This window comes from Sulfitobacter sp., assembly GCF_041552635.1.
GTDB lineage: Bacteria > Pseudomonadota > Alphaproteobacteria > Rhodobacterales > Rhodobacteraceae > Sulfitobacter.
The window spans coordinates 1-57671 of the sequence record NZ_JBFEKM010000002.1; the positions used below are offsets into that span (position 1 = coordinate 1).

The window sequence follows — 57671 nt, forward strand, 5'->3', positions numbered from 1 at the left end:
CGTCTAAATAATTGATAGTAATATATTTTTCATGGGTCTCGATTGTATTCTCGACAGATGGGGCACCGTCAATTACCTACGAAAATCCTATTTACCGGCCGCGGCACTCTAGGCGCGCTGCAAGTATTTGACTCCTTGTCGCCTTTAAGCTGCCACATCCCTCTGGCGTTGTTTCAGGGGATGGGCCCAATCTGTTTATGGGCCTTGGTTGAGTAAAGGAAACGAGTATGCCTGCCAATGTTATCCTGCGCGTCCGGACCGGTCTTGGGCGGTTATTTCTGGCCGGTGGTCTGGGTGTTTTGATCCTGTTCGTTGCGCTTGGCGGGTGGGCTGCGACAACAAAGATCAGTGGTGCCGTTGCTGCCCAAGGCCAGATTGACGTGCGCGGGAAGCCGAAAACGGTCCAAAGTTTGGACGGCGGTATTCTTGCCCATCTTGCGGTGGCAAACGGCGATGCTGTGCAGGCGGGGCAAATTTTGGCCCGGTTGGATCCGACGCTTTTGCAGATTAACCTTGATATGGCGCGGACGCGCCTTGCGGCTGCGCTTGGCTTGCGCGCCCGTCTTGAGGCTGAAAGGGCAGGGGCCACGGCGCTGGTATTTGATTATTCAGATATATCCCCGACTGTTCGCGCATTGGAACTTGATATGACCAAGGCCGAAGCAGGGCAGCGTGCTATCTTTGCAGCCCGTGCGGAAATGCGGCTGGGGGGGCGTGCGCAGGCTGTTGGTAGTGTGGAAGACATCAAGGCGCAACAGCGTGGCGTTGCGGCTCAAATTACCGCAATAGAGCAACAATTGTCTTATCTCGCGCTTGATCTTCGAAGCCTTCAGAAGTTGGAGAACAAGGGGCTGGTCCGGAGGCAACAATTGTCCGACACGCAACGCGCCCATGCAGCGCTAAGCGGCGATCTTGCCGGGCGGCGAGCTGACTTGGCAGCACTTGCGAACCGGATCCGCGAAATCACGCGCGAAGCGCTTCAGGACGAGCGGCGTTTTCAGGAGCAAGTGGTGACCGACTTGCGCGATGTCGCAACGGAAATCGAGGAGTTGGCCCTGTCCATTGTGACGCGGCAAGCGCAGCTTGACCGTACCGATATTCGCGCGCCAGCTGACGGGGTTATCCACGAGCTGCAGGTGACGACCCTTGGCGGGGTCATTGCACCGGGCGGCACGTTGCTGAATATCGTGCCGCAAAATTCTGGCTATGAATTCGAAGTACGCGTCGCACCGCAGTCAATCGACCGGGTGCGCCAAAACCAGCGTGCGCAAGTGGTGTTCAGCGCGTTCGACCAGCAGACCACACCGCAGCTTGTCGGTCGGGTACGCGCGATTTCCCCCGAAGTGATCGAGGATATGCGGTCGGGCCAGTCATTTTACCGCGTCTCGCTTGAGCTGCCGCAAGACGAGTTGGCCCGTCTTCCTGAAACAGCGCATCTCTTGCCGGGTATGCCGCTGGAGGCTTTCCTTGAGACACGGGACCGCACGGTCCTCAGCTATCTGACCGAGCCAATTACCACGCATCTGCGTCGGGGGTTTCGTGAATAATTGCGCAGGGGCGCACATGTTGGTCCGGGTAAATTAGCGAAAAATTTACCTAATTGGCATTTTAAGGCTTTATGAACATTCAGCCCTTAGCGCCGATGCGCATTTCCGTGGTGATCCCACATCTGAACCAACCTGACCAGTTGCGGCGCTGTCTGGCGTCGCTGCGGGCCGGGCGCAGGCCCCCGGACGAGGTGATTGTCGTTGACAACGGGTCTGTCAGGCTGCCAGAAACCGTCTGCGCCGAGTTTGAGCCAGTTATTTTGTTGCACCAACCCCTTGCCGGTCCGGGTCTGGCGCGCAACCTTGGTATTGCACAGGCGCGGGGCGATGTGCTGGCGTTTATAGACGCCGATTGCATTGCCGATCCCGATTGGCTTTGGGTCGCAGAGCGGCAGATGCGGGATAAAACTGTCCAGATTATCGGCGGTAACGTCCGGATTGCATATGATGACCCAAACCGGCTGACTGCGCTTGAGGCATACGAGAGCGTTTTCGCCTACCGCATGGACCGCTACATCGCCCGTGAGGGGTTTACCGGAACCGGAAATCTGGTGATGCGCAGTTCGGTCTTTGAAAAGGTTGGCGTTTTTCGAGGGCTTGAGGTCGCCGAAGATCGCGAATGGGGCCAGCGGGCAACCGGTATGGGCTATGTTATCAGCTATGTGCCTGATTTAATTGTGTTTCACCCTGCACGAGCGTCTTTTGCAGCACTTCGGGCCAAATGGGATCGGCAATTGGCCCATGATCGGGGCCAATGCGGCGGTACATGGGGAAACCTAAAATGGGGGCTAAAGGCAGCGGCATTGATCTTGTCTCCCTTGGCCGAAGTGCCCCGGATCGCAAGTTCGGAGCGGATCAAAGGTCTGCGTAATCGCGCGCTTGCTTTTGGCGTGCTGGGCCGGATCCGGCTTTATCGGGCAATGCGGATGGCGCAGTTGCTGGCGGGGATGGACCCGGATTACCTTTTACAACGTTGGAACCTGTCGGATGCGCAATGATACCCCTGCACTGGAAATCCCTGAAACCGCGACCCAACCGGTGCGCGAGGACTATCACGCGCTGATCCGCAAAGAGGTGCTGAAACTTGTGCCCGAGGGGCAAAATAACGTTCTCGATGTCGGTGGTGGTATCGGGGCAAGCGCGGCCTATCTGAAAAGCACTGGCAAAGCGGCGCAGGCAACGGTTGTGGATTTGGTTGGTACCGCATGCCTGCCCCAGATCGACCACGCCTTTGGCGGCGATCTGGAGGACCCTGCGCTGCTGGAACAGGTCGCGCATGATTGCGGACCCTTTGATGTCATCTTGTGCCTTGATGTGCTTGAGCACCTAAGCGATCCGTGGACTGTGGTGGACCGACTGTCAGATATGTTAGTGCCCGGTGGCGTGATCGTCGCCAGCATCCCCAATGTGCGCAATTACCGTCTGCTGGGGCCGCTGTTGTTTCAGGGGCGTTTTGATCTGGTGGAGCGGGGCATTCTTGACCGGACCCATTTGCGCTGGTTCGTGGGGGATACAGCCAAGGCATTGATGTCTCGCAGAAAGTTAAGGGTAAATGCGTTCCATAACTTCTTTGAAGGGCCCAAGAAAACGCTTTTCAACAGGCTGACTTTGGGTCTGTTTCGCGACTTCCTGACAATCCAGTTCTACATCCGCTCGGTCAAGCAGGGGTAGGGTGGTGCGATGATCCGATCTATCGGATTGATCCTGTCGGGCAATCTGGCAAGTGCTGCGCTGATGATGCTGCGCACTTTACTGGTATCGCGGCTGATCAGTCTTGAGGATTTCGGCATTGCCTCGACGTTTTTGCTGGCCTTGGCGATGATTGAAATGATGTCAGCGCTCGGCTTTCAACAGCAGATGATGCAGGCCAAAGACGGCAATGAACCGACTTTTCAGGGCGCGCTTCAGGGGTTTTCGGTGGTGCGCGGTGCGATTAATGCGCTGCTGTTGTTTGCGCTGGCGGGGCCGATGGCGTGGTTTTTTGATATTCCCCAAGCGCTGTGGGCATTCCAGCTGATCGCACTGGTGCCATTTGTGTCCGGTTTCGTGCATTTCGACCTGCACCGCCTCAGCCGCCGGATGCATTATCTGCCCAGCGTCATGGTCGCACTGCTGCCGCCTGTCGGGTCGTTGATATCGGTGGTGCCGCTGTACCATCTGTTCGGCGACTATCGGGTTTTACTGTTTTCTATTCTGGTACAGATGGGGCTGGGCGTTCTGGTTTCGCATCTGTTTGCACAGCGGCGGTATCTGCTGCGCTTTGACGGGCCGTTGATCTTGCGCAGCCTGCAGTTTGGCTGGCCGATCATGATCAGTGGCGCGCTGATGTTTCTGGTGTTCAACGGTGAACGTGCCATCATCGGGCGGGCTTTGGGCCTTGAGGTGTTGGCGCTGTTTTCCATGGCGCTGTCACTGACCCTGACGCCCGCTTTGGTGATTTCGCGCACCACGATGAGCTTTTTTCTCCCCCAACTTTCTGCCGCAAGGGGCAGGGCAGGCTATGCGCCGCTCGCCATGGCGACCTTGCAAGTCCATATTTTATTGGGCTGTGTGATGGTTGTCGGCGTGGCGCTGATGGGCGGACCGTTCTTGCAATCGGTGTTGGGCGATAAATATGCCGCTGCGATCCCCTTGCTGACATGGCTTGCCGTGCTTCAGGCGTTTCGGGTGTTTGAAGGGGGGTGCGCCGTCGTCGCCCTTGCTGCGGCACAGACCAAGAACGAGATGCTGGCAAATATCGTGCGGGTGTCCTTGCTGCCGGTTGCATGGCTGGTGGTCGCGCGCGGCGGTGATGTGATGACGGTGATCTGGATCGGGATGCTGGGCGAAGCGGCGGGGTTTGCCACCGGGTTAATGCTTACGCTGACCCGTCAAGGTCTGGCGCTGCGCCCCTTGCTGGCACCGTTTTGCGCGGCGGGGGTTCTGATGGCGGTCGCCTGTTGGATGGCAGGGCAGGGGGTGGACTGGCAAGTCGGCCTTGGGTTGCTCGCACTGTTGGTTGCGGTGGGTTTTGCGATGCCGGATTTGCAAATCTATCTGCGCAAAAGGACTGCCGTAGGGCATCTGGAGGAAGGATGAGCATACCTAAAATGCTAAAGACACATATCCGTCTGGGTGATGTCGCACAGGGTCAGGATAATAATTTCAACCTTATCCGGTTTTTGGCGGCCGTTGCGGTGTTGGTGTCGCATGCCTGGCCAATTACGGGGGGGCCCGGGACCACCGAGCCTTTCCACGATGCCATCGGTCATTCCTTGGGCAGTCTTGCCGTCTATGTGTTTTTCACCTTGTCAGGTTTTTTTATCGCGGGCAGTTTTCAGCGGTCAAAATCCGGCACCCGATTCATTGTGGCGCGCGCAGCAAGGCTGTTTCCGGGCCTCGCGGTTTCGCTGGTTTTCGTCGCATTCGTGATGGGGCCGGTCGTGAGCGATCTAAGCCTTGGGGCCTATTTGCGTCATCCGGATACGGCGATGTTCACGTTGCGCAATCTTAGCTTGATCAACTTGCAATACAGTCTGCCCGGTGTGTTCGGCGCATTGCCCTATCCAAGGGTCGAAGGCTCCATTTGGACGTTGATCTACGAAGTTCTTTGCTACGGCATGGTCTTTGCCTTTGGCGTCACGGGCCTTTTGGCACGTCGCCGTGCGATGCTGGGTGCCCTTGTGATTTATGCGCTGGTCTGGTCTGCGCCGTCGCTGGCAGGATTCGATCTGCACCCGAGTGTCGCCCATCTGCGCAAACTATCGCTTCCGTTTGTGATAGGCGTTGCCTTTTGGATATGGCGTGACAGGGTTGTCTTGTCTGGGCCGATCTGCGCTGGCCTGATTGTCGGGGCAATCGTGGCGCATGAGACAGCGCTTGCCTATCCAATGCTGGTCTTGGCGCTTAGCTATGGCGCATTCTGGCTGGGGCATGCCCCGCGCGGCGCGGTGCGGCGTTTCAATCGGCTTGGGGATTATTCTTACGGCATCTACATTTACGCTTTCCCGCTTCAGGGTCTGGCGATTTGGCTGTGGGGGCCGATGGGGCCTGCGCTCAATATTGCGTTGGCCCTGCCGATGACGCTGATCTGCGCTGTTGCGTCTTGGCACTGGATCGAACGGCCCGCGCTTGATCTGGCGCGGGCGGGGTGGGGAAGGCGGCACCGGATCAGCCGACAGTGGTGACCGCCCCGATAAAGGATTGGCCCGCGATAATCGGGTTGCCCAACAGGTCTGTTGCATAGGCGGCTTGGCCCAAAGGGACCTTGGGCAAGGGCGACCCCGGCATCGGGGTGTAACTACCGCCGCCAGTATCAGTGCCACTGTGGGACCGATCATCTTGCCAAAGTGGATCAAAGCCGGTGATTTCCCCGTCTGCGGGGATTTCCCCCAGCCAAGACAGTGCATTAAAATCACTGCTGTTATTCGCCCCTGCCAAAGTGGCGTTGTGTGACCACCCCACTTTGAAACGGATAGGCCAGTTGCCGGAATTCGCGGGCTGGCTGGCAAAGACATCGCTTTTGACATTGAAGCGGTGAAAAAGGTTAAAGCGCGCGTGCGCGGTTTTGGTGACATTCAACATGCCATCCAGATACAGCATGTTCGCGCGCTCTCCGGTGACTGTATTGTGTTGCACCACGACATTCTGCGCGGGGTTGGTATCGCTGTCCGCATTCAGCCTGATTGCGGCGTTCGTTGTGTTGCCCCAGCTTTCGATGATATTGCCGACAAAGGCGATGCCGCGCGGGCCAATCGGCGCGCTGACGCTGACGATCGGGTTCGTGGTGGCCCCGTTTGAAAAGACGTTCCACCCCAGAAAAACCCCCTCCATCGCGGGGCGACTGCCCAAAGGATCACGCAGGTTGAATTCTGGCAGGTCCGAACAGCCCGCCGCTTGATAGGTGATTGTTCCTGCGCAGCGTTCGCAGCCGATGGCGGTAACCATGATGGCTTCGGTCGAAAAAAAGTTGCCCTGTCGTGGATCGCCCCCAGCCCCTATCCCGCAGTCGATCTGGACCATCCGGCCCACGCGGTACACCCAAGCGCCATAGTAATTCGTGGCATTTGCGTCCCAAACGCAGCCTTTAGTGACCAATAGGCCGTCCGCCGAATTGGCCCCGTTGTCCAAAAAAACAACGCTGGAACCGGTTTTGCGCAGGGTGATGTTGCGCAGTTCAAGCCATGGCGGAATGCCGTTGAACTTGCTGCTGCCGGCATCGGTCAGCACGGTTGTGGACCGTTGCAACGGGTCTGCGGCTTCGATTACCAAGGGGATATCGACGGCGCTGCCTTGTGTCTTAAACGCACTGTGGCCATACACCCCTTCGGCCAGCCGGACGATGCCGCCACCTGCGTCATTGCCGCGGCCAAAGGTGGCGGCATTGAATGCTCTGATCGCGGTGACGGCGGATGCGATTGTCGCAAAAGGCGTCGCCGCAGCGGTTGGCGCATCAGCTGAAACTGCGCCAGTCGCATCAACGCCTGTTGTGCCATCGACATAGGCATAGCCCGTGCCGTAGTCGCCGGTGCGGTCATTCAGCAGACGCAGCGTCGTCAGGTTGGGCGACGGATAACTGTCCGCATCGACCGAGATGGTAAAGGCTTCGCCAACCCAAGGATAGATCACAGCGTCAACTGTCAGCAGCGACCCCTGTTGCAGCGTCGAAAGGTCCATATCGGCGGAGAAATGCGGTACCGTCAGACCAGAGGCTGCATAGCTGATGCTGCTCATGGCTGACACGGTCTGGGTCACCTCTGTGGTGCCATCGCTCAGGATAAATTTGACCGCAGCAACAGGCCGACCACTGCGCGCATGGGCATGGGCAACCGCCAGACGCAGGGTGTGGGTGGCGGTTGTTGCGCGTTCGCGGTCATGGTTCAGCCACATGGCGATGGGCTTGGGGTACGGCACCGTGCTGGCGTTCGTCGTCGCCTCGATCGTGTCGCCCGTATAGACAAAGTCTGACAATGCGATCTGATTGGCGGTCAGGGTCTCCTGGTCAGGGTAGGGCAGGCGGATGCGCGTCGTCAGCGCCAGCGTGTCCGTCACGAGGGTAGGGGTGCCGTTTGCGTCAAAGCCTTGGCGGTTGACGATAACCGGGTCGGAAGTCGTGGGATCAAACGCGCTTGGGTCTGGGTGAGTTGCCTGCCAGCCGTCACTTGCAACATATGAAACCGGCGACGTGGGCACGACAGGTGGCGTATTTTGCACTCCTTTCGCAATCTGCCCCAGTTCAATCCCTACACCGATCATCATTTGCATGGCCCAACCCTTTTCGTTCCAAATCTCTTGAGGGTCAGCGTATAGCACCGGCCTGCGCACGTTGCGTTCAGGGCTGTTTCACCGTGAGCATGGTTAATTTTCACGAAATATTAAGGCTGTGGCCGTCAAGTGAAGCGGCAATAGTAACCTGCGAAACCTGAGCTGTTTCGATACTCCAAGGGCCGGATATCTTGAGCCTTGCCGAACCAAACGTATTTACCACGATAAGCAGGCAGGGGCAGTTGCCGGCCAAGCCAACGTTCCTATTGCCATGGCCTGTGCTGATTTATCTTGCGGCCGTCATTTTGCCGGTAGGGTTCCACCTTGGACCGCTTTATCTGACAGCAACGCGCCTGTTGCTGATCGCAATGATCGTGCCGCTTGGCGTTAACCTGATCCGTGGAAAATATGGCAGGCTGCTGGCGACAGATGTTTTCTTTCTACTGCATTTTTGCTGGATTGTCGTTGCTCTGGCCGTCAATAATCCGGCGCAGGTGGTCCAGAATGCAGGCTCCACCGGGGTGGAATTTCTTGGTGGCTATATTCTGGGCCGTGCCTATATCCGCGACAAGGTCAGTTTTGTCGCCTTGATCCAGTCGCTTACCGCCATCGTGATCATATGTTTCCCCCTCGCCGTGGTTGAGGCATGGACAGGCAAGTCAGTGCTCCTTGGGTTGTTTGATCGGTTGCCCGGAATCTCTACGCCGGTTGATCTGGCGATTGAACGGCGACTGGGGCTGGAGCGCGTGCAGATGTCATTTGAACACCCGATACATTGGGGCCTTTTTTGTTCGCTGGCCACCGCCCTTTGCTTTGTCGGGCTAAAAGACAATTACGGTCTGCGCCCGAGAATTATCATCACCGCGTTGATCTGCCTCAGCGGGTTACTGGCCCTATCGAGCGGCGCAATTCTGGCGATCGCACTGCAACTGGGTATGATCAGCTGGGCGGCGCTCTTTCGGGCAAACTCAAATCGGTGGTTGATCCTTTTGGGGCTGTTTGCTGTCAGCTACGGCATCGTCGATCTGATCTCGAACCGTGCGCCGCTGCAAGTGTTCATGAGCTATGCGACGTTTTCCGCGCATAGTGCCTATTGGCGGTCGACGATTTTTGAATGGGGTATGGTGAATGTCTGGGCCAACCCGATCTTCGGGCTTGGGCTTCGCGATTGGGTGCGCCCGGTCTGGATGCATACGCCAAGCGTAGATAATTTCTGGCTGCTGATCACCATGCGCTATGGCATTGCAGGGTTTGCATTCTTGGCTGCTGGCTATGTACTGGCGCTTTGGCGGATCGGGCGGCGGTCGTTTGATGGGGATGCAGGTTTGTGGCACCTGCGCCGGGCGTGGATGTTCTGCTTTTTGGGGCTGACTTTTACGCTGACGACGGTGCATATCTGGGGTGCCGTTTATGCTTTGGTCTTTTTCTTTTTCGGTGCTGGCATGTGGTTTGTCACCGTAGATGCCGATCAAGAGGCTGAAGCCCAACGCACTGCGAATCCATGGGAACGCGTCAAACCGCGCCCCCTCGTGTTTTCACGCTTTAGCGGTGATGATCCGACCGTCATAATCCAAGGGCATCAGCGTTCAATGCAATCGCGTCAGCATCGGAAAGTTGATCCGAAACGCCATCATCCCCATAGCTGAACGCAATGTCTTTGCCCCAGTCAAGCGTGTCGATCGTTGCGAATGCAGCATCCAAATCGCCTGTCTGAACCGAAAGAAGATCAACCTCAAGCAGGTCAAGCGGCGGCAATTCCGGCCCGGCGGCCATGTCAAACGCCAAGATTGTGCCGTCAAAATTGTCCTTCTGCCCCCATGGATTGCCAAAGGTCATATCCCACCCTTCGGACACAGGCAATGTGCCCGGAAATCTTGAAATCGCAGTCTGAACACCGTCGATATTCAGGTCCAGCATGCCGTCAGAAAGCCGAATTGATACGTCGTGGGGCAGGCCGTCATTGACCCATACCCCACGCGAGGTGACAGTCGCGCTATTCCCCGCCTGATCATAAAGCTGAAACCGTATGGCCCCGCCAATGGTCACGTCGGCCTGAAACGCCATATGCGCGCGAAACAGATCGCCCGCGCCTGTGCCTTGGACGCTGAAATTCAACGCCATCGCATCACTGCCGCGTAACCCCTCTAGTGCTGCGCGGTCAACGGTCGCGACCGGGTTTTGCCCTGTCAGTATCAAGCCGTCATCCTGACGAGAATCCATCAAATTCAAACGGTGGGACTGCCCGAAACCATGCGCAAAAAACTCGGCGTCATGGTCGTTGTCAAACGACAGCAGCATGCCCCCGCGTATATCAACTGTGCTTTGCGCAACATAGGTCAGACCATTGGGAAGCGTGACGCCTAAGGTGACATCATGCAGTCCAGCATGGGAAAAAGCGTGGTCGACCCTCAGACCTTGTGCCGTCGTGCCATCGGAAAACTGCCATGTGTAAATCGCATCATCGGCCCCCGCGCTGCGCTGTAACTGTGCGGTCAGGGTCGCATCGAAGCTGCGTATATTTGTGTTCCCTTCCTGCTCCATTTGAAAGAGCGGACCGGTCTTTTCCAGGGATAATTCCCGATGCATCTTTGTCGTGCCCGCATTCATCAGTTGACCGGTAAGGGCCGTAAACTGATGCCCATCCGGGCCGTTGTTCATGGATGAACTGACAAACACGTCCTGATAAAATCCATCCAACGACGGGTCCGTATTCTGTATCAGTGCGTTATCTTGCAATTGCCAACTTGCCTGTCCTTCATACCCGTTGATCTGGTTTGTTACATTGCCGTCAATCACAACGTTTTCCGAAGCGGACGCGACAGCGATCGCGGGCACCCACAGTGCGGTTTTATCCTGCCCCTCGTTATATGGGTCTGTGACTGCGATCAAACTGTTATGCTTGATGGCCAGACCATCTGTTTCCCCAACAGTGATGCCATGCAAGTGCCCATTATAAATGCTGTTTTCTTCTATGGTAACATTTAGGTAGTACATTTCACGAGTTGCACCTTGGGAATCCACAGCCTCGTTGCGCATAAAGATTGACTGGGTAAAAGATCCCTCGCCCATATCCAGCCGATTGTGTCGGATCGTAATTTCAGCACTGGGACTGTTAGTACCGCTGGTCCAGAACTGGATCATGTCCCGGTGGTCCTGCGATCCGTACGCGGCCTTGAAATCATGCAAATGATTTTCTTCGATCAAAACATCGGTCACTTCGGCAAAATTCAGCCCGTCACTGCGGACATGGTAGATGTCATTGGCACGAACAGTGACCCCCTGTGACTGGCTAAAAATCGCGCCGCGCCCCCAATGATGGAAATCATTCGCTTCAATGGTAATTTGCTGGCTGTCACGCACCGAAAGACCGTAACCGTGGCCAAAGCCATCATCTGATGCGATGCCTTCCAGCACGTGATCGCCCGAAAAAATAGAGTTTGTGATTTGGATGTTGCGGCTGTCATTGATTTCAAACGGGCGAATATGATCCGGTTGACCGGCCTCAAATTTATAGTCGAATGTTACCCTGTCCACCATAATATTTTGCCCGCCATGGATATCCATCCAGTCAAAGATTGCGGGGTCTTCAGGGGCGGCAGAGGTGATGGTCAAAGGCGGTTCGAAGTGGTTTGGAAACCCGGTCTTTCCGTTCAGCGTCAACGCGCCATACTTCCCGGGGGCAAGTAGTAGCGTCTCGCCGCCGCGGGCTTGGGACAGGGCCGCATAAAGGTCGTCGCGGTTTGTCACTGATATGGTCGGACCCATCGGTTTCCCCTTTCACAGCGGCGGTGCATTTCGCTGGGGTCGTTTGACCTGTGCGTGCCAGTCTTACAGTGGCAAAAACGGGGCAGGGGTATGTTTTTTAAATCGAAATTGAATGTTCGCGGGTTTTTAATTGCGGTTCATAGGTGACGACCCAGCAAAGTGCAGACAGGATATGCAAAAATTTAGGCACAAAGCCCAAGATTGTACCAAGAGAAGTTAAGGTTAGAAAGAATTCGGCGGTACCATGATGGCGATTCAGTACGACCGTTCGTACTGGTTGTGCCCTTGAGCGGAGCTGCATCAGCATGGCCGACCCTTATTCGTTGAATACATATCTTGTCGCGTTGAAAAATCAGCGGGCCGGTTTTGCCATGGTTTTTGTCCTGAGCGGGGTGGTCAATGTCCTTATGCTGACGGGCTCGATCTACATGCTTCAGGTCTATGATCGGGTTCTTTCCAGTGGCTCGATGGTCACTTTGGCGGGCTTGTTTACCATCGTCGTTATTCTTTACCTTTTCTTGGGCCTGTTCGATTTTCTGCGCCAAAGACTGTTGTCGCGCATTGCGATCCGCCTTGACCTGTCCCTTGGCAAGCCAAGTTTCAGATCGTGGGTCCAGTCGGGTCTGACCCCGCAGTCAGCTGGACCTGAGCCGCTTCGCCAACTTAGCACTTTGCGCCAGTTTCTGTCTGGCCCCACGGCCGTCAGTCTGTTCGATTTGCCCTTTGTTCCGATATTTCTAGGCGCACTGTTCTTGGTGCATGCCTGGCTTGGGATGATGGTTTTAGCCGGCGCTTGTGTGGCGGGGATCGCCGCGATTTTGGGGCGTGTTTTGGCGCGAAAATGGCAAGAACAGGCTGCCATTCAAAACAATGAGCTACAAGAGCTTTCCCAGCAAAGCCGTCAAAGTGCCGAAGTGCTGACTGCGATGCGCATGCAAAATGACCTCGGTGACCATTGGCAAAAATTGCAGGAAACCGGATTGGCATTGCACCAAAACGCCAGCAACCCTTCGGAGGTGATCTCTTCTTTCAGCAAGACGTTCCGGCTGTTGCTTCAGTCGGCGATTTTGACGCTTGGCGCGGTACTGGTTATTCAAAACCAGATTTCAGCGGGCATGATTATCGCGTCTTCCGTGCTGTCCAGTCGTGCCCTTGCGCCAATCGATCAGGTGATCGGTCAGTGGCGTGCCATCGGCGCGGCGGTGGCGGCCAATAGAATATTGCGTGATTTTTTCGCTCAAAACGCTGAAGCACCTCAGTTGGTAACGCTTCCCGCACCAACGGGTCGCGTCACGGTTAAATCCTTGTCCAAATTTTCACCGCAACTGGGTACAGAAATGCGTAAACCCCTGTTGCAATCCATCACTTTCGAACTTGAACCGGGTGATGGATTGGGCGTCATCGGCAAATCTGCCGCCGGAAAATCGATGTTGGCGCGGCTCTTGGTCGGGGCATGGCAACCCGATCAAGGCGAGGTTCAGTTCGACGGGGCATCTTTGGACAAGTGGCAAGAGGAGGTTTTGGGTCGCACGATAGGGTATCTGCCCCAAAGAATAGATCTTTTGCCGGGATCCATTAGTCAGAATATTGCTCGGTTCAACCCTGCTGCGTCGGACGCGGATGTAATATCTGCCGCCCAACTTGCGGGTGTTCATGATCTCATTACTGCATTGCCGAACGGATACTCCAGTCAAGTAGGTGGCGTGTCGGGCACAGCTTTGTCGGGGGGGCAGGTGCAGCGCATTGGTCTGGCGCGTGCCGTCTTGTTCGGCCCGAAACTGCTTGTTCTTGATGAACCCAATGCCCATCTCGATGGTGATGGAGACGACGCGCTTGATGCCGCAATTTTGAAACTTCGCGCGGCGGGCTCAACTGTTATCGTTATGGCGCATCGCCCGAGTGCTATTTCGGCCATGAATAAAATCATGATCCTCGAAAATGGCCGCATGATCCGCTTTGATACAAAAGAAGCGGTGTTGGGCGGGTCGAATGTGGCCTCGATGGTCAGGACTGCTGGTCCGACGCCGATCAAGCCAAGCAGTGCCCATCCCCCGCAAGCGAGGGGCAGCCCTGCCCGTCTGTGAAGCCGTTGCCCCAAGGCCGGATGACGCGCATGGCGTAGGGCATGACCCGCAGAAGGAATGTCATACGTTGCCAAGCTGCCCATCCGGTGCGACTGTCCGCCTTCGAAATATGGAGACCGGAACATGGAGGAAGTGATGACGCGCAGGATGGAGCACACGCAAATTGCTATTCTTGGCGCTGGCCTGATTGGGGCATGTTGGGCTGCGCTCTTCGTACATCACGGCGCTGTTGTCCGCGTTTGGGATCCTAGCCCGGAGGCCCTGGTTAAACTGCCAGATCGCATGGCGGGGCCTTTGGCGCAGCTGCTTGATATTGCGCCCGATGCTGGTCCTTTGGGTAGCGTAACAATCTCGAATAATCTGGAAACTGTCGTCGCGGGGGCCGATCTGGTGCAGGAAAACGCACCGGAGAATCTAACCCTCAAGCATGATCTTTACCGTCAGGTCGAACCGCTGATGGGGGCCGATGCCATCCTTGCCTCTTCGACGTCTGCCCTCAGCTGGTCTGAATTGGCCCCTGGATTGGCGAACCCTGCCTGCATGATCACGGCGCATCCGTTTAATCCACCGCACCTCGTACCGTTGGTTGAAACCTACGGTCAGGACACCGATCGGCTTGACCGGGCAGAGGCGATTTACCGCGCTGCGGGCCGTGTGCCAGTTCGGATGAACAAGGACGCGACTGGCCATATTGCCAATCGTTTATCCTCGGCCCTATGGCGCGAGGCGGTGCATATGGTCGCCGAGGGCATTGCCGATGTGGCCGCAATTGACGCAGCCCTCGTGAATGGCCCTGGCCTGCGCTGGTCAGCGATTGGTGCACATATGGCCTATCATCTGGGCGGCGGCGAAGGCGGCATGGCGGGTTATCTTGCGCATCTTGGCCCAAGTCAGGAACGCAGATGGGCTTCACTGGGGTCACCCAGCTTGACCGCTGAAGTGCGCGCGGCCCTCGTGGATGGGGTCGCGGCAGAGGCTGCTGGTCGGGATATCAAAACCCTCGAACAGGAACGCGATGCTGCGTTGATCGCCATGCTCAAGGCCCGCAGATGACGCCGCGCTGAACGGAACTTTATCTGCGAACGAGTGTGCAAACATGTCGCTGATCAAACTTAACGAGCGACATGTCGGTGTCAAAAATAATCGCAGTATATCTGGCAAAAACGATATCGCCGTCAGGTGACCTCGTGCTCTCCAACGGTCTCTGCGAATTTCTTGAAGAATTTCGCTGCCAGTTTTTTAGCTGTGCTTTGGATCAGTCTGCTGCCCAACTGGGCAAGCTTTCCACCAATCTCGGCTGTTGCATTATAGCGCAGCAAGGTGCCTTCAGGGTGTTGCTCAAGTTCCACTTCGGCCCCGCCTTTGGCAAAGCCCGCAGCACCTCCGTTGCCCGTACCTGACAAGGAAAACCGCTCTGGCGGGGCGTCTGGACTTAACGTGACGTTTCCGCTGAACTTTGCTTTGACCGGCCCAATCTTAAGCACAACTATGGCTTCCAATTCCGTATCGGAATGTTTGATCAACTCTTCGCAGCCGGGGATACATTCTTTGAGTATCTCTGGGTCATTCAACGCAGCATAGACGACGGCTTGCGGTGCATTGATGATGATTTCGTCTTTAAGTTCCATTGGTTATCCTATTCTCAACAACAAGGGTATTTGATTGTGGCCAAAAGCTCGGCTTGGGCTTTGGTCATTGGGGGGAAGAAGCGGTTGCGAAGTCTGGACGCTATTGCCTTGATGTGGGTCATTGGCCTTACTCCTGTGCCGCGGGTGTTCAGGTTGCGCCATCGCGAGTGCACAATTGTCGTTGCGTCAGACATTTTGCGTGTCCTTGGCCGTCAGGTTCGCGCGCCGAAGCTGGGTGATTTCGGCGAGAATAGACATGGCGATTTCATCCGGTGTAATCGCGTTGATATCCAACCCAGCGGGGGCCTTTACCTGTGCGAGGCTCCGTTCAATGTCCGGGTTTTCCGCAACCAGTTTGGCGGCGAGCGTGTCAAATTTTTTGCTGCTCCCGACAAAGCTCACATAGCGGCGATCTTTGCTGACGGCTGCGCGCAAGGCATCTTTGTCCCCTTGCCCTTGGGTTGCGACGACGACGAAATCGTGGGTTTCGAAATCAAACCCCTGTGTAACGTCCGCATCGCTTTCCACAGCTTCGGCGGCATGAACCATGACCTTGAAATCGAAACGCGCACCCAAATCGGCAAGGGCCAATGCGACCAAACCGGTGCCGCATATCACCAGTTCAGGAAGGGGCAAAACGGGTTCGACGAACACATCCATTGTCCCTTTTGACGGGCAGCCATTGCGCGAAAAACGGACACCGTCGCGGATTTCTCCGGCAACCAGACCTTCGGTTTCCAGCAACTCTTGGGGCCGCAGTGAAATGAACTGTGGTTCACCGGTTTTGATCGCCTCGCGCGCGGCCTTGCCAACTGCACCGCGGGCACAGCCGCCACCGATCCAGCCCATCAGAATTTTGCCGTCCAGATCCAACAGCGCCTTGCCCCCGGGTTTGGCAGAGGTCGCATTTACGGTGCGCACCACAGTGGCCATGGCAAAGGGCACCCCCTTGGCTTTCAGCGCCTGCATTTCTGCCTCAAGCCGGGAATGTTCGGATTGCGAGAGAGTCATAGCCGCGCCAACATGTGTTCGAGATTTGCCAAATCGGTTAGCGTTGTCGCGGCGGCAAAGGCATCAAGATGCGGCAAGGCCGCGGCCATACCTTGGGCAACCGGTTCATAGCCCTTCCACCCCTTAAGCGGGTTGAGCCAAATGACCTTGCAGCCACGCCGCTTTAGCTTGGCCAAGGCGGTTCCCAGAACCTCGGGGTTTTCGCTATCGTAGCCATCGGAAAGGATAATGACGACGCTACGCCCATCGACAAAGTTACGCGCATAGCTGTCAGAAAATTGGCGCAGGTTCGCCCCGATTTTGGAGCCGCCACCAAAGCCATCAGCCAACAGCGTAATCCGGTTCAAGGCCCGAAACGGATCATCGTCGCGCAGCGCATTTGTGATGCGCACCAACCGGGTGTGGAACAAATAGGCGTCACTGGCGCTATCCGCGCGCATCAGTCCCGCAAGGAATGCCAGAAACGGGCGCGCATAATCCATCATTGAGCCGGACACGTCGCACAAGGCGACAATTTTCACAGGCCGGTCGGGGCGCGTTCTTTTGGCAAGGCGCAGCGGTTCGCCCCCCGACGCGAGGCTTTGGCGCATGGTCCGGCGCAGGTCGATCGACGCGCCCCTTTTTGCAGCCTTGCGCCTGCGCGATCTGCGGTCTTTCAGCGCCTTTCCCAATCGTATCGCGACCAGTTCTGCTGCGCGGATATCTTCTGCTGACACCAGTTCGCGCAGGTCTTTCTTCATCAGATTGGTGGCTTTAGAGGCGACAAGCTTGCCTGTCCCCTCTGCATAGCTTTCGCTGCCATCCTCCCCGTCTTCCGGCGCATGAAGCGATCCTTTGTCTTGGGTGGCTTGCGTGTCATCCGCGCGCGAGTTTTTGGTGTTTTCAATCGGCTTGGCGTTGTTTATGGGCATGACCTTTTGGCGCACGCGCCCTTCGGCCATCCAGAAGGCATCAAACAGCAGATCAAACTGCGCAATGTCTTCAACGGACCCCGCGCAAACGGATTTTAGCGCCAGACGGGCGTCGGATGGCACAATGGGATTGACGCAAGCCAGTGCCCGCAATGCAGTTTTGGTTTCGGCCACACCAAGGCGGAAACCATGATCGCGCAGATGCGCCATGAAACCCGAAACCCGCGCTGCGGGACCGGGGTCTGCTGCCGAAAAACGGGTTACCTTGCTCATGCTGCTTTCCCGGCGATGCGCGCTGCAACTTCTATGGGAACGGCGGCACGGTCGGTTTGCGTTTTCAACAACGTCGCGAGACATGCCAAAAGGACAGTCGGATCTGCGGTCAGATCCTTGATTCCCAACCCGGCGAGGGCAGCTGCAAAATCAAGCATCTCGGCGATGCCCGGCACTTTTTCCAATTCTTCCTCGCGTAGCTTTTGGACAAATCCGACAATTTGCCGGGCAAGATGCGCTTCTGTGGTTGGACAACGGGACGCAAGAATTGCCAGTTCTGTCTGGCGGTCTGGATAATCGACATGGGCATAAATACACCGCCTGCGCAGCGCATCCGACAGGTCACGCGTGCCGTTGGCCGTCAGGATCACCAAGGGGCGTGTCGTCGCACTGATTGTGCCCAACTCAGGGATTGTGATCTGAAACTCTGAAAGCACCTCAAGCAGATAGGCTTCGAATTCTTCGTCTGCGCGGTCGATTTCGTCGATCAGCAGAACGGGCGGGGTATCTTGGCGGATGGCCTTTAACAACGGCCGTTCAAGCAGGTAGTCTTGGGAAAATATTCGCGCTTCTACGGCTGCCCCGGTTTCGCCTGCCTCAGAGGCGGCGCGGATCGACAGCAGTTGCCGTTGATAATTCCATTCATAAATGGCCTGCGATGCGTCCAAACCTTCATAGCATTGCAGCCGGATCAACTGCGTGTCTTTCACGGTCGCCAATGCGCGCGCAATTTCGGTTTTCCCCACACCCGCAGCGCCTTCCAACAGAAGGGGGCGCCCAAGCGTGATCGCAATGTGCAACGCCGTCGCCAGATCATCGGAAGCGATGTATCCGGTGTCGGCCAGCGCGGTCTGAAGGTTTGTCCATGATGTCATAGGGGTATGCGGGGCAGGCAATGCTGCCCCGCCCTTTCTTTAATCGTGCATGCCAAGATCGTTGGCTGTCTTCCAGATGCGCCAGTGATCGTGGGGCATATTGGTGTGACGGTTGCCAAACGGACGGAACGCATCCTGCACCGCGTTCGAGAAACACGGCACGCCGCCGACATGGGGGCTTTCGCCGACTCCCTTTGCACCGATCGGATGATGCGGGGACGGGGTGACGGTAAAGTCGGTTTCGTAGTTCGGCACTTCCCATGCAGTCGGTAGGAAGAAGTCCATCAACGTGGCCGTCTTGCAATTGCCCATGTCGTCGTACGCGATTTCCTGCCCCAATGCGACGGCAAGCGCTTCGGTCAGTCCACCATGGATCTGGCCTTCGATCACCATCGGGTTGATCCGTGTGCCGCAGTCATCCAGCGCATAAAAGCGGTTGATGGTCGGTACGCCGGTGTCGACGTCAATGTCCATCACGCAGACATAGGCCCCAAAGGGATAGGTCATGTTGGGCGGATCGTAATAGCTAACCGCCTCAAGCCCGGGTTCAAGTCCGGGAATGGCCTGATTATAGGCCGCATAGGCGATGTCTTTCATGGTCTTGAAACGCTCGGGCGCGCCTTTGACCACAAAACGGTCCACGTCGAATTCGACGTCATCATCGTGGACCTCAAGCAGATAGGCAGCGATCATCTGCGCCTTGGCACGGATCTTGCGCCCGACCATTGCCGCAGCAGCACCAGCAACTGGGGTAGACCGCGATCCGTAGGTGCCAAGCCCGTAAGGCGCAGTATCTGTATCGCCTTCCTCGATGGTGATGCTGTCGGCAGAGATGCCGATTTCAGAGGCGAGGATTTGCGCGAAGGTCGTCGCGTGGCCTTGGCCTTGGCTGATCGTGCCCAGGCGTGCCACCGCAGACCCCGTTGGGTGGATGCGGATTTCGCAGCTGTCGAACATGCCCATCCCAAGGATGTCACAGTTCTTGACTGGTCCAGCACCGACGATTTCGGTGAAAAAGCTTAGGCCGATTCCCATGATGCTGCGGGTTTCTCCCGCCTTGAACGCTTCGACGCGTTCGGCTTGTTCCTTGCGCAGTCCTTCGTAATCAACGGCCTTCAGCGCTTTGTCCCACGCGGTGTGATAATCGCCGCTGTCATATTCCCAGCCAAGGGCCGAATTATAGGGAAACTGCTCTTTCTTGATAAAGTTGATCCGGCGCAGTTCTGCTGCATCCATGTTCATTTCAATCGCCAGCACTTCGATCATGCGTTCGATAAAGTACACAGCTTCGGTCACGCGGAAGGAACAGCGGTAGGACACGCCGCCCGGTGCCTTGTTGGTATAGACACCGTCGACGCCCAGATAGGCGATTGGAATGTCATAGGACCCTGTGCAGATGTTCATGAAACCCGCGGGGAATTTCGTCGGGTCGGCGCAGGCATCAAAGGCACCGTGATCGGCGGTCACATGGCAATGCAGTCCGGTGATCTTGCCTTCTTTGGTGGCTGAAATTTTACCCTTCATCCAGTAGTCGCGCGCAAAGGCAGTGGACATCAGGTTTTCCATCCGGTCCTCGACCCATTTCACAGGGACGCCGGTGACGATCGACGCGACGATCGAACAGACATAACCGGGATAAACGCCGACCTTGTTGCCGAAGCCGCCACCGATGTCAGGGGACACCACGCGGATGTTATGTTCTTCGATACCCGACAACAGGGACGCAACGGTGCGCACGACATGCGGCGCTTGGAATGTGCCCCAAAGTGTGAGCTTGCCGTTGACCTTGTCCATGCTTGCCACGGAACCACAGGGCTCAAGCGGGCAGGGGTGGGTGCGATGATAATACATGGATTCTTCGGCCACGATATCGGCGTCGTCAATCACAGCGTTGGTGCCGTCTTCGTCGCCAACTTCCCATGTAAAGATGTGGTTGTGATGTTTGCGCGGGCCATGCGCGCCGGGTGCCTTGGGGTCCAGATCTTCGCGCAACACAACATCTGACTGCATCGATTTGAACGGATCAACGATGACTGGCAGCTCTTCGTAATCAACTTCGACCAATTCAACCGCGTCTGACGCGATATAGCGATTCTTGGCGACGACAAAGGCGACCTCTTGGCCTTGAAAAAGCACTTTGCCGTCGGCCAGCACCATCTGTTTATCGCCCGCCAGCGTCGGCATCCAATGCAGGCCAAGCGGTTCAAGATCTTTGGCGGTCAGAACAGCAATAACGCCGTCCAGCGCCATCGCGGCGTCCGTATTGATCGACTTGATCCGCGCATGGGCATAGGGCGAGCGGACGAAATCGCCGGTCAGCATGCCGGGCAAATTGATGTCGTCGACGTAGTTACCTTTGCCTTGCGTGAACCGTGCGTCTTCGACGCGTTTACGTGAACATCCCAGCCCCTTGAGGTTGGAAACCCGTTCCTCGCGTGTGACTTCGTCCTTCATTGCGCCGCCTCCTTGGCTGCATTCAGTTCAGCAGCAGCCGACAAAATGGATTTCACGATATTCTGGTAGCCGGTGCAGCGGCAGATGTTGCCTGCAATGCCAAAACGGACTTCCTCTTCGGTGGGGTTTGGGTTTTCCTGCAGTAGCCGGTGCGCACGGGTGATCATGCCGGGTGTGCAATAGCCGCATTGCAGCCCGTGATGTTCTTTGAAATTTTCCTGCAAAACATGAAGATTATCGGGGCTGCCAAGCCCTTCGATTGTTGTGATCTCGGCACCTTGGGCTTGCGCCGCGAACATCGTGCAGGATTTCACGGACTTTCCGTCAATCTCGACGGTGCAGGCACCGCAATGGGACGTTTCGCAGCCGACATGCGGGCCAGTCATCCCCATCTTTTCGCGCAGGACATAGATCAGCAGCTCGCGAGGTTCGGCAAGGACTTCTTTCTTCTCGCCGTTTACCGTCATTGTTAGGATTTGTTTTGTCATGATTTTGTTCCTTATGCCCGTGACCAAGCGCGCGTGATGGCGCGTGAAATGATGATCCCGGCGACATGCATCTTGAATGCCACGGGGCCACGATTGTCTTCGGTCGGGTCAATATCTTCGAGAGCTGCGGCAACAGCGGCCTTTACGGCGGCGGCGTCGCAAGACGTGCCAACCAATGCGGTGGCAGCGGCTTCGGATAGGACGGGCACATCGCTTAGGTTGGTCATCGCGATCGCAGCAGACGTAACCTTGTCACCGTCTTTGGTGATCAGCGCAGCACAGGCGGCGGTGGCATAATCCCCGATCTTGCGCTTTTGCTTTTCATAGGCATAGCCCGCGCCGGTGGCGGAAAACGTGATCTGGGTCAGAATTTCTTCGTCGTCACGTTCTGTCATGTAGGCGGATTCGTAAAAATCGCGCGCAGGCACAGATCGCGTCCCATCTGCGCCGACCAAGGTAAAGCTTGCATCAAGGCATTGCATCAAGCCGGGCATGTCATTGCCGGGGTCGCCGTTTGCGACGTTGCCGCCGATAGTCCCCATGTAACGCACCTGCGGGTCCGCGATCTGAAGTGCTGCTTCGCGGATGATCGGGCAGGCAGCAAATAGCGCGTCATCGGTAATCAATTCGTGCTGTGTGGTCATTGCCCCAAGGGTGATTGTGTCGCCTTCGATTGTGATCCCTTTGAGATCGGCAATATCCTGCAAGTCGATCAGATGCGGGACATCTGCCATGCGCAACTTCATCATGGGGATCAGGCTGTGCCCCCCTGCAAGGACGCGCGCCTCATCGCCATGCTCCGCCAACACAGATAACGCGCCTGCGATATCCGAGGGTCGGTGGTATTCAAATGCTGCTGGTATCATACGTTGTCCTCCCTGACGCCGGTACTTGCCAGCATTGAAAAGGACAGCGCACAAAAGGCGCTATGGCGAAGGTTTCAGGCGCGATGCCGCGTGCACGAAATGCGAATTATGCGCACGAAGTGCGTATGCACCCGCAGCAACCTGCCTGTTCCGTCTCACGTCTTCGTTAGACGCCAAGGCTTTCGCGGACCTGTTTCAGGTAGGACCTGCTGACGGTGACATGATCAAGATGTGCCATAGACTCAAAGAAGCACACCCCGTTGTCTTTCTTGCGCTCAAAGCTGGTGACGTGGTGGGTGTTAACCAAATAGCTGCGGTGAACTTTTACAAATTGCGTGTTGGCAAGTTTGGTTTCCATGGCGGAAATCGACCAAGGACAAAACAACCGACCTGATGGATGATAAAGGTAGGTATAGCGCCCTTCGGCCTGAACTGCGGCAACATCGTCGCTTTGGACAAAATGGGTCTGACCATCGCTTTCATACGGGATTCTGATGACCGCTGACTGGCGGGCTACAGGGGCATCTGCCGGGGTCTTTTCTGCGACAGGTTGGTGCGACTGGACGTTATTTTGCGACTTTCGCATCCCTTCGGCGAAGGTCACGCCAACGAGCAAAAAGGCACCCGAGATGACGAACGAAGACAGCGTGACGCCAAACGCCAGCACTTCGTTGCTCATCCACAGGCCGGTTGATAGGGCACCGTCGATCTTGACGAAATGCGTTCCGGCCATCGCAATAAAATGAACGGCCACGATGCTGATACCAAATACCAAAGTGCCTGACAGGATGTTGCGGCTTTCGCGGTGGCCATAGCTGATCCAAAAAGACACCACGCACAGCACGATAGACGCGACAATTGCCACACCAATACCGAAAGCCGAATAGACAGGTTTCACATCCTGAATGCCCGACATGCCGATATAGTGCATCGCCAGAATGCCAACACCCACGCACATCCCGGCCAGCGTGATCCGCAGCCCGGTCCGTTTGCCGAAATGCACCAGAAGCAGTGCAATGCCGGTAAGCAGTATGGCCACCAATGCCGACATCATCGTGACCAAGGCATCATAGTGAAAGGAGACTGGCAACGTCATTCCAAGCATGGCCACGAAATGCATCGACCAGATGCCGCTTCCCAAGGCAACGGCAGACATTGAGACGACCAGTTTCCGCTGTGCCACCCCCATCGCCGATGCGCCTTGCGTCAAAGACAGACCCGTAAACGCTGACATTATTGCAACCGCAAGCGATGCCAGAATGAGATAGTGATTGTGACCGTGCTCCAACATGAATCCCTTTTAGCGTTGCGGCAGGCGTTTGCAATTATATCGTGTGCTGGTTGACCGAACCTGTGCTTCCTGACCAGATTTATTCTGGGACAGGTATTGGCAGGCGGCGGGCGGCTTCGGCGGTTTTATCCTGCCGCCACATCCGGCGCGGCAAGATTGGGCAAATTTGCCGTTACCCGTTTTGATGCATCTCAATTCGGCGGGCACCATAAAACGCATAGTCAAGCGCAACAAACCCTGTTGCGCATGGCATGGAGACCGGAATGGCCGAGCTTGAGACCGAAACGAATAAAAGTAAAACCACATATATCAACATTCCCGAGGCTGTCGGGGTGTTTGACACGTTCGAAGCCCAGCAGGCCGCCTTCTATGATTTGCGCTCCGTAGGATTTCACCATTCGGATATCAGCCTTTTGGGAGGCGAGGATGCCTTGAGAGAAAAGCTCGGAACTGCCTATTGGCGCGCGTCCGAACTTGAGGATGATCCACGTGCCCCCCGGGCAAATTTCGTGTCCGAAGAGGCCATCGGAGAGCTTGAAGGTGCCATCGCAGGCGGGTTCTTTTTTGTTGGGTCGGCCATTGCCATGACAGCATTGTTGACACCCGCAAGCACCTTGGCCGCGTCGATTGCCGCCATCGCCATCGGCGGAAGCCCTGCTGCTGTTATCGGGACGCTGCTGGCCAGACGGGCCGGACGGCACCACAAGGACTACTATGATAACCAGATCCGGCGGGGCGGCATTCTGATGTGGGTCCGTACACGTGACAAGGAACACGAAGATCTTGCGGTAAAGATCATGAAAGCGCACTCGGGACATGATGTGCATGTCCACGCCTGGAGCGAATGACCTCACCGGGTTTCGTGATCGGGAGGCCAATGATGAGGTCCGGCCAGAAAACGACCGATCACAGCTTACTTAAAGAGCAAGGGTATACGATATGGACCGCCAATATTCCGGCCAACCGCCAAGCCCCGTTGCGCGGGCGATCCAGCACTGGAGACGATGGCTGTCCGTGACCGGTATCGTGATGATCGTGCTCGGCATTCTGGCGATCATCATGCCGGTTGTCAGCTCTTACGCGGTGGGCTTTTTGATTGGGTCCGTCTTGACCCTCGGGGGGATACTTGCCGTGATGTTGGCGGTGTCGTTTCAGGGAACACGCGTGTTTGTCTGGATGCTGGTGGCCGGGATTTTCCCCCTTTGCGCGGGGCTTTATCTTTTATTCTTTCCGGCCTCGGGTCTGGTGACGCTCACCTTCTTGATCGCCGCAATCCTGCTGCTCAGGGGGCTTGCCCAAAGCGCATTCGCATTCGACATGGGCGGGATCAAAGGGTCAGGGTGGGTCTTGGTTTCAGGCCTGGTAAGTGTCGGGCTGGCGGCTTTTATATTTGCGGCCCTGCCCGAATCGTCAACTGTTTTGCTGGGCATTCTGTTGGGGCTTGATCTGATCGCTTCAGGGGTATCTTTGGTGGTCCTTGCCGCCGCGATGCCGCGCGTGTCAGATCCTGTGTGACGCGCGAGAACGGTCCCTTTTGAAGTGATACCGGTCAATCGCCATCCTCTGGTTCTTCTTTACTTTTTTGTATTGAAGCGTTCTTCTTTGAGGTGAAGATGTGCCGATCACGTGGACGTCTTACATGAGAACTGTAATACGAGCCTTTTTGGTAGGAAACTGAAACGACATGGCGCGCAAAGCAACAAAATTACCTACAACGCGCAAAACCACGACGGTTATTTCAAAGGTTGCCGATGGCAAAGGACCTGAGCGGGGTATTGTCCCTGTTGTGGGTGTCGGGGCCTCCGCGGGCGGTCTTCAGGCCTACAGCGCATTTCTGGATGCTACGGCTTCCGATACGGGGGCAGCCTTTGTTCTGGTGCATCACGTGGACCCGGAACACAAAAGCCTTATGGCCGATATTCTGTCCAATCACACGGATATGCCTGTGGTACTGGCCGAGGATGACAGCAAAGTTCAAGCGAACCATGTGTATGTTATCCCTCCGAACTTTTTCCTGCAAATCAAGGATGGTGTATTGCACCTGACCAAGCCGACAGACCGCCGCGGGGCGCGCTTGCCGATTGATCTGTTCTTGCGGTCATTGGCAAAAGATCTGGATCAAAACGCCATCGCAGTCATCCTGTCGGGAACCGGCAGCGATGGATCGGCGGCGATCAGCGATATCAAAGAACACAACGGCATTGTCCTGATTCAAGACCCCACGGAAGCAACACACGACGGCATGCCGCGCAGTGCGATTGCGACCGGAGTGGCCGATCATGTCATAGCCGTGGCCAAGATGCCCGCCATCATTGCGGATTACATCCGGCACCCGTTCATAAAGAACCCCAAGGCGAAAAAGGTGATAGGCGATAATGCCAAGGATTCGCTGGAACAGATCATAACTGTTTTGAAGGCCTATTCCCCAATCGATTACAACTTGTACAAAGACGGCACGTTGCTGCGCAGGATTGAACGGCGGATGGCGCTGCGGCACATGGAAAACTCGGGTGACTACCTCGCGCTGTTAAAGGACTCGGCCGAGGAGGCACAAAACCTCTGTACTGATCTTTTGATCAGCGTCACCTCGTTCTTCCGCGATCCGGACGCCTTTGAATATCTTGAAAAGAACGTGGTGGACGGGCTGGTGAAAACCCATGACGCAGGGCACCCCGTGCGGATATGGGTGCCAGGATGCGCCACCGGCGAAGAAGCCTATTCGCTGGCGATGCTTGTCATTGAAAAGATATCGGCCGTGCGCAAGAATGTGAAGCTGCAGGTCTTTGCCTCGGACGTGGATGAACGTGCGCTGACGATCGCGCGAAATGGCGTTTATCCGGATTCGATCGCCGAAGATGTCTCGGCACGCCGGCTGAAGCGGTTCTTTACCAAGGAAGACCACAGCTACCGCGTTAAACCTGAACTGCGCGATGCGGTTGTGTTTGCCAGCCAAAATATCCTGTCGGATGCGCCTTTCTCGAAAATAGACCTGATTTCTTGCCGTAACCTGATGATCTACCTGACGCCCGATGCGCAGGAACGTGTCATTCAGTTGTTTCACTTTGCGCTCAATGAGGGGGGGGTTCTGTTTCTGGGCATGTCCGAGACGACGGGAACTTACGACGGGTTTTTTGAACCGTTGTCAAAAAAATACCGCCTCTACAAACGCGTGGCACACGCGCGCGGCCGCACATTTGATTTCCCGATCGCACAACGCCCATTTGCAAATACAGCGGCCGCCCAAAAGCGTGGCCAGTTCCAGGCGGTTTCCAATAAACTGGCCGAGCTAAGTCAAAGCCTTCTTATCGAACGTTATGCCCCTGCTGCTGTTCTTATCAACGCCCAGTCAGAGGCGCTTTATCTTGAGGGGCCTACGGATAATTATCTCAAGGTGCCTTCGGGCGAAACAAGCCGTGACCTTTTGGCGATGGCGCGGCAGGGACTGCGCGCACGCCTAAGCAGCGCAATTCGGACGGCACGGACGGACGATACTGAAACCCTTGAAAGGGCCACGATCACGCGGGGCGGCGAAAAGGTCGGGGTAACGATCCAAGTGCACCCGGTGACGCAGGATGAAGCCAAGTTGTATCTGGTAACCTTCGCTGACCAACCCGTTAAAGAAGGTCTTCCAGCTGCGGAAGACCTGAACGGAGAGGTGAACCGCCAGCTTGAACAAGAGCTTGAAACCACGCGCGCTGATCTGCGCATGACAATTCGTGACTATGAACGCTCAACCGAAGAGCTGAAGGCCGTTAACGAAGAAGCCATGTCGATGAACGAGGAGTTTCAATCGACAAACGAAGAGCTTGAGACCTCCAAAGAAGAACTGCAGTCGCTGAACGAAGAGCTGACGACCCTCAACACCCAGCTTCAGCAGAAGATCGATGATGAACGCCGCATGTCCGATGATCTGAACAACCTGCTGTCAAGTTCGGGCATTGCGACGCTGTTTCTGGACACAGATTTCAAGATCATGCGGTTCACGCCAGCGGTCCGCGAACTGTTCAACCTGATCAGCAAGGATATCGGGCGCCCCTTCAGCGACATCACCAGCAAGGTCAACGATTCTGAACTTCTCAATGATGCCGAAAAGGTTCTTCAGACGCTGGTTTCATCGGAATGCGAAGTCGAAAGCAACGACGGTCGCTGGTTCGTCCGTCGTATCCTTCCTTACCGCACGCAAAGTGGCAAGATTGACGGGGTTGCAGTGACATTCTCCGAAGTGTCCGACCTGAAGGCGTTGCAGCGTGAAACCACGACCGCCCGGGAATTTGCCGAAAGCATTATCAGCACAGTCCGCGAGCCGATGCTTGTTCTTGACGGCAATTTCAAAATCCTTTCGGCGAGCCTGTCATTCAATCGCATGTTTGAAACGGACGGGACCGATGTTATCGGACAAGATCTGTTTTCAATCCAGAACGGGCAATGGTCCGTCCCGCGGCTTCGCGAGTTGTTGGAAACCGTGCTGCCCGAGAAGAGGACAGTTGAGGCATTTAATGTCACTCTGGATGCCGGGGATCTGGGGCAGCGTGAAATGATTTTGAACGCCCGCAAGATCGAAGGGCGGCCAAAAGACCAAGAATGTATCTTGCTGGCGGCCGAAGATGTAACGGATCAGAACAAGGCGCAGCGCGCCATTCTGGACCGGGAGGCACGGCTTAGGGCCATTCTCGAGGCGGCTCCCGAAGCGATCGTGACGATTGATGAAAAAGGCAAGATCGGAAGCTTCAGCTTGGGTGCCGAAACCATATTTGGGTTCAGCGCCGATGAGGTGATCGGCAAGAATGTGAAGATCCTGATGCCTGAACCCGACCGCAGCAAGCACAAGGGCTATCTTGAACGCTATCTTAAGACCGGAGAGAAAAGGATCATTGGCAATGGTCGCGAGATGGAGGGCTGCCGCAAGGACGGTTCTCGGGTTCCGATCCGGTTGGCGGTATCCGAGGTGATGGTAAACGGCGTGCGCCATTTTCTGGGTATTATGCACGACCTGACAACAGAGAAAAAACAGCAAGCTGAACTGCACCGCGCGCAAAAGATGGAAGCCGTCGGTCAGTTGACGGGCGGTTTGGCGCATGACTTCAACAATCTTCTGACGGTCGTTATCGGGAATCTTGAACTTATTGAAATGCGCACCGATGACGCCAAGGTGCATGACCTTATCAAAGAGGCTCTCGAGGCGTCCAATCTGGGCGCGGCCCTGACCAACCAGTTGCTGTCCTTTGCAAAGAAACAATCCCTTGCGCCCGAAATCGTTGCCTTGAACGAGTTGGTTGATACGATGGTGCCAATCCTCAAGCGTACGCTGAATGAACAAATCCGCATTGAAACCCATCTTGCCAAGGATCTGGCGACGACGGTGGCAGATCCGGGGCAGATCGAAAGCGCCATCCTGAACCTTGCGATCAATGCCCGCGATGCGATGAAGGATGGTGGAACGCTGACCATCGAAACCAGCAACGTCACACTGGATGCCGACTATGCCGCAACGCAGGTTGATGTGGTACCCGGTGACTATGTTTGCCTGTCCGTGACCGACACCGGTGTCGGCATGACGCCGGACACGCAATCACGGGTTTTTGAGCCGTTTTTCACGACAAAGGGCCCCGGAGAGGGGTCAGGTCTGGGGCTTAGCATGGTGTATGGTTTTGCCAAACAATCAGGCGGGCACGTCACGCTTCACAGCAAGATCGGAAAAGGCGCGACCATCAAACTTTTCCTGCCTTTCGCAGTGGCGGGTGCGACCGCTACTGATACTTCCGCATCCGAAGAAGGCTCTGAAAAAGGGACTGAAACGATCCTGGTGGTGGAAGATGATCCAAAGGTTCGACGCTTGACGATGGCCCGTCTTGAGGAATTGGGCTACAAAGTTATTGCGGCTTCGGACGGTTCAAAGGCCATCGAAATACTGAAGCAGGATAAGGATATTGATCTGGTGATGTCCGATGTCTTGATGCCCGGTGGGATGACAGGTTTCGACGTTGCCAAGAATGCCGTGGCTTTGAGGCCGGAGATCAAGATATTGTTGGCGACGGGCTATGCCAAAGGGGCCGAGCCAAAAAGCGGAACCACTGAAGCGGGATACCGGGTTCTACGCAAGCCGTACGGGTTGCGAGAGTTGGCGGTTAAATTACGCGAGGTCTTGGACTGAGAAACCTCTGCGGGCTGTTTTTGTGGGCTGAAGACGCGATGGCGGTCTGACCGTCGCCAAAGGGGCTGTGCATATCATCAACCGATAAAGATCGGCCCAACAAGCATTGCCACGCAAGTGACCAAGCCGATAACGGGGATAATCGCCGGTACAATGAGTATCCCGTCGGGTGCCGGATCGCCGCGCCATTTGATCCGCAATAGCGCTAGGTTGATCAGAATAAACACCACAAGGACAACTTGGGATGTGCGTTCTGCTAGGATGTTGATCGGGAACAATAAGGCAAATGCCAGAGTGCCTACGGTCACCAGACCTGTGGCAAGCAATGGTGTTCGTGTGCGGGCATCCAGCTGCGCCAATCCCTTGGGCAGACGGCCCACGTTGGCCATGCCATATATAATGCGCGCGGAAAGAATGGCCTGAATGACGACCCCGTTCAAGGTGGCGGCAATCGCGATAAGGGTGATTGCAGTCGGTGACATCCCTGTAAGGCTTTTGTACAGTAGGCTGATCGGTGCTGCCGATTGGCCCAGGTCGTCGAGGGGCAGGAGTAACACGGCAACCGCCGCCACCGAAAAGTAAAGCAGCGTCGTAATCACCAGTGTGATGAAGATGCCCATCGGCATATTGCGGGCGGGGTTTTCGGTTTCTTCGACAACATTGACCATACCGTCAAAGCCGATAAAGGCAAAGAAGGCGAGCAGGCTGGCCACGCCGATTGACGTCAGCGCAGGCGTGTCTGACGGCTGGGGGAAAACAGTAGGCAGCGCAATAATGATGTCAGGTTGGTACCATATGCCCGCGATCACCACGACGACCAGCCCCAGAACTTCGATGACGGTCAAGACTGCGGAAAACCGGACTGATTCAACGATGCCCCATGCAGCGATAAACCCTGAAAAAAGCACAGTCAGCGCGATGATCATCCAAAGGGGCAGGGGCACCAGCAAAGCGACGTATCCCGCGCACCCTACTGCAATCGCTGCCGCCGAAATCGTTCCGGCAGCAAGCAACAAGGCCCCTGTCAGAACCGTCAGGGATGGTATCCTGAAAGCGGCTTCGACATAGGCGGCTTCGCCAGCGCTTTGGGGGAAACGGCCAGACAGTTCGCCAAAGCTGCTGGCACTGAACAGCATTACGAACGCCGCCACCAAAAAGGACACCGGCGCATATACTCCGGCCTGTGCAACGGTCGCGCCGACAAGGACATAGATGCCCGCGCCGATGGTGACGCCCAAGCCGTAAAACACCAAAAGCGGCAGCGAAATAGCCCGTCGCAGTGTCGGTGGCGGCATTCCTTGGGTGTTAGACATCAGTGTCGTTATCTGTCTTGTTGGCGACCGGCGGAAAATGCGTGTTATGTTCAAGCAATGAACCGGTGTCTGACGCGCCAAACACGACCACGGGGCATCGGGCCGCTTCAAGAAGCCGCAACAGATCAGTCTGGCTGTGAAGGGGACCACCTTGGAATTCCGCCAAAACGACCTGCGCATTCTGACGGGTCAGTGCGCGTAGCGCGTCATCAAGAGTGTCAAATTGAAGGTTTTTAGAAGCGCGCGCGCCGATGGCCTTTTCACCATTTTGCCTGACTGAAAATACAATACGCTCTGCAGACAGCTGTTTTGACAGGCGGCTGGACGCTTCTTCCATTTCGACGCTGGGATTTCGCGAGGTTTGCAAAATGATAATTTTCCCCGGTATCCTGTGGAGATGACGATATCCCAAAACAAGAACATCCCACCCCGCTGCGGCGCGGAGTGCTGTCTGAACAAGTTCACCCTTATCCTGCATAAACGTCCACTGGGTACCGTGTGGCGTGGCAACACGCGCCAGAACTCGCCGAAAGGCCCGTGCGTCCGCCCTCAAGTGGCTGCGAAGCTGCGCATGACTTGGGGCCAGTGCTGTCTTGCCACTGAGTAGAACAATGCGTTGGTTGGGGATCTGAGATGTTGCAATCATGTCCACCTCTTCGACCAGAATGCCGCCAAGACCCGCGAGAAAAATGCGTGGGAACTGTTCAACGATGCGCAACCCTGCTGCCGCATCTGCAAAGGATCCGGCACCGACAAGAATGCGCAGCCCTGCGCGGTGCGCCGTCTTCATTGGTCTGTGCCATTGCCGGGGCCAATATCTAACCCGTCGTTGTTATGGTCTGCGAACTTGCGGCGGGTTTCAGCAAAGGCATGCAGTTGGGCTTCGACTTTGCCATTGATGCTGCTTTTCGGGAACTGCCCGTTCCGGCCGCGTCGTCCAGCTGTCACTCCTGTCAGCGCTTCGATCCCCTGATCAATAGTCTTGACCGGTATGACGTTAAAATCCCCGTTCTTGGCGGCCTCTACCACGTCAGAGCGCAGCATGAGGTGGTCAATATTTGACGCAGGAATAAGGACGCCTTGCTCTCCGGTGAGGCCTTGGGCCATGCAGATGTCAAAGAATCCCTCGATCTTTTCATTCACCCCTCCGATGGCTTGCACGTCGCCGTTCTGGTTCACAGATCCGGTTACGGCAACGCCCTGACGAATGGGTACACCGGACAATGCTGACAGCAGGGCATAAAGCTCGGCCGATGATGCGCTATCGCCATCTATGCCACCATAGCTTTGTTCGAAGACCAGACTTGCGTGCAAGGAGATCGGGACATCCAGCGCGTAATGCGACGCAAGATAACTGCCCAGAATAAGCACACCTTTTGAATGGAGCGGTCCACCCAATTCGACCTCGCGTTCGATATCGACCAGCTTGCCGGTGCCCATGCGCACGCGCGCCGTGATGCGCGAAGGGCGGCCAAAGTGGTTTCTGCCGATCGCGAAAACAGAAAGACCGTTTATCTGACCGACCGACTGGCCTTTGACATCAATCAGAATGGTCTTCCGCGTCACGGCTTCTTGCATCCGTTCCTTGATGCGCGAGCCTCTTAGCACGGATTGCCGTATCGCGTGGTCAATGTCGTCAGCGGAAATCAGATCTTGTTTTTGCCCCGTTGCGTAAAAATCAGCCTCCCGCATAACGTCCGTCAGCTTGGAAAGCTCAAGAGTGAGTTTTGTGCTATCATCTGCAAGCCGCACAGCGTGGTCCAATAATGCAGCGACGGCGGCGGCTGTCAGTGGCTTCAGATTTTCTTTGGCGGCATATCCGGCAACGAGCCGCGCCATTGCGCGGGTATTCTTGGCAGTGCGGGGCAGATCATCTTCGAAATCTGCCTCGAGCTTGAATAATTTGCCGAACTCCGGATCAAGGTGCAGCAGCAACATATGCAGCCGCCTGCCACCGACCAGAATAATACGGATATCGAGCGGAATAGGGTCGGGTTCCAGCGTCACGGTCGACGACAAGCTTAGGCGTTCCGCCAGCGAGGTTATTGATATTGATTGGCTTTGCAGGCAGCGCTTTAGCGTGTCCCAAGCATAAGGTTCAACAAGAATCCGATTGGCATCAATCACCAGGTACCCACCATTCGCACGGTGAAGAGCGCCTGGTTTGATCAACGTGAAATTCGTCGAAAGGGTGCCCATTTCTGAAATATGTTCGATCCGCCCTGTCAGATGGCTGACTGATGGCAAATCCTCGGTGACGACCGGCGCTGCGGGGGGGCCTGCCTCGTGCGAGACCATGATATTGACAGCGTATCTGTCAAAACGCGGGTCTTGATGGTGTTTATGGATCACCTCGGGAAACGGACCGCCGTTGGGTTTGGTCGCGGACATCAAAAACAGTTCAGCGTTTGAAACCATGTCCAAGCGGGTTTTTTCCAGATAGGCCAAGATGTTTTCGGCGTTTTTGAACTGGGTCTGGACTTCTTTTATCCTGATCGAAACGATCTGTTCGGCCAATGCCGCGTGCAGTTCCTCGATCCTTTGGCGGTGCTCTTTTTCCAGTTGCGGACCATGCTTGAGGATATCTGCCAGTTGCTCTTGCAACTTTTCGATTTTCTCGTCGATCTCATTGCGTTGTTCCGGTGGCAGTGCCTCGTAGACTTCTGGTTTAATGGGTTTTCCATCTACGACCGCCGACAGCATAAACCCCATCGGCGTCCTTAACAGGGCAACGTTTTGCGCATGCGCCTGTTCAGAAAATTCTGCGATAGGTTCCTCGTGCTTTTGGCCAAACTCATCTTCAATGGCACGGCGTTGCGTTTGATAATCTTCTGATTCAAACAAAGCAGGGATGTCGTTTGCCAGATCGTCGACCAAATGCTGCATCGCCAGCTTTAGGGCCGCTGCAGTTCCGGGGGCCAGTTGCATCGCATGCGGTTTATGTGGTGCATCAAAGTTGTTCACATAGACCCAGTCGGAGGGAAGCGGGCGCGTGGCTGCTGCTTCGGTCAGCAGTCGGGCAACAGCGGTATGTCGCCCTGTGCCCTCGCGGCCCAAAACGTATAAATTGAAATCTTTGTGGTCGATGTTGGCAGATAACTTGATTGCGTCAATCGCTCGGTCTTGTCCGGCTAACCCGCGCGCCGGTTTCAGCGACGCGGTGGTGTCGAACCCAAGCGTTTCGGGGTCACATTCCGCGCGTAAGCGCTTGAACGATAGACCTGCGGGAAGCGCTGATTTTTTGCGTGTTTTGCCAGCCACTTCAAAACCCCTTCAAGGCGGTCAATGGGCCAGGCGATCAGACTGCGTAAACACACGGATCGGCGATCTGGCATTTTCAATCCTGCAAGACAAACCATATGCGAGCACCGTCCAGACCATCGCAAAGCAAGTCACCATTGGCGGGATCATAAATTGAATTTGGTGCATGTGACAGTTCCTGTGGTTTATTCAATGTATGGTATCTATTTATGGGTTTTAGGTCGCAGTTGATTGACACGTATCAATTTGCGTTCGCCCTTGGTTTGGTTCGGACGGGGGGAAAATGCCGCACAGGTGGATTGATCATCGTCAAGCAGGCAGGGTGAGCGTGCACTAAGAACCACAGCATGCACGATCCGCCCATGGCTGGTATAATCGGGCAGACCTTTGGTCTAAATCCATTGCCGAAAGGAAACGCTAAGATGAAAGAGTCCCTAACACTAAGCTGTCTGTCATGCGGGCAAGTGAACCGCTTTCCTGCGGCCAAGCTTGAGGCCAGTCCAAAATGTGCAAAATGCGGTGCCTTGTTGGCCAGCGGCGATGTTGCCGCGATCGGGGAACGGCAACATGACAAGGCAACGCAGACAGACGATCTGCCGTTGCTTGTTGATTATTGGGCCCCTTGGTGCGGGCCGTGCCGGACAATGGCCCCTGAATTTGCGACGGCAGCCAAAGCGTTGCGATTCAAGGCACGTTTTGCCAAAATCGATACAGAACAGTTTCAGGCAGTTTCCCAACGCTTGCAGATCAGGGGCATTCCGCTTTTGATCCTATATGCAGGGGGCAAAGAAATCGCGCGGCTGTCCGGTGCCCGGCCAGCGGCAGAGATAGAGAAACTTGTACGCCAACATCTTTGAATAGTTGTCGACACCAGCACCGGGTCGCGCGCAGGAACGGGACTGCGATTGATGCCGGTCAATTGGGCGGCCTGCGCAATGGGGTAATCAAACGTGACCCCATCGAAAGGCCGGAAGATGACAGATAAGAACCAAGACCCACCTGCGGAGGAACCCCCCAAGGAAGTTCCCAAAGAAGCGCCGATGCCAGTAGACCCGGAACAGAAACCCATCTCTCCTGAAGACCCGCAGCCCAAAGATCCGCAGGCTGATCCTATTGAGCCTGAAGTTCCCGAGCCGTCCAGCGATCCGGAAGATCCAATGTATGACCCTTTTGAAAACGGTAATTTCCCGGTCTAGACAGTGGATTGGGACCAGCCGATTAAGTTCAATGCTGCTTTGGGCATCACCCTAAGTGCTGCATCCTTGGCGCTTGGTTCTATCGTTCTGGCTGTCGTGATCTCTTGCTGCGCCATTGATAAATCTCAACCCTTAGCGGGCAATTCCACCCCAGTGTGATTTGATCACAGAAGCCCGCCTTTGGCGGCTCTAGCTTTCGAGCAAAGCTCAGAATGGAGAAAACGATGTCAGAGTTTCCGACAAACATGAATGTCCACCCAAAGGTTGAATCCTTTTTTGATCCCCAGACCTATACGATCAGCCATATCGTGATGGACCCCGGATCGACGTCTTGTGCCGTGATCGATTCCGTTATGGACATCAATTATGCGGCTGGCCGCATTTCCTATGAGCACGCTGATGAAATCATCGCCTATATCCAGAAACACAATCTCAAGCTTGATTGGTTGATTGAAACGCATGTGCATGCGGACCATCTTTCAGCGGCCCCCTATATCCAGTCCAAACTAGGTGGAAAAATCGGGATCGGGGATCAGATCACCGTTGTGCAAGAAACCTTTGGCAAGGTGTTCAATGAAGGCACCGAATTCCAGCGCGACGGATCGCAATTTGATGCGTTGTTCAAGGACGGCGATACCTACGAGATCGGGGGGCTGCCCGCGTTTGCGATCCATACTCCGGGGCATACGCCGGCGTGCATGGTGCATGTGATTGGCGATGCCGCCTTTGTGGGCGATACACTATTTATGCCCGATGGCGGGTCGGCGCGCGCAGATTTCCCCGGTGGGGACGCAGGGCAATTGTACGATTCCATCCAAAAAGTGTTGGCCTTGCCAGACGATATGCGCTTGTTCATGTGCCATGATTACGCCCCCGAAGGGCGCGAATTCATGTGGGAAACCACAGTCGCCGAAGAAAAGAAGAACAACATCCACGTCGGCCAGGGCAAGACCCGCGAGGAGTTCATAAAATTCCGCGAGGCGCGCGATGCGACGCTTGACGTTCCACGGCTGATCTTGCCATCGCTTCAGGTGAACATGCGCGCAGGCGACCTGCCCAAGACAAAAGACGGCAAGCCCATGCTCAAGGTGCCGATCAACGCCATCTGACCGGTGGTCTTTGTCGCATCTTGTAGGAGAGTGTATTATGGACATGCGAAAAATATCCGACCAGTTCTTTGTCGTGCCGCAAATCACGCAAACCGACTTTGCGATGCTGCGGGACAAAGGCATTCGATCCATCATCTGCAATCGCCCGGATGGCGAAGATGCAGGTCAGCCCAGATTTGAAGACCTGTCAAAGACGGCGCAAGAACAGGGTATCGAGATGCGCTTTGTTCCTGTGTCAGGGGGCATCTATGACGAGGAAGCTGTGGCCGATTTCACTGAGGCGCTGAACATTCTGCCAAAGCCCGTTCTGGCCTATTGCCGGACGGGAACCCGCTCGGCCACGCTGTGGGCTTTGGCCAAAGCGCCCGATATGTCTGTGGCGGAAATTCTGAGCGCGACCAAGAACGCAGGCTATGATCTGAAGGATATTGTGCCGCGGCTTTCAAAAGGCGGGAAGCCCGCCGACTGAGCAAGCGGACACAATCAACGACTTTTGGGTTTTGCGACAAGCGCGCCGGGGCATCGATATATGACCCGGCGCGCCAGCCATTGTTAATGCGCTAAAAATACAGGGAGTTCTTTTTGTTCGATCATTGTCCGGGTTGTGCCGCCCAAGACAGTCTGGATCATCCGCGCATGGCCATAAGCCCCCATGACCACAAGATCGGCACCGACTTCCTTGGCGCGGTCCTGAATGCATTGTCCCACATCCAATCCGCCGCTTGGGAATTGTGAAACGGTAACTTTGCATCCGTGATGGCTCAGCCATGCGGCGACATCTGTTCCGGGGTCCTGGCCATCCCGCTCTGCGGTCATAACCGGATCAATGCAGCCAATTACGATCTCTTCGGCAGCCTTCAACACGGGCAGGGCTGCATGAACGGCGGCAGCGGACGCATTGCTGCTGTCCCACGCGACAAAGACCCGTTTGGGTCTATGTGAGGGTGACCCGTTAAGCCGGAATCCGATGGGGGAATGGAACAGGATACCAGCGGCTGCCTCGCGTAGGATTTCGGGGGTGTCTGCAAGATTTGCGGCAAAATATGCTTCGTCGGATACGCGCGCCACCTGCGCGACATGATGTTTGAAATCAACGCTGACGCACAAGGCAGACTGGACAGCGCCAGAGGTATTGCTTTTGGCCAGCAAGGCTTCGACCTCTTGAACCCGGTCTTTTTGGATCTGCTTCGCTTCGGTGACCATTTCGGGCCAATTGTCGGGAATGTTCATGCCGCCATAAGGGGCCACGCCGTAGGCATATACCGGCAAGACAGGTGCCGCAGCCAATATCAGGCAAAGCAGACGGTTATCATCCACTGCGGCTGCCTCGGCAGCATCGCTGATCTGGCTGTCCGGGGTGTCGGCTGTCATCACATAAAGTATCGTCCGGCGTTTCATATAGTTCTCCATTCCTAAGATGCGCCGACCAATCAGCGCAGGCAGTATGTTCGAAACTATCACGGCCTTCGGAAATCTAACTGACACAGATCAAATAGAGACACGAATTTCGTGACATGCTTGGACGAAACTGGATGATCAGATGGTTGGCAGACGGGACCGAGAGACGACAGTAATCCGCGTGGCATTCGCCGCGCCGCGCAGGATTGCCACGCGGGACAAGAACACCCGCAACAGGGCACGTCACCCTGCGATTTCTTTGACCCAAGCGCCTATTTTGGAGGATATGAGAAATGAAGAAAACCACATTGAAAAGCGATATCGTTGACGCGTTGTCGTTGCAGGATTTGTGTCGGTTTTGTCACGCGGACGAAACTTGGGTCGTCGATCTGGTCGAGCATGGCGTGCTGGAGCCGATGGGCAGTACAAGTGGAAATTGGCGCTTTGTCGGCACCAGCATTGCGCGCGCCAAAAAAGCGCGACGGTTGAATCGTGATCTGGGCATCAATACGGCAGGCGTCGCCCTTGTGCTGGACCTTCTTGAGGAACGCGACACCATCCTGCGCCGTCTTGCGCAACACGAACCGGTATGACAGGCACGGGAAACAACGGGGCTACACCGCCGGATCGCGTGAAATGGGGCAGGTCATGCAGTGACTGCCACCGCGCCCACGGCCCAATTCGGCACCCCGTATGGTGATGACTTCGATGCCCGCCTTACGCAGCTGCGTGTTGGTATGGACGTTTCGGTCATAGGCCAGCACCACGCCCGGCTCCAACGCGAGGACATTATTGCCGTTGTCCCATTGTTCGCGTTCTTGTTCAAAGTGATCGCCACCGGTGGCGATGACGCGCAAGGCCGGAATAGAGAGAGCTTGCTGTACCACGTCAAAGACATGACCGGGGTCTTGGACCACACGCAGCCCGTGTTTTTCATCGGGGAAAAGCGAATAACACCTGATCTTGTCCGCAACTTGGGTAAAGCTGGTCACGACGTCGCGGTCGCAAAACGAAAACACGCTATCAAGGTGCATCGCTGCGCGAGACCTCGGCATCTGGCATGCAATCACACGTTCGGCGGCACCTTGATCAAAAAGGGATACCGCCAATTGGCCGACCGCTTGCGCAGATGTGCGTTCGCCCATCCCAATCAGCACGCAGCCTTCTCCGATGGGCATCACGTCACCGCCCTCAAGCGTGGCGGGGCCGAAATCAAGGTCGGGATCGCCCCACCAGACCTTTGTCTTGCCTGCAAAGCGCGGGTGAAACCGATAGATCGCGGTTGCGATCAGCGTCTCTTGTTGGCGCGCAGGCCAGTGCATCGGGTTCAGCGTGACTCCCCCGTAGATCCAGCTGCTGGTGTCGCGGGTGAAAATCAGATTGGGCAGGGGCGGCAGGACAAAGCCATCGGTGCCAAGAAACCTGCCGAACATGCCGTGCGGCTTGAAGGGAAGATCGCTGACCGTGATTCCGCCCGTCAGAAATCGCGTCAGCGCAGCGGCTGGCATTTCATTCAGCCAGCTGCGCAGCTCTTCCATCATACCGACGCCGATGTGATCTTCGGTGATCTTACGGTCCAACAGCCATTGTCGGGCCGCAGGTTGGCCCAGAATGTCAGTCAGAAGGTCATGCTGTTCCAGCACTTCGGCGCCCCGATGCCGCATCAATTCGCAAAAGCCATAGTGATCCTTGCGGGCCTCCTCCACCCAGAAAACATCGTCGAAAAGCAGCGCATCGCAATTGCCGGGTGTCAGGCGTTCATGTGCCAGTCCGGGGCGTGACGTCATGACCGTCCGCAGTTTGCCAACCTCGGAATATACACCAAGCGTGGCGGTCATGACGACGTGCCGTTTTGCGATGCCAAGATCATCAACCGTTCCTTCCAGTGATGGGGACCCTTGGGTCAGGATGATAGGGCATCGCAGGCTGCCTAGATTGAGATCGGTCAATGACGCCATGTAATAAAACGCGTCGTGCTTGCAGCTATTTACTGAACAGGATTGGCACCTTGTGGTCCCTCAGAAGCGCATGGGTGGTTGCACCGATCACAAAGTCATAGGTTCGCGAATGGCCAAAGGCACCGGTTGCAATAAGGTCCGCGCCTATTTCAAAAGCGGCCTTGTTCAGCACATCGGCGATGCTGTTTCCCATGGGTTCGCGGTGCGCCAATGTCGGTTTCAGGCCGTGGCGCGCGAACATCTCGACCATGTCAATCGCGTCTCCGTCCTGCAGGGCGTCTTGCTGGGCTTTGACGACACGTAACACTGTCAGGGTCGCACCGGCATCCGCAATCCACAGCAAATCATGGGCTGCGCGTGCCGCTTCTCTGGTGTCGCTCCAGCCCAAGAGCAGGTTCGCCCCGATCTCGGGGCCGTCATAGTCCAGCGGGACCACGATGACGGGGCGGCCGCTTTCGCGGATCACTTGGGTCTGGGCATTTCGCTGGTCGTAGCGGTCATGTTCCTTGTCTTCATGCGACATGATCACAAGGTCAGCCGCACGGGCACATTCCACCATTCTGTCGACAGCAGACACCGCTTCGGCACGGATCAACCGGAACTCGCTCACGAAGTCTTCGTTCTTCGTATGCTTCTCAAAAACCGCTTTAATCGCCTCGGATTCCATTTTTTGGCTGGCGTTGAATGTAGCAAAGGCCGGTTCAGGGATGTGCATGGCAATGCCCGGATAGACCAACAACGCTTCGACCGTATGTAAACCTATCAAATGTGCACCGTGTTTGCGCGCTAGGGGCACTGCGGCTTTCATCAGGGTTTCGGTATTTTCCGGTGTGGTCAGACAGACAAGTATCGTCTTCGGTCCCATGCGCTCATTCCTTTTTATCCGACAGCTTTGGCCTCGGGTAACGTCTAGCAAATCTATGCAAAGCTCCGATTGATCCCAGTCAATCGGAGCTTTGCGTTTTCAGGTACTTAAAAAGAGCACCGCAATTCTGTCGAGGAACTTTTCATGGGCACTTTTATTAACGGATTGGCCGTCATTGCAGCACTTGGCTTTTCCACGGCGTCTTGGGCTGAAACGGTTTCTGCCCGAAACGGTGACGATACATTCTTTGCCGGTTCGCAGCTTAGTCAGGCGGTAGATACAGTCGGCGACACGTTTATGGCGGCCCGTTCGGTCAACATAAATGGTGCCACGCAAGGCGATCTGCATGTCGCCGGATTTGACGTGTCCGTGAACACGGACGTGGTCGAAGACCTTTATGCGGCGGGGGGTACGCTGGTAATTCGGGGTGCCATCGCCAAGGATCTGACAGGTGCTGCGTTTTCTCTGCGCACCGAAAGAAGTTCTTTGACCCAAGGCAACGCGCGCCTGATGGGCAATACCGTCACGATCGAGGGGCCGGTTCAGGGTGCGCTGTCCGTGATGGGACGTGATGTGATCCTGAATGCTGCGATTACAGGCGATGCCCGAATTCTGGCGCAAACGCTATCGTTTGGCCCTGATGCCGTCGTCAGCGGGACGTTTACCTATAGCACCGAAGAAAAGATGCAAATTCCCGACACCGTCGCCGCTGCCGAAAGGGTCGTCTTTGAACGGATTTCAGGCGGGCGCGTCTGGGAGGAATGGCAAGACATGGGCAAGGACATGCCCGCTTTCCCTACCTTTATGTCCCTGTTGTTTGGCTTTGCGATCTCGCTTTTGTTCTTTCTGGTGCTGGGGGCCTTTATGTTGGGTTTCATGCCCAAACGTCTGGCGAAAATGCGCCGCAGCATAGCAGACGCACCGGGCCAAATCCTTCTGCTGGGTGTGATTGGTCTGTCGATGCTATTCGGGATGGTCCCGATCACGGCCATGACAATCGTCGGTATTCCCTTTGTGCCGGTGGTGGTGTTGGCCATCGTGGTGGCGTGGACGCTGGGCTATGCTTTGGGGGCATATAGTGTCGCGATGCGCATTTGGGCGGCCTTGGGCGGTTCGGAAGCGCCAAGCAACATAGCCCGCTTGCTGGTTTTAGCGGGGGCCATCATTTTTGTCGCGCTGCTGAATTTCATTCCGTTCGTCGGCTGGGTTGCCAATTTCACGCTGGTCCTGCTGGGCATCGGCGCAATGACGCGGGCAATCTTTCAATCGATGCTTGGTAATCCAGACGTTGCGTTGGACGTTGACCTTAAACCCCTAGAAGACTGACCCTACACAGGAGAAAACCCATGACAGCCCAAGGCTTGGAAGTAATCGACAACAGCGTTCATCTGACCCACGAATGGATCAACGAACTGGCAGAGCGCCTTGACTGGTCGTCAAAACGAAGCGCATTGCGCCTTTTGCGGATTACCCTGCGCCATTTACGGGATCATCTGGTGGTGAACGAAGTGGCGCAGATGTCCGCGCAATTACCCCTGCTGATCCGAGGGTTCTTTTTTGAAGGCTGGATGCCCAAACATACGCCGATCAAAGAACGCCACGTTAGCGATTTCAGTGCATTCATCACAACCCAGATGGGCGAGGCGGAAGAATACCGGGGGCGCGAAGATATCAAATGCGTGTTTGACCTGTTGAACAACCGCCTGAGCAGGGGAGAAGTCGAAGATCTTCGCGCCACTTTGTCCGAAGAAATCCGTAGTCTTTGGCCAGCCCCTTAGTCCCAACATAAACGCCACGGAAAAGACTGTTCCGTGGCGCTTGTTTCCCCGTGTCTTTGGGGTCAGTCGCAATCGCCCAGTGACAATCCAAGCAGGTCATCGGGCCGCTGAATGACAACCGTGTATATATTGTCGATGGCGATGATCTTGCTTTTGCGCATCTGGGTAAAAGTCCTGCTAACAGTTTCGGTTGTCAGTCCCAGGAAATCCGCAATGTCAGAGCGGCTCATCGGGAGCGTGACACTGACATATGCCCCCAATTTGGTCCCGACCCGTTCGGCTAGTACACATAGAAAGGAGGCCAGCTTTTCGCTCGCTGATTTTCGGCCAAGCATCATGAAGTGATCCTGCATTCCGCTGATTTCACGCAATGCCGCCTGCAACAGGGCGGTGTGCAATTGCGGGTCGCCCTCACCGCTCTCAAGGGCGGACCGACGGAAGGGTTGCAGGCGGACTTCGGTCAGTGCCTCGCAATCGGTGTGGTGTATGTTTGCCGAAGGAAACCCAACAATATCGCCCGGATAGCCAAAAGCGATAACCTGACGGCGCCCATCAGACAGCAAGCGCGTAAGCCGCAGAACACCGCTGGTCACTTGATAAAGCCATTCGACCTCGTCGCCCTCATAATACAGGTAAGACCCTGCTTTCAAACGAGTTTCGGCGGATTGGGGGAGTGAGCTTACAAGCGGCGTAAATGCGAAAAGGGTACTATTTTCGTTCGGGATTGTGACATACATTATTGTGAGCCTCCTATTTGATTGAGGTCAACTTGCTTAGCCAATGTATTCCGGCTTGGTCCCGTAGCCCGGATTTTTGTATCAATTTGTATCAAGGGGTCTCGATTATTAAGTCACATATTGTATAATTCATATACTTGATTGGCGCCCTAGAAGCGCATGGAGGCCTTATGACTGACCAGATAATTTTAGTGGTCGATGACGATTCCAAAATTAGAAGCCTGTTGCGAAATGTCCTTGAAAATGACGGTTTCGGTGTGGTTGAGGCGGAAAATTCAACGGACGTTATGGCGGCGATCGCGGCCTCGGACATTAGCCTGATCACATTGGACCTTAATTTGGGGGCCGAAAGCGGTATCGATCTGGCCCGACAAATCAGGCGCGCTTCGCATGTTCCCATTATCATGGTGACAGGCAAGGAGGACGTCATTGACCGCGTGGTCGGGCTTGAGGTCGGTGCGGATGACTATATCACCAAACCCTTTCATGTCCGCGAAGTGCTTGCGCGGGTCCGCAGTGTCCTGCGACGGACCGCGACACAGTCGGAGGTGTCAAAAGAGACCGCCGACACTGTGGCCCGCAGCGAGACGGATTCAGCCGACAGTGTCTATTTCTCCTTTGACGACATGACTGCAATCCCCGACCAGATGAAACTGATAGACCGCAGTGGTGCCGAGTGCGGGTTGACCAGTGGTGATTTCAGGTTGCTTAATGTATTTTTGAACAGACCAAAGCGTGTTTTGTCCCGTGACCAGTTGATGGACCTTACCGGAGGGATAGAATGGAATCCGACGGACCGTACGATAGACAACCAGATCGCACGCCTGCGCAAAAAAATAGAGCGTGATCCCTCGGAACCGAAGTTGATAAAAACGGTGCGCGGGGTCGGCTATTCATTTGCTTGCGAGGTCAAAGTTACTCAGTCGGCAGATCTAGCGGCAAAAAGTGCCTGAAGCCTTTCGGCAAGTTCCGACTGACGGTAGGGCTTGTGCAAGACTTTATGTCTCTTTTCATGTGCTAGACCAGTTTTGATGACATCGCTGGCATAGCCCGAGGTTAAAAGCACCTTGAGCTTTGGAAACTCCAGTGCGATTTTGGCCGCAAGATCATAGCCATTCAAGGTGCCCGGCATCACCACATCAGAGAACACTAGATCGACCTTCGCGCCGTCTTTCAATATTTGATAGGCTTGATCGCCGCTGTTTGCCGCGATGATCGAATACCCAAGGTCGCGGATGCGTTCAATCGACAGCTTGCGCACTTTGGGATTATCCTCGACGATCAGAATGGACTGCCTGTTTCCGCGTGGTAGCGTTGACGGGATTTCAGCCGCGCCATGGCCGGCCTCACGGGCTAATGCCGGAAAATACAGCCCGAAGCTGGTCCCAAGGCCCAGTTCGCTGTATAGCGTGACGTGCCCACCCGATTGCCGGACAAAGCCATAAACCATCGCCAGTCCGAGCCCCGCGCCATCACTTTTCGGCTTTGTCGTAAAGAACGGTTCGAATGCGCGGCGCTGCGCCTCCGGGCTCATGCCGCCACCGTTGTCGCTGACAGACAGACGCACGTAGTCCCCAGCCTCAATATCGGTTTCCTGCGCCATATAGGTGTCGTCGATGGTCACATTCTGCAGGGACAGCAGCAATTTGCCACCTTCGGCCATTGCATCGCGGGCATTCAGCACGAGGTTCATCAGCGCTGATTTCAGGTGCACGAGGTCCACCATCACTGAGTCCAGATTATCGGGAAAATCCGTTTTGATATCAAAGGTCGGACCCATTGTCCGCCTGACTAGGGCAAGCGCCTCAAGACAGACCTGTCGCAAATCGGTTTTTTCGGGTTTGAGATGGCTTTTGCTGGCAAAGATCATCAACCTGGATGTCAAATCCGACCCGAGTTCAGCGGATTCAAGCGCGTCTTTAATCAACGGCAGTTGCCGCGCATCTGCGCCACGCATTTCGAGCAATTCCAGATTACCTACGATCACTGTCAGCTGGTTGTTAAAATCATGTGCAATACCGCCAGTCATCTGGCCGATCGCATCCAGTCGTTGTGAACGGGCAAGGGCATCCTCTGTGGCTTTGCGCAGGGTAAGGTCATGCAAGATTGCGATGAATATGGGCTGCCCGCCAACTTCTGAGTGACCTACCGAAAGATGCAATGGAAACACGGAACGGTCTTTGCGCTGGCCCTCGACCTCGCGGCCAATCCCTATGATGTGCTTTTCACCGGTCTCGATATGATGGGACATAAAGCGGTCGTGCATGTCGGCCATCGCCCGAGGCATCAGCATGTTCACGCTTTGCCCGATCATTTCGGCAAGATCATACTGGAACAACTCAGCCGCTGCCGGATTGGCTCGCAGGATCTTTCCTAATTGATCCGAAACAACGATGGCATCTACTGCGGCCTCAAGTATCGCGTGTAACACTGCGCTATCTTCTTTGCCGTTGTTCATGCGCGATATTCCTTTTCACCACTCTGCCAAGTGATTGGTCACATGGCCCAGCCTGAATGGGTGTTTTGGCAAAGGGGCGCAATATCGATGATACACTAACAAACAAGCTATGTGTAAGTATGAAGGCGTGAGGCACGCCAAAACAAGGGTTATTTTTGCCAGAAACCGTATGCGGATCACGCGCGTTTTCCGCGCGATAGGTGGCGTTTGGCATAGCGTTGTGGGCGGGCTTTTGAATAGGCGGCATATCAACCACCAGATAAAATATGTTTGCTTTCATCGGATAATCGCTTTTCGGTAAACTTAAACATGTTTTTGCTGAGGTTCGGTAAGATCGCTATAGTTCAGAAACCGTGTCAGATCCGCCAATGTGATCACGCCAAGAAGATGATGGTCCAGAACCACCAGAAATTTCCTGCGGCCTGTGTCCGCGATAATCCTCAAAAGATCGGGAACCGGAAGTTCAGGCGGAATCATCACGCTGTCATCCAGCCCGAAAAAGACATCGCCGACCCGCGTATTACCCCAGTTCTGTCGCTCGATACCTTCTAAAACGGATTGATCTATGTGCCCAAGAAGCACGTTGCCTTCGACCACGGGCACGAAACTGACACGGTGACGCAGCACGATTTGATTGGCGAAATCCGTCAGCGTCATTTCGGGCCCCACCGTGATTGGATCACGCGACATCAGGGCGCTCACGGGTTTGTCTTCGAACACCTTGCGGACCAATTGCGAGACATAGCTGGCCCGCGCGGCCATCAGGACAAAGCCGCCGATCATCAGCTGCCACAGCCCTGCAACAAACGCCCCCTGAAACAGCGCCAGCACCCCTAGCGCCATTAGAAGATACCCGAAAAACGTACCCGACCGTGCCGCTGTCTGCGTTGCAGCAAGGACATCACCGCTTTTGTGCCACAGATATGCGCGCAGCACCCGCCCGCCATCCAGCGGAAATGCAGGCACCAAATTAAAGAGCGCTAGCACCAGATTGATCAGCGCCAGATAAAGCAGCACCTCGACGAGGGCGAAAGGACCGGAGGCAAGCCAGACTGTTTGCGCGAACGCCCAAAAACCTGATGCCAGACAGAACGACATGGCGGGGCCTGCTACCGCAATCCAGAATTCATCGCGTGCCGATGTCGGCTCTGTCCCGAGTTCGGCCATGCCGCCAAAGATGAACAATGTGATGCTTTTGATCGGGATGCCCCGACGTATTGCGACGACAGAATGCGACAGTTCATGCAGCAGCAAGGACGAGAACAACCCCAACATCCCGACCAGCCCCATCGCCAGATATGTTGTGCTTGACGCATCAGGCAAAACTTGTGGGAAATACTGCCGCGACAGGCTCCATGTTACCAAAGATGCAATGATCAGCCAACTGGCGTCGATCTTGATTTCGATTCCACCAACAGAAAATATTTTTATGGCATTTGAGAACATAAGGGGCTCCGGTTTTTGTCGTGAGCCTAATGTGATTGGCACGCTTCTGATTGATATCGCTCAAAGCAGCCCATCAAGAATGCAAATCAGCAGCGGTGCTAAAGGCCAGCCATTGGCACGGGGTTGACGGCATTTCGCAGTGCCATGCCGAACAAGTTCCGCACCGCCGGAATTGAGCCATGTCAAGAACGGCCCGCGCCTGTTTGTTAAAGCGCAGCGATGCATATCCCCGCCACATCGCTTTTCCAAAGCCTGGCTCTTTTCATGCTATGCGCTGCGTGCGTCTGGATTGCAGGGTCGCGGCTTGCGTATCTAGCTGATGCCTTGGCAGACCGGTTCAAGCTGGGTAAATCACTTGTGGGTCTGTTGCTTTTGTCGCTGGCGACCTCGCTGCCAGAGGTCGCGACAACCCTCACTGCGGCTGTTCAACAATCGCGAAATCTGGTGTTGAACAACCTCTTTGGCGGCATCGCGTTACAGACGGCCATTCTGGCCATGGCCGATTTCTGGGCGCGTGGGCCCATTACCAACTATCCTCGCAAGGCGAACCACGCGCTTGAGGCGACATTGCTGGTGTTGCTGTTGTCCGTGACATTGGTTGTGACCAATCTTGGTGAGACATTTGTATTTGCAGGCGTGGGCCTTGGCAGCTTTTGCATCGCGGTGATCTATTGTGGCGCGATCTGGTTGCTACGCCTTTACGATGACAGCAGTGATTGGGTCCCTGTTGATCTTCCGGACCCTGATCCGCTGGTTTTTCCAGCACCCACTGGTCTGGGGCAGGCGTCAAATACCAATCTGATCTGGCAAGCAGGTTTCGCCTGCATTGCCATTTTGATCTTTGGTCTGCTGCTGGTGGTGTTTGCCGACCGTATTGCGACCCAATCGGGTCTTGGCACCGGGTTTATCGGCGTGACATTGCTGGCGGCTGCCACGTCATTGCCGGAACTTAGCACCAGCATCGCGGCTGTGCGCATCGGGGCCTATACCATGGCGATATCGAATATCTTTGGCAGTAACCTGATCATGCTGGTGCTGGTTTTTCCTGCGGATATCTTGTTCCGCTCGGGGCCGATCTTGCAACACACGTCGCCGATTGTCAGCCTGTCACTGGCGTTCGGGTTGACTGTGACGTCGATCTATCTGGTCGGGTTGATTGTACGGCGCAAGCCCCGGATCGGGATGATCGGGCTTGATTCAATCCTTGTGCTGCTGACCTTTCTGGCCAGCCTTGCCGCCTATTATTATGTGCGATGAATGCCCGCCTTTGGTGACGCACCTCGTTCTTGAGGTCGTGACCCAGTCGCTGCCGCAAGGGCCTGTTCGTCGATTGAGCAATATCAAACCCGCCAAGACATTCCGGCTTAGGTTGCCCCCCGTAACTGCATCAACCGGAGGACCCGAGATGGCCGACAAACCGCAGACCCACACCCCCAAGACGTCTTCTTCAGCAGATCCATTCAGCGCAATGACGCAGCTTCAGAAAGCCGGCTTTGGCAACATGATGGGCATGGGCACCGCATGGGTGGAAGCCGTCAGCGATATGAGCGCGGAAGTGGCTGATTTCATGGCGGAACGCCTTAAGGAAGACGTCAAGGTCCAGCACGAGATCCTGCATTGCAAGAACGTGGCCAATCTGCAGCATATCCGCGCCCAGTTTGTGCAAAAAGCGATCGACCAATATCAGGCCGAAACCAGCAAGCTGGTCGAGATGGGCACCAATGCCTTCAAGTTGCCGGACGGCCCTGACCGGACCTGATCGTTTAAGCGCCTGACACGGGGGGCTGCATCCAGCGGGTACCCCTTAGTGTCAGTCCAGTGCTGTCGCGATGATCGCTTGGGGCTTGGGTCCTGTGCGGCCGCAACTATCACACTGGCCTTTGCATCCCTGATCCGCACCTACAGTTGCGATCTTTCCACCAGCGCGACACCGGCGGTGATCGCGTCGCTGGGATGGGTCACGACCTGTTCTGCCTGCTCCAGCCCCGCAATCACCTCGACCATCCGGTCATTGCGGCGGCCCAGCGTCACGGGTCGTTTTTCCGCAACCCCATCCAACGCGACAAAGACGGCCCAGCCTGTGTCGTCCCTAAAGGCAGCACTTAGCGGAATTTGCAAAGCATCATCCGCACGCCACTCCACAATCCGCAGAAAAACCGCGAACCCGTCCCCAAGGTTGGGGCGCGTGCCGGACGGGCTGACCAGATTGAAATAAGCGTCGACGCGTTGCTCTTCGATCCCGAGCGCCGAAATTTTCGTCCGGGCTTTGGGATCGATCCGGTCCAGCTTGGCTTGTAATACCTCGTTGCCGCCCCAACGTTCGACATAGGCAAGCGCACCGGGTTTCAGACGCACCGCATCGGTCGACAATATGTCTGCAACCAGTTCAAGTCGGGTAGGATCGCCGATGCCAACCAACGGGGTCCCGATTGAAACCGGTCGTTCACTGATCGCGGCAACCGACAGGACAACCCCGTCCGTTGGCGCGGTCAACATGACACAGCAACTATCGGGGGGCGTGTCTTGCGGATCGGGGGGCAGCAGGTTTGCCTGCGCGCGCTCAATCGCGCCGTCCGCCATATCAATCCGCGCTTGAGCGGCCTCTACTGTGGCGTTCGCAACCGCCAATGTCTGGGTGTCGTTCTCGAGCCGTGTCATGGATGCAAACCCGCTTTTGACCAGTGACTGTGTTCTGTCAAACTGCGCTTGCGCAAAGCGTTGAGTCTCTTGGGCCTGCTTAAGATCGGCCTGCGCCACATGGCGGGCGGCCATTGCCTCTTGCAGGGCGGCCTCGGCCTGAAGCTGCGCCCGCGCGTCCAGCAAGACTGCCGAAGACGGGCGCACAATAGCGACAACTGTCTCGCCTTTACGCACAACATCCCCCTCGGCGACGGGCGAACGCAAGGCTGTTCCTGCGATCGGCGATGCGACCTCGAATAAATCACGGACCTGCGTTTGGCCATCTGCGTTTATGGTGACTTCCAGCGGGCCGCGGCTGACGGCGGCCAGATCGACGGCAACCGGGTCGGTGCGAAAGCTGACATAGGACAACCCCGCCACGAGTGCCGCACCAATGCCGATCAGTACAATCGTGCGTGTTGCATAGGGCATTTTCCTACTCCCTTGTTTTCATGACAGAAACCAGATCAAGACGGTCCAATCGACGGCGCACGATCATCACGGACGCAAGCGCGGCACCCAGCACGACAAGACTGGCGAATGTAAATCTGGCAGGTTCCAGAACCAGCGGGATCGAATACAGATCGCTGGTGAAGGCGTTCGTCATCAAACGTGCGATCCCCGCACCGAACAGCCAGCCGAAAGGCTGCGCAATAAGCGCGATCAGCATCATTTCACCCACCAGAATATAGGATATTTCGCCCCGTCCAAAGCCAAGGATACGCAAGCTGGCCAATTCGCGTGCGCGTTCGGACAGTTGGATGCGCGCGGCGTTGTAGGTGACACCGATGGTAATCAGGACCGCCACGACGATGTAAATCGTGTTCATGACAACGATGTTTTGTTCAATCGTATCCTGAAACGAACGCCGGTTTTCGTTCATTTCTATGATGCCGGTGATGTGTGGTGTATCTTTTATGGCAGCATGAAGCGCCTCTGTCTGTTGCGTGTCGAGCGTGATGTTCACGGTTGAAACACGCGGTGCCTGACGAAAAAGCGCGTTCATATATTCGAAATCTATATAAGCCCCCAATCCGAAATGCAGTTCTACCAGTGCTGTGACGGTGACGCTGAATGTCTCGCGCCGCCCGCTTAGGAATTCGACATCGATGCTCTGGCCGCTTTGCACCCCAAGGTGCTGTGCAAGCCGCTGAGACAACACGATGCCGCCGGGGGGGACATCAAGCGGTTTGCCCTGCGCATCCAGAACACGGCTTAGGTCATTGCCGGGGCGATGCGCTTCAACCGCGACGCGTTTGGTCAGATGACCGTGGTGCAGAATGGCCGCATGAAACTGCTGGCTTTCTGCCTGCAACACGCCCGGAAGATGGCGCACGTCTTCCAATGCGGCTTCGGGTATTTCATCCGCAAACAGCAACATCGCGTCTTGGCGGTTGGTCTGGTAAAATGCCAGATCAACAATCACATCAAGTGCATCGTTGATAAAGGTCGACGCAATCACGGACGCAACCGCCAGCGACAGGCCCAACGAGGTAAGAAAACTGCGCAAAGGCCAGCGTAAAAGCGATCGTAGGATCATGACGGTTGATTGTGACAGGCGCAGGTGCGTCAGGGCATCATCAACGAAAGACCGCTTGAACCTGGGCGGGGCAGGGGGTTGCATCGCAATCGCCGGGGCCAGCTTTGCCGCCTTGAGCGCGGCTTGCATGGCCCCAAGGCTGGTGGTCAGCAAGGCCGCCAGCCCCGATGCGGCATAGACCCAATACGACACCCGAAAAATCACAAAGGGAAAGTCGAAGAACTGTGCATATTGCCACGCAGTTGTCCGCGCCAGCGCCGTACCGGCGGCCCACCCAACAAGAACGCCAACGACAGCGATGAGCGCGGCCAACATCAGATAATGCAGGCAAATTTCGGTGTTTGAATAGCCGATCGCCTTAAGCAGACCGATCTCGCTGCGTTCCAGCGTGATGATCCGGCTCATCACCATGCTGACCAGAAAGCCCGAAATCGCGAAAAAGATCGGGGGCAGTATCGCGGCCATCCCTTTCAACTGTTTGATCTCTGCATCCAGAAACGCATCGGATTGTTGCGACGCGCGATCATAGGCCCCTAATCCGCCGAAGGGCTCAAGCAGCGTATCGATACCGTCAATCACAGGCGCTGTCGGCACCCCGGACGCTACCGCAATCGACACATCGTTAAACGCGCCCGTCATGTCGAACGCCGCCGCCGCGGCGCGTTCAGGCATCCAGATGATGCCAAATGCGGCGTTATCGGGCATCAGCGCGCCGGGTCCGATCGTGTAAACGAACTCGGGCGAAAGTGCAGTCCCGACAATGGTTAGAACGCGCTTTTGCCCGCGCAGGTTGGCGCTGAAACTGTCGCCCAGCTTGAAGCCGTTCGCGATTGCAAAGGGGGCGTTCACGGTCACTTCTTGTGATGCAAGCGGGTCGGGGAAACGCCCCGTCACCAGAAAGGGAACATTCAACACAGGATCAGAATCTTCTGGGTAGGATAGAATTTTCCCGACAGCCGTCCTTGTGCGCCCCGGAATGTCCAAGGTTGCGGCACCTGTGATCCGTGCCTCAACATTCATCACCCCGTCGATGCGCGCAATTTCATCAAGAAGGGAAACAGGCGCGCGGGCGGCATGGGCAAAAACATCGGCAAAGCGGTTGCGTTCGTAATAAGCGGTGCGCGTTTCAGACAAGGCCTTGTACATGCCGACAGACGTCAAAAGGATCGCCACGCCGCACCCCAGCACCAATGCAATCGCAACGGCCTGAACCCAAAGCCGTTTAAAGTCGCGCAGCAGTTTGATGTCTAATGCATGCATGGGACCTACCAGACGATCTCGGACGGGGCGACCCGCGTTTCGTTGACCCGCGTTTCGCTGATTTTGCCATCCTGGAAAAAGATCACCCGATGGGCCATGCGTTGAATTTCGGCGTTGTGGGTGATGACGACAGTCGTGGTGCCAAAGCGGTCGTTGATGTCGCGCAGAACCTCAAGAACCTGCACGCCCGTCGTGCTGTCCAACGCCCCAGTGGGTTCATCGCACAGCAGGATCTGCGGACGTTTTGCGATGGCCCGTGCAATGGCAACCCGCTGCTGTTCGCCCCCCGACATTTCCGACGGGAAATGGTCCATCCGTTTGCCCAGCCCGACCAGCCCAAGCGCTTCGTCTGCGGGCATCGGATCAGGGGCCACGTCAGTCACCAGTTGTACGTTTTCGCGCGCGGTCAGGCTGGGTACAAGATTGTAGAATTGGAACACGAACCCCACGTGATCACGCCGGTATTTGGTCAGTTCGCGATCAGACATATTCGTCAGTTCGGTATTGTCGAACCAGACGCGCCCGCCCGTGGCATGATCCAGCCCGCCAAGGATGTTCAACAGCGTTGATTTACCGCTGCCCGACGGGCCAAGCAGCACGGTCAATTCGCTTTTGTAAAGTTCAAGATCGACACCGTCCAAGGCAAACACCTTCACGTCGCCCGTGTTGTAAACCTTGGTCACGCCCTGCGTCCTAAAGATGATTTCTGCCACCGCTCTCTCCTGCTCCGCTTATTCTAGGGGGTCGCTGGGGCACCTGAATTGAGCAATCTCAATTCGAACGCCCCCTTCGGAGCACAGGTTTTCGGGTTTTGACAAATGTCAAAGGATGCGTGCCGTTCTGGGATTAACCTGAATAAAAACAGGACAGGAAACATGCTTGATAAACCAATGTGGCGCGACCAGTTTGCAGGCCTTGCAGGTCTGCCCGAAAAGGCCGCTGCGATGCTTGATCGGCACGCGCGATTTGTGGCCCTGAAACAGGGAACATTAATTTTTGGAGCCAGCGGTCCGCCAGAAAGTCTTTTTTTGCTCTTGTCGGGTACCGTGCGCGTAAAGCTTCGGGGCGAAGACGGGCGCGAGATGGCGATGTACCGTGTGCACGCTGGCGAAAACTGCGCTTTGACAACGGCCTGCCTGCTGGCGTTCGAAGATTATTCCGCCGAGGCTATTTCAGAAACTGATGTTGATGCGGTGATGGTGCCGCGCGAGGTTTTTGAAGAACTGATGTCTGTCTCAAGTGACTTTCGCGCCATCGTATTCGAGGCCTATTCAAAGCGCGTCACCGACTTGTTTTTGGCGCTCGAAGATATTGCGTTTAAGGGGATGGATATTCGTGTCGCTCAAAAACTGCTCGAGCTTCTGGATGGCAAATCCGTTCTGCACCTTACACTTCAACAGCTTGCCGTCGAACTGAGCACAGCCCGTGACCTGGTATCACGGCAGCTTAGTGAATTTGAGCGGCGGGGATGGGTACATATTAGCGAAGGCGAGATCGGATTACGCAACGCAGGGGCGATCCGCAGGCTCGCTCAATCGCCCTAAGGGCTGACCGTGGGGGCACGACCCCCCTGAAAAACCTGCGTAGATTCTGCGTAAGAACCGAAACCGTTCTCAAAAAAAGGAGACGACCATGACTGCTAATCTTGGAAATGCAGACCGCGTAATACGGGCCATCTTGGGCATCGTCCTTATCATCGCGCCACTTTTGAATATGCCGGAAATCTGGGCCAATGCCTATCTTGCCTATGGCAGCATGGCAGTGGGGGTGATCCTGCTCGCGACTGCGCTGGTCCGGTTTTGTCCGCTGTACCGTCTGTTTGGTCTCTCAACCTGCAAGATCACCTGATGGAGACCGTCTTCACCCCGGTTCAATCCCTGTCAGGAGGGGCACTGATTGGCCTTGCAGCGGTTGCATTGATGCTGTTGCGGGGGCGAATTTTGGGGGCAACCGGCATCTTGGCTGGCGTGCTTTTGCCAGCCAGCCGATATGACTGGACGTGGCGGGTGATGATGCTGGTCGGCATGTTTGCCGGGCCTTGGGTCTATTTTTCGATCGCCGGGCAGTTGCCCAAAATCAGCGTCCCCGCGTCAACGCTGCTGTTGCTGCTGGGCGGGTTCCTTGTTGGGATTGGCGTGACGTTGGGCAGTGGGTGCACTTCAGGGCACGGGGTTTGCGGTCTTGCGCGTCTATCGCCCAGATCGTTTGCCGCGACGGGTACGTTCATGCTGACCACTGGCCTGACCGTTTACGTCATGCGTCATATCTTGGGAGCATAAACCATGCGAAGCCTTTTGACTTTTCTCGTTGGTATCCTGTTTGGCACAGGTATTTCCCTATCCGGGATGGCCAACCCAGCAAAGGTTATCAACTTTTTTGATGTCACGGGAACGTGGGACCCAAGCTTGGCCTTTGTGATGGGCGGGGCGGTAATTGTCGCTTTCATCGGCTACCGGGTGGTCCTGCGCCGAACTGCACCCGTGTTCGAGCCGACCTTTGATATTCCCAAGAACCGCAGGATTGATGCCAAGTTGCTTTTCGGGGCCGCGATATTTGGCGTGGGCTGGGGTGTTGCAGGGTTCTGTCCCGGTGGAGCCTTGCCCGCATTGGGAACCATGAATTCGGACGTCATTGTCTTTGTCGCGGCTCTCATTGTGGGCATGATGGTGACACGGGTCTTGTCTGACCGGCTCGCGGCGCGATCTGATAAAATGCGGGCGGCCAAACCGAGGGCAGCTGAATAGCCCGACGGCCAACGTGCAAAATGGCGGTCTTGATCTTGATCAGTTGGCGGGCCGCTGCCGCCGTTACCAATGACCAGACAAACTGATAGAGGAAAAAATATGAATGATCCGAAACATTTCGCAGATTTGATCACCGCCCGTCTGCGAGAACTTGATTCCCGAATGCACGAGCTTGACCATGAACTTGGCACGCCGATTCCCGCAGATCTGGATGATCAATCTATCGACCTCGAGGATGACGAAGTTTTGGAGGGTCTCGGGCTCGCCGCGCAAAAGGAAACAGCACTGCTGAACCGTGCGATGGCAAGGATCAAGAGCGGCACCTACGGCATCTGCAAAAAATGCGATGCACCAATTTCAAAGGAACGGCTTGAGGCGGTCCTTTATACACAATTGTGCAAAAGCTGCGCGGCAGGCAATTAGGCGCGGCATCTCCGTTCTTATTCAACTTCAAAAACACGGCAGAACTCCCTTGCCCTTGAATTTCTTCGGTCTTGGAGCGTGCTCTACGGGCATGCTGCAAGCATTTTAGGCGTCAGTCTCGAACGGTACTGATGCCAAAGAGGTCCGCAGGTGCGGGGAATGCACGCAGTTTCTTAATCTCTGCTTTGCGTTCTCCTCCCGCGAAAATGATCCTGTTTCTGCCTCAGCCTTCACCACGCGACGTTGCATGGCGATTGCTTTAGCTTGGTTAGTGACCAAGTCGTCGAGGATCCAATCCACACGTGGTGCAGTACCCAATACAAAGATTATGGTTAAATCCTCAGTCTCACAGATCAGCCTCATAAAGATGTGATCTCTGTGGGCGTTAATTCTTGGTGCGATAGGATTGACTTTCGCGTCGCAGAAAATATGTACCGAGCTTAGTAAGTTTAACTTAGTATATTGCGTTGCAACAAAAAATTTCGAAACCGACTTTGCCAGCCTTGGCTGTTTGAACTGATTTTTGGCGTTGCAAGCGTGCCAGAACCAACCGGAGCCGGTAACAGTCCATCAATGATATTTTGCCGCGATGCCGCGACGCGCTAGAATTAATACCAGTTTGTCACTCATAACGCCTGACGGGACCACCAAACAATGCATTCGATCAACCCCATCCGGCGCTTGCCGCTGCTTTGCTTCACGCTTGCCTGCCTTGCCTTTCCAGCGGCAGCACAACAGCAAGGTCGTCCACCGCCAGCCGTTACTGTGGCGACGGTGCAGCCGCAGGATGTGACCCTCACGACAACCTTGCCCGGCCGCGTTGTGGCATCTGCGATGGCCGAAGTACGACCGCAGGTGGCAGGTATCGTCACCGAACGTCTGTTCCAAGAAGGCGGGTCGGTTGCGGCTGGGGATGTGCTTTATAAGATTGACCCAGCAAGTTACGAGGCCGCCGTGGCGCTGGCGGATGCATCTGTGGCGCAAGCACAGGCGCAATTGAACGCTGCCCAGAAAGAAGAAGCACGACAGCAGGAGCTTGCCTCAAGGAATGTTGCCAGCACGGCGTCCCTTGATACCGCCATCGCGGCGCGCGAAATTGCGCGGGCCGGTCTTCAGGCCGCGCAGGCACAGCGGAACGCGGCACAAATCGAACTGGACCGGACCGAAATTACAGCCCGCCTTTCGGGTGAAATCGGGCGTTCACTGGCCAGCCAAGGTGCGTTGGTAACGGCAAGTCAGGCCAGTCCTATGGCGGTGATCCGCAACATCGACACCGTTTACGTGGACGTGACCCAATCCGCCGCCGAGATCATCGAATGGCGGCGCGGCAATCTGGGCGAGCGAATGGGCGACAGCATGCAGCGGGTTAGTTTGACCCTCGCTGATGGCAGCCTGTACGATCAGACGGGCACGCTTACTGCCGCAGAACCTGACGTGAATGAACAGACTGGCGTCGTGGTGCTGCGGATGTCGTTCGACAATCCCGGCAAGTTGCTGCTGCCGGGCATGTATGTGCAGGTCAAGATGCCGACGCGTACGGCAAAAGGTGTGTTTGTCATTCCCCAAGAAGCCGTCAGCCGCAACAGGCGCGGACAGCCTGTTGCGATGGTGGTGGGCCCCGAGAATGTGGTCGAGGCGCGCCAGTTAACCGTTCTGCAGGATATGGGCAGCGACTGGGTGGTCAGTGAAGGGCTAAACCCTGGTGATCGGATCGTTACCGTGGGTCTGCAAAAGGCCAGCCCCGGCGCGACAGTCACGCCCGAGGAACAGGCCGTTGACGAAGCATCGGCAGACCCAGCGGCGGCAGAGCCGTCCGAACCAAAAACCGAATAATTCAGTACCGGAATTCCCATGGCCCGCTTTTTCATCGACCGCCCGATCTTTGCTTGGGTCATCGCGATCTTCATAATGGGCGTTGG

At 55.8% G+C, this 57671-nt stretch carries 50 protein-coding genes (1 of these 50 running past the window's edge); 28 read left to right on the top strand and 22 right to left on the bottom strand.

What is annotated here, in order from left to right; translation table 11 throughout:
- Positions 1 to 227: 227 nt before the first annotated feature.
- From ABYT07_RS00330 to ABYT07_RS00350, 5 genes are all read left to right on the top strand, one after another.
- Positions 228 to 1547: an HlyD family type I secretion periplasmic adaptor subunit gene (locus ABYT07_RS00330; RefSeq protein WP_372988590.1), complete on the top strand. Its 1320-nt coding sequence runs from the start codon at positions 228 to 230 to the stop codon at positions 1545 to 1547.
- Between the two features lie 71 nt (positions 1548 to 1618).
- Complete coding sequence (locus ABYT07_RS00335) at positions 1619 to 2545, top strand: glycosyltransferase family 2 protein (RefSeq protein ID WP_372988591.1); 927 nt, start codon at positions 1619 to 1621, stop codon at positions 2543 to 2545.
- A complete protein-coding gene (locus ABYT07_RS00340) occupies positions 2535 to 3218 on the top strand; it encodes a class I SAM-dependent methyltransferase (protein WP_372988592.1) in 684 nt (227 codons plus the stop codon). The genes ABYT07_RS00335 and ABYT07_RS00340 overlap by 11 nt, the downstream gene beginning before the upstream one ends.
- Before the next feature lie 9 nt (positions 3219 to 3227).
- The gene (locus ABYT07_RS00345; protein ID WP_372988593.1) at positions 3228 to 4625 is read left to right on the top strand and encodes an oligosaccharide flippase family protein; all 1398 of its coding nucleotides are present in this window, start codon (positions 3228 to 3230) and stop codon (positions 4623 to 4625) included.
- Complete coding sequence (locus ABYT07_RS00350; protein ID WP_372988594.1) at positions 4622 to 5713, top strand: acyltransferase family protein; 1092 nt, start codon at positions 4622 to 4624, stop codon at positions 5711 to 5713. The genes ABYT07_RS00345 and ABYT07_RS00350 overlap by 4 nt, the downstream gene beginning before the upstream one ends.
- Here the strand turns inward: ABYT07_RS00350 and ABYT07_RS00355 are convergent.
- Entirely contained in the window at positions 5697 to 7790 is a 2094-nt protein-coding gene (locus ABYT07_RS00355; protein WP_372988595.1) for a hypothetical protein, read from the bottom strand. The genes ABYT07_RS00350 and ABYT07_RS00355 overlap by 17 nt on opposite strands.
- A gap of 191 nt (positions 7791 to 7981) precedes the next feature.
- Between ABYT07_RS00355 and ABYT07_RS00360 the strand changes: the two genes are divergently transcribed.
- Positions 7982 to 9436 (top strand): O-antigen ligase family protein, encoded by a 1455-nt coding sequence (locus ABYT07_RS00360; protein ID WP_372988596.1) that lies wholly within the window; start codon positions 7982 to 7984, stop codon positions 9434 to 9436.
- Here the strand turns inward: ABYT07_RS00360 and ABYT07_RS00365 are convergent.
- A complete protein-coding gene (locus tag ABYT07_RS00365; RefSeq protein WP_372988597.1) occupies positions 9354 to 11555 on the bottom strand; it encodes a right-handed parallel beta-helix repeat-containing protein in 2202 nt (733 codons plus the stop codon). The two genes, ABYT07_RS00360 and ABYT07_RS00365, sit on opposite strands and share 83 nt — an antisense overlap.
- A gap of 305 nt (positions 11556 to 11860) precedes the next feature.
- Between ABYT07_RS00365 and ABYT07_RS00370 the strand changes: the two genes are divergently transcribed.
- Positions 11861 to 13639: a type I secretion system permease/ATPase gene (locus ABYT07_RS00370; protein WP_372988598.1), complete on the top strand. Its 1779-nt coding sequence runs from the start codon at positions 11861 to 11863 to the stop codon at positions 13637 to 13639.
- A 135-nt stretch (positions 13640 to 13774) separates the two neighbouring features.
- Positions 13775 to 14692, top strand: coding sequence for a 3-hydroxyacyl-CoA dehydrogenase NAD-binding domain-containing protein (locus ABYT07_RS00375; RefSeq protein ID WP_372988599.1), 918 nt, complete (start codon positions 13775 to 13777; stop codon positions 14690 to 14692).
- A 122-nt stretch (positions 14693 to 14814) separates the two neighbouring features.
- Here ABYT07_RS00375 and ABYT07_RS00380 read toward each other — a convergent pair whose 3' ends face one another.
- From ABYT07_RS00380 to ABYT07_RS00415, 8 genes are all read right to left on the bottom strand, one after another.
- Entirely contained in the window at positions 14815 to 15267 is a 453-nt protein-coding gene (locus tag ABYT07_RS00380) for a carbon monoxide dehydrogenase subunit G (RefSeq protein ID WP_372988600.1), read from the bottom strand.
- Between the two features lie 186 nt (positions 15268 to 15453).
- A complete protein-coding gene (locus ABYT07_RS00385; protein ID WP_372988601.1) occupies positions 15454 to 16278 on the bottom strand; it encodes an XdhC family protein in 825 nt (274 codons plus the stop codon).
- On the bottom strand, positions 16275 to 17462 hold the full coding sequence (locus ABYT07_RS00390) for a VWA domain-containing protein (protein ID WP_372988602.1): 1188 nt from the start codon (positions 17460 to 17462) through the stop codon (positions 16275 to 16277). The genes ABYT07_RS00385 and ABYT07_RS00390 overlap by 4 nt, the downstream gene beginning before the upstream one ends.
- Positions 17459 to 18337 (bottom strand): AAA family ATPase, encoded by an 879-nt coding sequence (locus tag ABYT07_RS00395; protein ID WP_372988603.1) that lies wholly within the window; start codon positions 18335 to 18337, stop codon positions 17459 to 17461. Before ABYT07_RS00395 ends, ABYT07_RS00390 begins: the two co-directional genes overlap by 4 nt.
- A 39-nt stretch (positions 18338 to 18376) precedes the next feature.
- A complete protein-coding gene (locus tag ABYT07_RS00400; protein WP_372988604.1) occupies positions 18377 to 20791 on the bottom strand; it encodes an aerobic carbon-monoxide dehydrogenase large subunit in 2415 nt (804 codons plus the stop codon).
- On the bottom strand, positions 20788 to 21279 hold the full coding sequence (locus ABYT07_RS00405) for a (2Fe-2S)-binding protein (protein WP_372988605.1): 492 nt from the start codon (positions 21277 to 21279) through the stop codon (positions 20788 to 20790). The genes ABYT07_RS00400 and ABYT07_RS00405 overlap by 4 nt, the downstream gene beginning before the upstream one ends.
- Positions 21280 to 21290: 11 nt before the next feature.
- Positions 21291 to 22145: a xanthine dehydrogenase family protein subunit M gene (locus ABYT07_RS00410; protein WP_372988606.1), complete on the bottom strand. Its 855-nt coding sequence runs from the start codon at positions 22143 to 22145 to the stop codon at positions 21291 to 21293.
- 166 nt (positions 22146 to 22311) lie between these two features.
- Positions 22312 to 23436: an MHYT domain-containing protein gene (locus tag ABYT07_RS00415; RefSeq protein WP_372988607.1), complete on the bottom strand. Its 1125-nt coding sequence runs from the start codon at positions 23434 to 23436 to the stop codon at positions 22312 to 22314.
- Positions 23437 to 23699: 263 nt separating this feature from the next.
- On the opposite strand from ABYT07_RS00415, the gene ABYT07_RS00420 reads away from it, so the two are divergent.
- The 3 genes from ABYT07_RS00420 to ABYT07_RS00430 all read left to right on the top strand — a co-directional run bounded on the left by ABYT07_RS00420 (position 23700) and on the right by ABYT07_RS00430 (position 29587).
- Complete coding sequence (locus ABYT07_RS00420; protein WP_372988608.1) at positions 23700 to 24284, top strand: hypothetical protein; 585 nt, start codon at positions 23700 to 23702, stop codon at positions 24282 to 24284.
- Positions 24285 to 24375: 91 nt separating this feature from the next.
- Positions 24376 to 24951 carry an HdeD family acid-resistance protein gene (locus tag ABYT07_RS00425; RefSeq protein ID WP_372988609.1) on the top strand — a complete coding sequence of 192 codons (576 nt, stop codon included), beginning with the start codon at positions 24376 to 24378 and terminating at the stop codon, positions 24949 to 24951.
- A gap of 169 nt (positions 24952 to 25120) precedes the next feature.
- Positions 25121 to 29587 (top strand): CheR family methyltransferase, encoded by a 4467-nt coding sequence (locus tag ABYT07_RS00430; RefSeq protein ID WP_372988610.1) that lies wholly within the window; start codon positions 25121 to 25123, stop codon positions 29585 to 29587.
- Between the two features lie 77 nt (positions 29588 to 29664).
- Here ABYT07_RS00430 and ABYT07_RS00435 read toward each other — a convergent pair whose 3' ends face one another.
- The 3 genes from ABYT07_RS00435 to ABYT07_RS00445 are packed head-to-tail and all read right to left on the bottom strand — an operon-like array spanning position 29665 to position 34161.
- Positions 29665 to 30900, bottom strand: coding sequence for an APC family permease (locus ABYT07_RS00435; RefSeq protein WP_372988611.1), 1236 nt, complete (start codon positions 30898 to 30900; stop codon positions 29665 to 29667).
- Positions 30893 to 31690 (bottom strand): hypothetical protein, encoded by a 798-nt coding sequence (locus ABYT07_RS00440; protein ID WP_372988612.1) that lies wholly within the window; start codon positions 31688 to 31690, stop codon positions 30893 to 30895. Before ABYT07_RS00440 ends, ABYT07_RS00435 begins: the two co-directional genes overlap by 8 nt.
- Entirely contained in the window at positions 31687 to 34161 is a 2475-nt protein-coding gene (locus tag ABYT07_RS00445; protein ID WP_372988613.1) for a Lon protease family protein, read from the bottom strand. The genes ABYT07_RS00440 and ABYT07_RS00445 overlap by 4 nt, the downstream gene beginning before the upstream one ends.
- A 422-nt stretch (positions 34162 to 34583) precedes the next feature.
- Here ABYT07_RS00445 and ABYT07_RS00450 point away from each other — a divergent pair, with 422 nt between their 5' ends.
- The 4 genes from ABYT07_RS00450 (at position 34584) to ABYT07_RS00465 (ending at position 36935) form a co-directional block, all read left to right on the top strand.
- Positions 34584 to 35018 carry a thioredoxin domain-containing protein gene (locus tag ABYT07_RS00450; protein ID WP_372988614.1) on the top strand — a complete coding sequence of 145 codons (435 nt, stop codon included), beginning with the start codon at positions 34584 to 34586 and terminating at the stop codon, positions 35016 to 35018.
- A gap of 117 nt (positions 35019 to 35135) precedes the next feature.
- Entirely contained in the window at positions 35136 to 35357 is a 222-nt protein-coding gene (locus ABYT07_RS00455) for a hypothetical protein (protein ID WP_372988615.1), read from the top strand.
- Between the two features lie 224 nt (positions 35358 to 35581).
- Positions 35582 to 36466, top strand: coding sequence for an MBL fold metallo-hydrolase (locus tag ABYT07_RS00460; protein WP_372988616.1), 885 nt, complete (start codon positions 35582 to 35584; stop codon positions 36464 to 36466).
- A gap of 37 nt (positions 36467 to 36503) precedes the next feature.
- Positions 36504 to 36935 (top strand): TIGR01244 family sulfur transferase, encoded by a 432-nt coding sequence (locus ABYT07_RS00465; RefSeq protein WP_372988617.1) that lies wholly within the window; start codon positions 36504 to 36506, stop codon positions 36933 to 36935.
- 83 nt (positions 36936 to 37018) lie between these two features.
- Here the strand turns inward: ABYT07_RS00465 and ABYT07_RS00470 are convergent, their stop codons facing one another.
- The gene (locus tag ABYT07_RS00470; protein ID WP_372988618.1) at positions 37019 to 37864 is read right to left on the bottom strand and encodes a universal stress protein; all 846 of its coding nucleotides are present in this window, start codon (positions 37862 to 37864) and stop codon (positions 37019 to 37021) included.
- 293 nt (positions 37865 to 38157) lie between these two features.
- On the opposite strand from ABYT07_RS00470, the gene ABYT07_RS00475 reads away from it, so the two are divergent.
- Positions 38158 to 38457, top strand: coding sequence for a chaperone modulator CbpM (locus tag ABYT07_RS00475; RefSeq protein WP_372988619.1), 300 nt, complete (start codon positions 38158 to 38160; stop codon positions 38455 to 38457).
- 21 nt (positions 38458 to 38478) lie between these two features.
- Here the strand turns inward: ABYT07_RS00475 and ABYT07_RS00480 are convergent, their stop codons facing one another.
- Positions 38479 to 39702, bottom strand: coding sequence for an arginine deiminase (locus ABYT07_RS00480; protein ID WP_372988620.1), 1224 nt, complete (start codon positions 39700 to 39702; stop codon positions 38479 to 38481).
- A gap of 145 nt (positions 39703 to 39847) precedes the next feature.
- Entirely contained in the window at positions 39848 to 40687 is an 840-nt protein-coding gene (locus tag ABYT07_RS00485; RefSeq protein WP_372988621.1) for a universal stress protein, read from the bottom strand.
- Between the two features lie 144 nt (positions 40688 to 40831).
- Here ABYT07_RS00485 and ABYT07_RS00490 point away from each other — a divergent pair, with 144 nt between their 5' ends.
- Both ABYT07_RS00490 and ABYT07_RS00495 read left to right on the top strand, forming a co-directional pair.
- A complete protein-coding gene (locus tag ABYT07_RS00490; RefSeq protein WP_372988622.1) occupies positions 40832 to 42013 on the top strand; it encodes a hypothetical protein in 1182 nt (393 codons plus the stop codon).
- Between the two features lie 20 nt (positions 42014 to 42033).
- Positions 42034 to 42465, top strand: coding sequence for a DUF2267 domain-containing protein (locus tag ABYT07_RS00495; protein WP_372988623.1), 432 nt, complete (start codon positions 42034 to 42036; stop codon positions 42463 to 42465).
- A gap of 62 nt (positions 42466 to 42527) precedes the next feature.
- Here ABYT07_RS00495 and ABYT07_RS00500 read toward each other — a convergent pair whose 3' ends face one another.
- On the bottom strand, positions 42528 to 43202 hold the full coding sequence (locus tag ABYT07_RS00500) for a helix-turn-helix domain-containing protein (RefSeq protein WP_372988624.1): 675 nt from the start codon (positions 43200 to 43202) through the stop codon (positions 42528 to 42530).
- 170 nt (positions 43203 to 43372) lie between these two features.
- Here ABYT07_RS00500 and ABYT07_RS00505 point away from each other — a divergent pair, with 170 nt between their 5' ends.
- A complete protein-coding gene (locus ABYT07_RS00505; RefSeq protein ID WP_372988625.1) occupies positions 43373 to 44155 on the top strand; it encodes a response regulator in 783 nt (260 codons plus the stop codon).
- Here ABYT07_RS00505 and ABYT07_RS00510 read toward each other — a convergent pair.
- Both ABYT07_RS00510 and ABYT07_RS00515 read right to left on the bottom strand, forming a co-directional pair.
- Complete coding sequence (locus ABYT07_RS00510; RefSeq protein WP_372988626.1) at positions 44122 to 45660, bottom strand: PAS domain S-box protein; 1539 nt, start codon at positions 45658 to 45660, stop codon at positions 44122 to 44124. The two genes, ABYT07_RS00505 and ABYT07_RS00510, sit on opposite strands and share 34 nt — an antisense overlap.
- Before the next feature lie 303 nt (positions 45661 to 45963).
- Positions 45964 to 47106, bottom strand: coding sequence for a site-2 protease family protein (locus ABYT07_RS00515; protein WP_372988627.1), 1143 nt, complete (start codon positions 47104 to 47106; stop codon positions 45964 to 45966).
- Between the two features lie 219 nt (positions 47107 to 47325).
- Here ABYT07_RS00515 and ABYT07_RS00520 point away from each other — a divergent pair, with 219 nt between their 5' ends.
- A complete protein-coding gene (locus tag ABYT07_RS00520; protein ID WP_372988628.1) occupies positions 47326 to 48363 on the top strand; it encodes a sodium:calcium antiporter in 1038 nt (345 codons plus the stop codon).
- 13 nt (positions 48364 to 48376) lie between these two features.
- Positions 48377 to 48865, top strand: coding sequence for a phasin family protein (locus ABYT07_RS00525; protein ID WP_372988629.1), 489 nt, complete (start codon positions 48377 to 48379; stop codon positions 48863 to 48865).
- Positions 48866 to 49005: 140 nt separating this feature from the next.
- On the opposite strand, the gene ABYT07_RS00530 is transcribed toward ABYT07_RS00525, so the two are convergent.
- Genes ABYT07_RS00530 through ABYT07_RS00540 form a run of 3 tightly spaced genes read right to left on the bottom strand, consistent with a single transcriptional unit; the run spans position 49006 to position 53298 of the window.
- Complete coding sequence (locus ABYT07_RS00530) at positions 49006 to 50217, bottom strand: efflux RND transporter periplasmic adaptor subunit (RefSeq protein WP_372988630.1); 1212 nt, start codon at positions 50215 to 50217, stop codon at positions 49006 to 49008.
- Between the two features lie 4 nt (positions 50218 to 50221).
- On the bottom strand, positions 50222 to 52585 hold the full coding sequence (locus ABYT07_RS00535; protein ID WP_372988631.1) for an ABC transporter permease: 2364 nt from the start codon (positions 52583 to 52585) through the stop codon (positions 50222 to 50224).
- A gap of 5 nt (positions 52586 to 52590) precedes the next feature.
- Positions 52591 to 53298, bottom strand: a complete 708-nt coding sequence (locus ABYT07_RS00540; protein ID WP_372988632.1) for an ABC transporter ATP-binding protein — start codon at positions 53296 to 53298, stop codon at positions 52591 to 52593.
- Positions 53299 to 53460: 162 nt separating this feature from the next.
- Between ABYT07_RS00540 and ABYT07_RS00545 the strand changes: the two genes are divergently transcribed.
- The 7 genes from ABYT07_RS00545 to ABYT07_RS00575 all read left to right on the top strand — a co-directional run.
- On the top strand, positions 53461 to 54129 hold the full coding sequence (locus ABYT07_RS00545; protein ID WP_372988633.1) for a Crp/Fnr family transcriptional regulator: 669 nt from the start codon (positions 53461 to 53463) through the stop codon (positions 54127 to 54129).
- Between the two features lie 88 nt (positions 54130 to 54217).
- Positions 54218 to 54433, top strand: coding sequence for a DUF2892 domain-containing protein (locus ABYT07_RS00550; RefSeq protein ID WP_372988634.1), 216 nt, complete (start codon positions 54218 to 54220; stop codon positions 54431 to 54433).
- Positions 54433 to 54864, top strand: a complete 432-nt coding sequence (locus ABYT07_RS00555) for a YeeE/YedE family protein (protein WP_372988635.1) — start codon at positions 54433 to 54435, stop codon at positions 54862 to 54864. Before ABYT07_RS00550 ends, ABYT07_RS00555 begins: the two co-directional genes overlap by 1 nt.
- Positions 54865 to 54867: 3 nt before the next feature.
- A complete protein-coding gene (locus tag ABYT07_RS00560; RefSeq protein ID WP_372988636.1) occupies positions 54868 to 55329 on the top strand; it encodes a DUF6691 family protein in 462 nt (153 codons plus the stop codon).
- Between the two features lie 99 nt (positions 55330 to 55428).
- Complete coding sequence (locus tag ABYT07_RS00565; protein WP_372988637.1) at positions 55429 to 55752, top strand: TraR/DksA family transcriptional regulator; 324 nt, start codon at positions 55429 to 55431, stop codon at positions 55750 to 55752.
- Positions 55753 to 56406: 654 nt separating this feature from the next.
- Positions 56407 to 57585 (top strand): efflux RND transporter periplasmic adaptor subunit, encoded by a 1179-nt coding sequence (locus tag ABYT07_RS00570; RefSeq protein ID WP_372988638.1) that lies wholly within the window; start codon positions 56407 to 56409, stop codon positions 57583 to 57585.
- A gap of 18 nt (positions 57586 to 57603) precedes the next feature.
- Positions 57604 to 57671 carry the start of an efflux RND transporter permease subunit gene (locus tag ABYT07_RS00575; RefSeq protein WP_372988639.1) on the top strand. Its footprint extends 3049 nt past the window's final position, so 68 of the gene's 3117 nt are visible here — the first part of the coding sequence; it begins with the start codon at positions 57604 to 57606; its stop codon lies beyond the right edge, outside the window.

Excerpts from the sequence above, each read along its gene's own strand:
- ABYT07_RS00330 (WP_372988590.1), top strand. The coding sequence starts at position 228 with ATGCCTGCCAATGTTATCCTGCGCGTCCGGACCGGTCTTGGGCGGTTA.
- ABYT07_RS00335 (WP_372988591.1), top strand. The coding sequence starts at position 1,619 with ATGAACATTCAGCCCTTAGCGCCGATGCGCATTTCCGTGGTGATCCCA.
- ABYT07_RS00340 (WP_372988592.1), top strand. The coding sequence starts at position 2,535 with ATGCGCAATGATACCCCTGCACTGGAAATCCCTGAAACCGCGACCCAA.
- ABYT07_RS00345 (WP_372988593.1), top strand. The coding sequence starts at position 3,228 with ATGATCCGATCTATCGGATTGATCCTGTCGGGCAATCTGGCAAGTGCT.
- ABYT07_RS00350 (WP_372988594.1), top strand. The coding sequence starts at position 4,622 with ATGAGCATACCTAAAATGCTAAAGACACATATCCGTCTGGGTGATGTC.
- ABYT07_RS00355 (WP_372988595.1), bottom strand. The coding sequence starts at position 7,790 with ATGCAAATGATGATCGGTGTAGGGATTGAACTGGGGCAGATTGCGAAA.
- ABYT07_RS00365 (WP_372988597.1), bottom strand. The coding sequence starts at position 11,555 with ATGGGTCCGACCATATCAGTGACAAACCGCGACGACCTTTATGCGGCC.
- ABYT07_RS00370 (WP_372988598.1), top strand. The coding sequence starts at position 11,861 with ATGGCCGACCCTTATTCGTTGAATACATATCTTGTCGCGTTGAAAAAT.
- ABYT07_RS00375 (WP_372988599.1), top strand. The coding sequence starts at position 13,775 with ATGACGCGCAGGATGGAGCACACGCAAATTGCTATTCTTGGCGCTGGC.
- ABYT07_RS00380 (WP_372988600.1), bottom strand. The coding sequence starts at position 15,267 with ATGGAACTTAAAGACGAAATCATCATCAATGCACCGCAAGCCGTCGTC.
- ABYT07_RS00385 (WP_372988601.1), bottom strand. The coding sequence starts at position 16,278 with ATGACTCTCTCGCAATCCGAACATTCCCGGCTTGAGGCAGAAATGCAG.
- ABYT07_RS00390 (WP_372988602.1), bottom strand. The coding sequence starts at position 17,462 with ATGAGCAAGGTAACCCGTTTTTCGGCAGCAGACCCCGGTCCCGCAGCG.
- ABYT07_RS00395 (WP_372988603.1), bottom strand. The coding sequence starts at position 18,337 with ATGACATCATGGACAAACCTTCAGACCGCGCTGGCCGACACCGGATAC.
- ABYT07_RS00400 (WP_372988604.1), bottom strand. The coding sequence starts at position 20,791 with ATGAAGGACGAAGTCACACGCGAGGAACGGGTTTCCAACCTCAAGGGG.
- ABYT07_RS00405 (WP_372988605.1), bottom strand. The coding sequence starts at position 21,279 with ATGACAAAACAAATCCTAACAATGACGGTAAACGGCGAGAAGAAAGAA.
- ABYT07_RS00410 (WP_372988606.1), bottom strand. The coding sequence starts at position 22,145 with ATGATACCAGCAGCATTTGAATACCACCGACCCTCGGATATCGCAGGC.
- ABYT07_RS00415 (WP_372988607.1), bottom strand. The coding sequence starts at position 23,436 with ATGTTGGAGCACGGTCACAATCACTATCTCATTCTGGCATCGCTTGCG.
- ABYT07_RS00420 (WP_372988608.1), top strand. The coding sequence starts at position 23,700 with ATGGCCGAGCTTGAGACCGAAACGAATAAAAGTAAAACCACATATATC.
- ABYT07_RS00425 (WP_372988609.1), top strand. The coding sequence starts at position 24,376 with ATGGACCGCCAATATTCCGGCCAACCGCCAAGCCCCGTTGCGCGGGCG.
- ABYT07_RS00430 (WP_372988610.1), top strand. The coding sequence starts at position 25,121 with ATGGCGCGCAAAGCAACAAAATTACCTACAACGCGCAAAACCACGACG.
- ABYT07_RS00435 (WP_372988611.1), bottom strand. The coding sequence starts at position 30,900 with ATGTCTAACACCCAAGGAATGCCGCCACCGACACTGCGACGGGCTATT.
- ABYT07_RS00440 (WP_372988612.1), bottom strand. The coding sequence starts at position 31,690 with ATGAAGACGGCGCACCGCGCAGGGCTGCGCATTCTTGTCGGTGCCGGA.
- ABYT07_RS00450 (WP_372988614.1), top strand. The coding sequence starts at position 34,584 with ATGAAAGAGTCCCTAACACTAAGCTGTCTGTCATGCGGGCAAGTGAAC.
- ABYT07_RS00455 (WP_372988615.1), top strand. The coding sequence starts at position 35,136 with ATGACAGATAAGAACCAAGACCCACCTGCGGAGGAACCCCCCAAGGAA.
- ABYT07_RS00460 (WP_372988616.1), top strand. The coding sequence starts at position 35,582 with ATGTCAGAGTTTCCGACAAACATGAATGTCCACCCAAAGGTTGAATCC.
- ABYT07_RS00465 (WP_372988617.1), top strand. The coding sequence starts at position 36,504 with ATGGACATGCGAAAAATATCCGACCAGTTCTTTGTCGTGCCGCAAATC.
- ABYT07_RS00470 (WP_372988618.1), bottom strand. The coding sequence starts at position 37,864 with ATGAAACGCCGGACGATACTTTATGTGATGACAGCCGACACCCCGGAC.
- ABYT07_RS00475 (WP_372988619.1), top strand. The coding sequence starts at position 38,158 with ATGAAGAAAACCACATTGAAAAGCGATATCGTTGACGCGTTGTCGTTG.
- ABYT07_RS00480 (WP_372988620.1), bottom strand. The coding sequence starts at position 39,702 with ATGACCGCCACGCTTGGTGTATATTCCGAGGTTGGCAAACTGCGGACG.
- ABYT07_RS00485 (WP_372988621.1), bottom strand. The coding sequence starts at position 40,687 with ATGGGACCGAAGACGATACTTGTCTGTCTGACCACACCGGAAAATACC.
- ABYT07_RS00490 (WP_372988622.1), top strand. The coding sequence starts at position 40,832 with ATGGGCACTTTTATTAACGGATTGGCCGTCATTGCAGCACTTGGCTTT.
- ABYT07_RS00495 (WP_372988623.1), top strand. The coding sequence starts at position 42,034 with ATGACAGCCCAAGGCTTGGAAGTAATCGACAACAGCGTTCATCTGACC.
- ABYT07_RS00500 (WP_372988624.1), bottom strand. The coding sequence starts at position 43,202 with ATGTATGTCACAATCCCGAACGAAAATAGTACCCTTTTCGCATTTACG.
- ABYT07_RS00505 (WP_372988625.1), top strand. The coding sequence starts at position 43,373 with ATGACTGACCAGATAATTTTAGTGGTCGATGACGATTCCAAAATTAGA.
- ABYT07_RS00510 (WP_372988626.1), bottom strand. The coding sequence starts at position 45,660 with ATGAACAACGGCAAAGAAGATAGCGCAGTGTTACACGCGATACTTGAG.
- ABYT07_RS00515 (WP_372988627.1), bottom strand. The coding sequence starts at position 47,106 with ATGTTCTCAAATGCCATAAAAATATTTTCTGTTGGTGGAATCGAAATC.
- ABYT07_RS00520 (WP_372988628.1), top strand. The coding sequence starts at position 47,326 with ATGCATATCCCCGCCACATCGCTTTTCCAAAGCCTGGCTCTTTTCATG.
- ABYT07_RS00530 (WP_372988630.1), bottom strand. The coding sequence starts at position 50,217 with ATGCCCTATGCAACACGCACGATTGTACTGATCGGCATTGGTGCGGCA.
- ABYT07_RS00535 (WP_372988631.1), bottom strand. The coding sequence starts at position 52,585 with ATGCATGCATTAGACATCAAACTGCTGCGCGACTTTAAACGGCTTTGG.
- ABYT07_RS00545 (WP_372988633.1), top strand. The coding sequence starts at position 53,461 with ATGCTTGATAAACCAATGTGGCGCGACCAGTTTGCAGGCCTTGCAGGT.
- ABYT07_RS00550 (WP_372988634.1), top strand. The coding sequence starts at position 54,218 with ATGACTGCTAATCTTGGAAATGCAGACCGCGTAATACGGGCCATCTTG.
- ABYT07_RS00555 (WP_372988635.1), top strand. The coding sequence starts at position 54,433 with ATGGAGACCGTCTTCACCCCGGTTCAATCCCTGTCAGGAGGGGCACTG.
- ABYT07_RS00560 (WP_372988636.1), top strand. The coding sequence starts at position 54,868 with ATGCGAAGCCTTTTGACTTTTCTCGTTGGTATCCTGTTTGGCACAGGT.
- ABYT07_RS00565 (WP_372988637.1), top strand. The coding sequence starts at position 55,429 with ATGAATGATCCGAAACATTTCGCAGATTTGATCACCGCCCGTCTGCGA.
- ABYT07_RS00570 (WP_372988638.1), top strand. The coding sequence starts at position 56,407 with ATGCATTCGATCAACCCCATCCGGCGCTTGCCGCTGCTTTGCTTCACG.